This is a genomic window from Enterococcus sp. R12, assembly GCF_058135755.1.
Window position 1 is genome coordinate 519,042 of sequence record NZ_CM176874.1, and the last position, 57,671, is coordinate 576,712.

The window sequence follows — 57,671 nt, forward strand, 5'->3', positions numbered from 1 at the left end:
TGGAATTCCACCAGGGACTAATTTTCCTAATATTTTTTTCAAAGCAGCTGTTCCTAATTTTTTTCCTAAGGTCTTAATGATTACTTCAGACGCTTTCTTCCATGCTTTACTAGCTATTAAATTTTTTACCTGAGGCGTGAAAATTTGTTTTGCAATATCTAAACCTACAATTTTTTCAAATTCTTTTTTCATACAATCGACAAAGTTTGCTTTTCTCAATTGAGGTTGTTGCTGACCAAAATCTCTTTCTAACATATCATAGAATTCATTATTACCATATTTTTCTCTCATCACAGTCAAGTTGATCTGAACAATATTTCCTTCACGGTCCGTCACAGCAGCGTGTTCATATATAAATTCTAAATCCTCTGCGTATTGATTAATAAGTTCTTGTTCGATTGCTTCTGTTTCCACAGAAGTATTGATCTCGTTTGCAGCTACAATTTGTAATGTTCCAAAAAAGGGCGAAATTACTATGAAAAGTGAAGCGATAAAACAAGCGATCTTTGATTTTTTCAGAAACGACATATTGAACCTTCTTTCTCATTTTTTTGTTAGTTAGACAACAAAAAAATAGTAACACATAAATAAAAATATAACAATAATATTTTGTGTTGATAATATTAAATTATCTGATTGCTTTAACGATGAAGAGGATACAAAAATATTGATTACATCTAAAACTTTTACAAGTCGAAAGTGTAACCAACTGACAGTAGGAAAATAAGCTGTATGGCGGTTGTTTTTATTTAATTGCTTGATGAAGATACGCTTCATATCAGGAAGTCTGCCGTTATATTTTGTTTATATATGAACCTGATTTTATTGTATTTTTTATAAATTTATTCATAATCTAAAATTTTCATATAAGCGAAATTTACTGGTAAAGGGTCGATTTCCTCTCTTATTTTTAATAGATAATCCACGGAATGCTTCAACTTATATAGTTAAATGTTAGATATCGTGCATAATGATGGAAGGTATGAAAAAATACTCATTTTGAAATTGGGTAGATACTTTTCTCTATCTAACTTGGATTAATGATCTTCTATTGAGTCCCGATTAGTATAAATATTTTTGTGGAAAAAAAGTTAATATAACTAAGAGAAAAGACAAAGCCGCAGTATTTGATTAGCCATCGCCATCAAGTGGACAGGGAATGGTTCAAATACTACGACTTTTTTTAGGATGAATTTCATTAGTATCAATTTAATATTCTTGAATCAGTATTATTTCTCCGCGTTTTCTTTAAAGTAGTCATCAATGTACGCCTTAATTTTTTCAAAATCCTTAGTCAGAAAAAATTTTGAAGGAACTTTTATGATGGGGAGGTTATTTTCATTATCAAAAGGAGCGAATGGCTCAGGAAGGACCAAGTAATCAACAGTATCTTTATCTCTCAGATAATTGATTGAAACATCGTAAAACGGTGAAAAATAGTCTTTGAGGCTTGTGTCTCTTTGATAAAGAACACCTGGAGTTAATGGTGTGTAAGATAATCCGTTGCTCAACACTAAGACAAAACAAATTCTTTTCATAAACAATCATCTTTCCTTTCGATTAGATACTAGCGTCATCTCAACAGTCAAGGATTCGTTATTCATTTGGTAAATCCATTTTAATAGACAAATGGATAAAAAATAGTGAGTAATAGAAACATAATTCAGTTGTTGGGTAAAAGGGAACCAGCAATCGCAAGTTGTTCCTTTAATTTAAAAAACAAGCGATAAAAAAACACCAAGAACAATTATGGTTAAGATTTCCAATGCTCTTTCTAGAAACAAATTGTTGCTTTTTAAAAATATTGTTTTCTTTTTATAAGGGAACCAAAATGACTGGCTTGCGTAGTCTGGCGGGTATACGGAATCTAAAAAGCCACTGATAAAAAGTAATGGAATAGCTTTGAAAATATTGTCATGGAAGGCTAAATAAATATAGTATGTTAACAAAGAAATTTGAGCGATCCGCAGATGTCTTAGGTTGGTAACTGTAAGGTTCATCAAATCATCCTTTCATAAATGATTATCGCATATTGAACGAATTAGTTGAATTAAAATGATAAAATATTTATTTGATGTAAAACTAAAAATGTTAGTGTGCATTATTTAACGATAATTTCTGAATACGCCTGACACAAAAATACGAATCCTATCAAAATAAGGAATGAATCGTTTTGAAACTGGTAGGGAACATTTTTAAACCGATACCGAAAAAGACTAGCAATAAGGACTAGCATTAACAAACTCTGCTGACCTAACTCGCATTTAGCAGAGGTAGGGGATCTTGAAACAGATACGAATGGATATACACGAGAAGAAATAATCGGCTTTATGAGAACTTTTTTCAAAAAGAATAATGCTGAAAAGCACTTCAACAATTATTGGAAAAGGACTTGATGCATGATCACGAGAAATCTTGAAAGGACAATCCAAACTATAAAGTTTGAGCAAGCTTAGATAGATAGCTTATATACCAAAACAGCCAAACTAAAAAGCTAGAAATCATTCAATGCGATGATTCCTAGCTTTTCCTATTTTCTTAACTACCGACCATTAACCGCTGCTGCAAACACTAGGTAATTGGCAAAATCCCCAATGCGTTTGCGGTGTTGGTTGATGTCTTGTCTTGTGCGCTTTTCTCGGTGTTCTTGCAAAAATAATAAAGAGGTCCATGTTTGGCTATCCCATTGATTCAATTGAAAGACTCGTTCGAGAAAGATAAATTGATCGATAATCGTGTTATGAAGGGTGGTACGCTCTGCATCGATCGCTCGTTTTTCATCTTGTGAAAAACTATGCCACTGTGCCCGGATCGTTGTGTATCGCAGTGCTGCTTGCAAAATACTTTGCCAGGCGTCTTGAAAATCAGTATCAGTGATCGTGCCATTTTTCAAAATTGCTTCGTGGATCGTCTGCATTTCGTCAAAGGTTAAAGCTTCGGGCTGTTCCAAATAGCTCTTGTAAGTTACTTCTGTCTGAGTCATTTAATCACTCCTAAATGTCTTTGTTTTAACTAGTGTACTATAACAAGGAGCGCAGTGCACCCGTCGTTATCGATTGGCGAAACGATTCAGGTGTAAGGCAGGTGCTGGCAGACCGACCGCTATATCTTTATATCCAACCCTTTTTTTGCTGACTGTGGTGTTTAGCAAAGTAGCGGTATAGGAGGTTTCTTCGAGAGAAATTCTGATCGAAAAACACACGAATAAAAAAGCATCTTGACGTGACTTGACAGAAGGGTTAAAATTAATTTAACAAAAAATTTTATTAGATTACGAAATTAATTCATCGCCTTGTGAGGTATTTATTTTTAAAATTCAATCAGGTATGATAGCTTTAGCCCCGAGGGTTAAGGCTTTTTTTATTCAAAAAAAAGAATTGGTGGGCAGACCAATTCTTTACGGCTCAGAAAGTTTTACGATCTCTTTTGCGATGGAGGTCAATTTCTCTTTATTGGGTGACTTTTGAATCAAATCGACAATCTTAACTAACTCGGGGTTATCGGATTCGAGTTCTAAAAAACCAAAAAACTGAGCAGGTGTCATCTGTAATCCTTTGATGATTTTCTCAAGTGTATTGAGGGTGATATTGATTTCGTTGCGTTCCACTCGCCCTAAGTAGGTGTCATCAATTTCTGAGGTACGAGAGAGGTCCGCTAGCGTCATCTTTTTGGCGGTACGATAATGACGAATTTGGCTGGCAACCATTTCATTCAGCACAAGAGCCACCTCCTTATAGATTAATCATAGAGGTTACGGATGGAAAAAATCAGATGACAAATGTATTTTTGGTGTATAAAATAATACATATATGTATTATATAGGGTTGTAAAAGAATAAATAAGCAGTATTTAAAAAACAAATGATGACTCATCTTCTGGAGAGGAGGATTGGGAAAGGGGATTCTCCGAAACGATCAAGCAAAAGGCAGGAAAAGAAATTTATTAAGAGGAGTTAGGGAAAATGAAAAAGAAACTAGTGATTGGTACAGTGGTTCTCTTGTTGGCGGCAGTTGGTGGCTTTGTTTATTGGAATCAGTCGCAAGAAACAGCCCTGCAAGAAACGAAGGCTCAGGCAACGCAACAGTACAACAAAATCAATGAGGCTATCAAAAAGGATGACTATGAAACAGCACGCCAAGAAATCAATGAGCTAGCTGATTTAGGACAGGAGGATCAAGTCCCAAAATACCTCGAACAAGTCGATCTGATGGCTAAAGCCAAAGAACTGACAGATGATTTTGAACTGACGAAAGCTGGAAATACATTGGAAAAATTAGGGGAGCAAGAGGAACTATTAGCAGCAATTCAGGAAAAACAAGCCGAGTTAACTAGTGAATTGGCAGAAAAAACGAATGAAATTGCGGAGGCAAAAAAGCGCTTAGACGAAGGGATTGCATTGTCGGAGAAAAAGGATTATCAGGCTGCGAATGATCTTTTAAAGGAGTTAACGGAAATTGAAGCCAAGGGGGAGTATCGCGAGCTGACGACCAAAGCTACCGATCAAATAAATAAGAACCAACAAGCGCTGGAAAAAGCCGAAGCAGAACGAGAAGAAGCCAAAAAAGCTGCTGCGCTAACCGAAGAAGAGGCGTTAGAAATTGTAAAAATGAACTTACCAGATCTCTTTGATTATGGACAGTCTTGGGCAAGTACGGATTCTGACGAAGCAAATACATTTGCTTTCAGTGGAGTGAATAACGGGCCGTTTCGTTCCATTTTAGTGGTCAAGCCAATCAATGATCAGCAAGTTTTTGTGACCGAAACAAGATTATCAAACGGTGGCGAAGACCAAGTGTCAGAATACACCTTTGATCGCATCGGTCCAGTTACTCCTATTAGTGAGCCCGTTGCAGAACAAGAGGATCCGCTCAGTTTAGCTCATCCACAAAAGTTTTTCGATGCTTATGCCTCTTTTACCGCAAAAGGAATCAATGTTATGCCAGCAAATCGCGGTACAGCGGTGTACACGGAGGAAATGATTGCTGCTTCAGGCTACAGCGCAGAACGTTTTTATCAACTAGAAGCAGGAATCGATGATTACTTTTGGCATCTTTGGAGTGAGGGAGAACTTTCGGAAGAACAAGTAAGGGAGCTTAGTCTTCAAGCAAAAAACAAACTGCTGAATGGCGATTACGCAGGCTACTAAAGAAATTGGAGGAGAAATGATGAGAAACTATTGGTTGGGGAAACAAAGAAAAGACACCGTCTATGCAGAGAGCAATGATGGCTTATTCATGCAGATTGTGGGGGCAATTTTGCTCTTTGTGTTTTTTGTTTTTGGTAAGGGATTCACTCTGGCTTATGAAAAATTAAAAGTGTACCGTTTATTTCAGCCAAAACTTTTGATACCGTTGGCGTGCCTTTTTATGATCATCAATACGATCGTCGATTGGTTCTTGCATATGAATTGGGTGATGGATCCATCTGGCGCTATGTATTGGACGATTTTAGAAGGCATTCAAATCGCTTGTTTTTGCTTCATCGGATTCGTGTTGTATCTACCAACAAGAAAAAGCTTACCGATTTTCCTTGTTAGTATAGGCTTACTGTTTGTGACGAGTGTGATCCGACCGTTTTTAGGAAACTTGATTTTTACGCTTATCCAGCTCGTCTCTATTTTTATCCTTTATCTTTGGGAGTTAGCTTATCAAGAACAATTTTTCCAAAAGCGATCACTGGCGACGATTCAACGTACAGCGATGAGGTTTGAAAAGGAAGAAGAGGAATTTTTAGAGGAGAGAATGCTAGAAGAAGAGAATCCAGCTAAGCTCAAGGTTGGCTTTACTCGATTCATTTGGGTCAATGAATCGTTTTGTCTAACGTTTATTATCCTGTTCCTTTTGAGCGTAGGTCAACTAATCGCGCTGCTAAGCGGCGACAGCTTAAGACCCCTTTTTACTACTACAAATCTTGTCTATATTACTTTCTTATCTCTTTTATTTTATCCCTATGTGATGGGGCTATTCAGTCGGGTCAAGCCATTATTTCTCTTTTTATCAAAAACAGAATTGTCAAAGATTGCAGAATCCTTTGAAGCGCTCAAGCATTCAAATGAAAAAGAAATTTTTTCTTATCGAAAAAATCAGCGTCGCGTGCTAAAGTCCTTCAATAGTGTTCGTTCAATAAGAAAAAATGTCAGAATTGGGAATACCTACCAAGATATCCAAGTAGACGTTCCCGTAGAAGAGCAAAGAGTCGTGAATCAGAGCTATTATGAAAAGGATAACCACCAAAGTATGTTCAAGCTGATCAAACTCGTTGGACAGATGCTGCTGATCCTACCGATTCGTTTGATGCTCTTTTATTTTTCACCAATCATTTTTAGTGTCTTTTTTATTATTACGATGCTAGCTGAAAAAAGTCCAGTGAACGAAAAGTAAGGGGTAGCTATGATGGAAGAATTTGGCGTTTCATTTTTAAACAAAGATGTTGGTACGATGGATCGTAAAGAGCTAGTGAATTATTTGTCGATGTATTTAAGCAATGCCCTAAATTATAAGGAAGTCGTTAAGGCAAAAGAAAGAAAAAAGCAAGCGATTCTAGCAGAGGCGGAGAGTACTCTTCGGGCAACTGAGGAGAACTACAAAAAATATGCATCTTTAGAGCTAAATAAATCACAACGAGAAGTCTGGCCCCAAATCACTGCGCTAATGGAAAAGATAGAGCAACAGGAGCCATATCCAGTCAAACGGCTATTGCTGCTAGTAACGGGGATAACTGGCGTCATCTTCATCGCACTCAATTACCTCATAAAAATCTGGGTAGACTTTGAAATGAGGCGCTTTGGTGAAAGAGTGGCGCTATTTGATAGAAGTCCTGAAACAGCAGGGGCATGGTTTCGCATGGATCTCGTTCGGCTGATTTTCAATTGGTGGGAGTCCAACTACGCTGTTGCTTTTATTGTCCTTGTGGTTGCAATCATTCTTTTTATAAAAGTGCGTGAAGGTGCCAAAGTAAAGCGCCTTGAGCAGAAAATAGTAAAATTGAGTGAAGAGGCAGCCGAAGCGGATCAAAAGCGGGTGGCAGGAAGAAACTTAGAGGAAGAATTTGGTTTAGCGGAAAAACGGCAAGAGATTGATGAATGTCGAAATCATGCGCTGGATCAACTAGAGGAATTGACCTTGGTACCGATTACGCAGTCATTGTCTACCCACGATCAATTAAGACCAGTCCTTCCTCCTTCCATGCAAACAGATGATTTGGATACTTTAAAACGCTTAAGCTATATCTACCAGATTCTGGAAGATCAGCGAGCAAGCAGCTGGGAGCATGCCTTTCAGATTCTAAGAGAAGAGGAGCGCCACCAAGAAAACTCAGAACTGATGAAAAAAGGCTTTTTGATGCTCAATGACCGACTAATGGAAGCAGACAATCAGCTGGCAAATTTGAATGCAATGACGGCAAAAAATAATCAGCAAACCAAAGAATTGCTTCATGAGATAAAAAGGTTGCCGGTCGTGTTTTATTAGAACGAGGGGTAGCGAGTGTTGGACAGGGAAAATAGTTTGCTACTAGTTCGAACACTATGCAGGAATCCTGACAATAAGCAACGATTCCTTGTTTTTCAGAACGTTCTCCTACTAGACGTCCCTTGTCAGAAAAAGATCTTTTCCCGCAGACGACTATCCAAAAAGAATAGGAAAAAAGTGTATATACTAAATTAGATTGAAATAATGAGTTATTCATATAGCATATCGTCCTCTAAGTGATTTATTTTATTGTGATTTAATCATACTAATGAACGATATGCTTTTTATACTAGAATGAAAATGGGACTGAAGAATCAATTCTGATTCATCTGTCCCATGAATTATAGAGTCATTTCTATCGGTCCTAAGTTTATAAACGCTGAGAGACACTTAGCTGGATTCCTATCAATTAGTACTAAAAATTCAGTATAATTTCAGTTATTCCTTATAGACTTTCTAGCTTATCATCTATTATTTTTATTCTATTATTTTCCATTATTTTAAAGAATGGATAGTAAATAAAAATGCTGACCAAGATAAGTACGAAGCAGAAAAGAATATTACGCCAATCCATACTAGAAAGATAGGCTTGCGCAAAGAAAGGTGTGAATGAGGGATCAATTATAAATCCTAATCCAATCCATCCAAATTGCTGAGCGAAATAAGTTAATAATAAAGAGACAATAGGTGTACATAAAAATGGAATTGCTAAAATAGGATTGAAGACGATCGGCAATCCAAAGATGACTGGTTCATTGATGGAGCAGATTCCAGGGATTAATGATAATTTTCCTATCGTACGATATTCTGGAACTCTACTTCGCATCATTAGTAACACTAATCCCAAGGTTCCACCAGCTCCGCCAAGAACGGAAACACGGAACATTTGAAGGTTCATCAAGTGGGTCATCGTCTCATTATTTGTCATTTGTTCAGCATTTAAGCCAGTTTGGGCGATTCCTAACGTGAAGACGATTGGGAAGATAATTGATGAGCCGTTAATACCAAACATCCACAAGATATTCCCTAAAGTTACAATAAATAAAAAACCTCCTAAACTGCCAGCAATGTTTGTTGCAGGCGTTAGTAATTGCATTATTGCTTCTGGGAAAATTGTATTTGTTGTCGATAAGACAATTAGATTGGCTCCATAAAAAATAATGATGTTAGTAAGTAGTGGCACCAACATATTGATGAAGGTTGAGACCATTGGTGGGACAGTATCTGGAAGTTTCAGCTTGATATTTTTTATTTCAAAAGTGCGATTCACCTCTACAACAAGCAAACCGATGATAATTGCAACGAAAAGGCCATTCGTACCTAAAAAATCTAGTGAAATCATTCCATCTTTCACAGGAGTGCAAACCGTTAGAAAAATGACTACTGCTATCATTCCGTTCATGGATGCATTGAATTTATATTCATGAGCAAGTGAGAAGGCAATACCAAAAACACTGATCAAACCGATGATACCCATCGTCAAATTATAAGGCGCAGTAATTACATCATAATTTGCTACTGCAAAATATTTCCAACCGGCCATGAATTGCATGAAGTAATTTGCTGTTTCTGGGTTGTAACGGTCAATATTTATAGGTGGATTGGCAAAAATCAGAAAAAAAGAACCGATAACAATAAAAGGCAGACTGAACATCATCCCACTGGATATAGCTTTCAAATGACGTTGATTTCCAATTTTAGCTGCTAATGGACTCAGTATTTCATTAAGCTTTATAACAAGTGCAGAATTTTCCATACTATTTCCTCCTATACTTGCCAAGGGTTGAAAGCAAAAGCACTTGGCACGACACGTTCTGGATCATATTTCTCAATTATTTTTTCATATTGTTCTTTGTAATTATTATCAATATCGGCTTGAGGAATTACTTTACTTGCTTCATATAAAAAATGTTCGGACCCTCGCCCCATTTCTTGCCCACGAGTGGTGTGTTTATCCAAAGCAATATCTGGTATTTCTGGAATATAGCCCATAGCGAAGCTCTTTATAACGATATTTTTGAGTAAATCGGATGAACGATCCTTTTCAGAATCACATAAGTAACGTATTGCATGGAAGAAATACATTGCACGGTCTGATTCATTATACTGGAATTCTCTACGCATCATGTTCAAATTATTAATCATGATGGCAGCTAAAGGATTACCCATTCCTACATCTTCTACACTAATTGCCAATAAGCGTCGCCATAATTTTTCTTCAAATTGTGGCGAGGTAATGTACATTTCATATGCAAACTCGCAAGCATCTTTTTCCTTTCCACGGCGAATCGATTTCTGTAGTGCAGAAATAACTTCATCTCCTCGCAGCCCGTTACGTGTGGTCATCTTTGCCCATGGATCTTGAATGAATTTACTTTCTGTCATGATATAATACTCCTAACTAAAAATTTGAGGTGGATCTTATGGATATTGAAATGCTTATTGACAAATATCAGTTGAACAATTCAGAAGCTGATGTCTTAAGATTTATGTGGAAAAATCGTCAGTCATTAAAAAACTTAGGTATTCGAGATGTTGCCAAAGTTTCTTATGTTTCTACTGCTACAATTATACAAATGGCTAAAAAAATTGGCTTTACAGGATATAGTGAATTAGTCTTTTCGTTAGGCAATCAACGGCACAGTATGACCTTGCCTAAAATCTTTTCAGACAAAGAAAAAGAGACATTTATTCGTCTGATGTCTGATTACCGAGATAGACGAATGATGATCCTTGGATCAGGATTTTCTCAAAATATAGCAAATTATTTTTCTGAAGCTCTTAATCTACATGGTTTTCGTGCGACTGCCAATAGTCATCTTGAATTCTTGAGAGAAAATGTTCAAAGCGATATCCTGCTTTTTATTATCTCAAATTCAGGGGATACTGTTCGTTTAGCTGAATTAGCTAAAGTTGCGAACGACCATCATATTGATTTGATTGCTTTTGTTGGTGAAAAGAATTCAAAGATAGGCAACTTGGCGACGTTAACAATCAGTACAGAAACATATACACCAAAAAGAATATCAGATTATCAACCCAATCTTTTTTTTGGAACAACATTAAATCAATTTGAAATCTTACTGAGTGAAGCATTATTAGCTATTTTTAGCTAGAAGAAAGATGTGGCCACTGTTTCTTCATTCATTAGTATAAATGGTTTCAAAACGAATGTAAGTGTTCTCTCGATATTAAAAACATGTTTTGAAATTTAAAAACTTGTTTAAAAATCATACTCTCAACTTTTAAATCAGCAAAGCTTCATTTCATTGTTCTCGCTAGTTTTAATCATTATTCGTATTTTAATTATAAGATTGGTGAAGTAGTTTGAAATAAAATAAGAGATTTTTATGTTAAAAAAGGAACCCTAAGTGCTATGTAAGTGAAATAGAAATATTTCTATACATTTTTTGTTCTAACTGTTCATTAAAATATTTATAAAAGAGCGATTGTTTTCTCTTTTTTGAATAAAAGAGAATCAATATAATTGATTGAGCAATTCTTGTCACTCTCAATAATTATTCAAAAAAATAAATTCACCCTTGATACCGGTTTCATAGTATGCTAAACTGTGTCCATAAGTGATAGGGTGCTACTATTAAATTAGGCACGACCGAAGAAAGGGTTCTTTCTTTGGTCGTTTTTTATTGTTTGAAAACAACTCGATAGTTTCAGAAAAATAGTTCTTCTAATTTTGAAGAACTATGCGGAAAGGGGGACAATCAATGTTTGTGGTAAAAAAACTGAATCATAATGCCGTTTTGATTGATGATGATGGAGTTGAAAAAATAGCAATGGGGAAAGGTCTTGGGTTTTCAGCGGTAGTCAATCAGCCATTTGATCCAGTGTTTGCAGATAAAATTTTCACATTGGATTCAAAAGAAAAAACAAAGCGATTTAGTGAGATCGCTGCACAAATCCCGATTGAATTTATTGAGTTTACTGAAGAGATGATTCAACTGATTTCCACTAGGATCAGCTCTCCATTAGATTCCAATATCTATATTACATTGACAGATCATATGTATTTTGCCGTTCAAAGAAAAAGAGAAGACAGTCATGTAACTGCCATTATGCTACCAGAAATGAAACTTCTTTATCCAACCGAATATGATACAGCTGTCGAGGTAGTTGAACGGATCAATCACCAGTATCAAACGGAATTGGGTGCAAATGAGGTCGGATTTATCACGATGCACATTATAAATGCGGAATTAGGTGAGCCCAATAGCTTGAACAGTTTGAAAATATTAGAAATGACGACAACGATCTTGAGCTATTTAGAAAAATCTTATTTAGAAAACTTTGATAAAGAATCACTGACATATCATCGCTTAATGATCCATATCAAGTTCTTAGTCAAGCGTTTGATTTATAACGAAGCCTCTCCAGAAGAAAATTTTGGCTTTTTTACGGAAACTTTTAAGAGCAGCGAAGCATACCAAGCAGCTTTAAAAATCAAGGAGATCATAGAAAACCAGTTTCAGCTGGCGGTTCAAGAGAATGAAGTTATTTATTTAGCCATTCATTTAGCACGTATCTATTAAATAAGTGAATCTGGGCGTAACTAGTTGGTAGGCGCAACCGAATGAAACATAGCACACAAGCTATGCTCATTTGGTTGCGCTTTTTTATCGGAAAAAGAAAGGAAGAATGAAATGGGAAAAGTAATTTTTAATTCGGATGATTTTGGTTACAGCTATGGTGTTAACTATGGCATTTTAGATGCCTACCAGCGAGGGATCCTCACCTCGACAACATTGATGGCGAACATGCCTGGTTTTGAACATGCAGTGAAACTAAAAAAGGAGGTGCGGGGTCTAGGAGTAGGGGTTCATTTGACCCTAACATGCGGAAAACCACTTTTGGAAAACGTTGATAGTCTAACAGAAGGTGGCCGATTTAGACCGTTGAAGTTTTATCAGCAACCATTTGCTATTGACCAAGATCAGCTCTATCAAGAATGGAATGCTCAGATTCAAAAAGTATATCGAGCTGGGATCTTGCCTACGCACTTAGACAGCCATCACCATACGCATTCTTTTGGCAGCAATCAGGAAGTAGTGATTGCTTTAGCCAAAAAATATGATTTGCCCGTCAGAGGAAACTTTGAGCGAAGTGAAGAAGTGCGGCATGTCGATTATTTTGAGCCGTATTTTGATGACGTGGGAGAAAAAGAGGTGAAGAAAAGACAAATTAGTACGTCTATTGAAGCCTATTTGAAGGATTTGTATAAAAAGCTTCAAGGGAACCAAACGATCGAAGTCATGTGTCATACTGCTTATTTGGATCAGGAGTTATTAGAGGGGTCGAGTTTCATTTATCCTCGTTTGAAGCAGGTTGAATTTTTGATTCATTCGTCGTTTGCTCAGAAAGTAAAGAAAGATCCGTTGATTGAATTAACTACGTATAAAACAATTTAATATAGGAGGAATGTAATAATGACGAATTTTAAAGCAAATGTACAAAAGTTGGGGCGGGCAATGTTGTTGCCAGTTGCAGCAATGCCGCTAGCAGGATTGATCATGCGGCTATCAGCTGACGACATGTTGAATATTCCCGTTTTGGGAGCGGCCGGCAATGCAGTTTTCGGCAATTTGGATATCTTGTTTGCGATTGGGGTCGCAATTGGTTTTGCTAAAACCAAAGACAAAGGAATACCAGCACTTACTGGTTTCTTAGCAATAGCTACCTTGAAAAAAGGGTTGGAGATTATGAATCCAGCAGTAAGTATGGGTATTTTTGGGGGCATCATTTCCGGACTGATTGCCGCTTGGACTTATAACCGCTTTAAGGAACAAAAATTACCGATGGTTTTCTCTTATTTTGCGGGTGAAAAATTTCCTTTGACGATGGTAATGATTTTACAGACGATCTCAGCGGTTATTTTCGGTTTGGTTTGGCCGATCATACAAATGGGTATCGACAATTTTGCCAAAATGCTGGTTGACATGGGGGCACTCGGTGTTGGGATTTTTATGTTTTTAAATCGATTGTTGATTCCCTTTGGCTTGCATCACGTTTTGAACACCTATGTATATTACGATTTAGGAAGCTATACTTCGCCTAGCGGGGAAGTTTTCCGAGGAGAAATGACACGCTTTATTAATGGCGATCCGCAGGCAGGATTGTTTTTATCAGGTTTTTTTGTGGTGATGATGTTTGGAATACCAGCTATCTGTTTAGCGATTTACAAAGCAGCGTATAAAGAAAACAAAGAGATGGTTAAAGGAATCATGGGAAGCGGTGCTGCCACCTCGTTTATTGCCAATATTACAGAGCCTGTTGAATTCAGCTTTATGTTTCTCTCCCCCATGCTGTATGTGATCCATGCCTTTTTCGCTGGGCTAGCAGGGATCGTCTGTTACTTGTTTAATATACGAATTGGTTTCACTTTCGGAGCATGTATTGTAGATTATCTTATTAATTTCCGAATCGCGACAAATGCTATTCTGATCCTTCCAATCGGGCTCGTATTTTTCGCCTTGTATTACTTTACCTTTTATTATTTGATTAAAGCGAGAAATATCCAGACATTGGGCCGAGAAACTGCGACAGAATTTGGGGAAGAAATATCTCTAGAGGAAACAGAGTTGGGATTGGCGAGCAAAAATTATGAATACATGGCAAAAAAAATGCTCCAAGCGTTTGGCGGGAAAAACAATATTTTGGATGCATACAGCTGCAACACACGCTTGCGTGTTGAAGTTGCTGATTCTTCAGTAGTTGAGGAACAAAGAATCAAGCAATTAGGCGTGAGCGGGATTATCAAGCCAACTGAAAAAAACTATCAAGTGATCATTGGGTTAGAAGTGACATATGTAATGGCTGAATTTGATAAATTATTGGAACAATAGAAAGGAAGAAAATAGGATGAAAAAACAAATCATTACCATCGCTGGAGGCGGAAGTACTTATACACCAGGAATTGTTCAGGCTATTTTAAATAATGCACAACGTTTACCGTTAGCTGAAATCCGTTTGTATGATATTGATGCAGAACGAAATGCAGATATGTACTTGATTATTCAGTTTATGCTGAAAAAAGAGGGCTTTTCAGATGTTCAGATCATTTCAACAGAAGATCCTAAGCATGCGTTTACTGGCTGTGATTTTGTATTCTCACAGATTCGTGTTGGCGGAATGAAAATGAGAGAAAAAGACGAAAAAATCCCCTTGAATCATGGGCTAGTTGGACAAGAAACTTGTGGATTAGGCGGTTTTGCGTACGGCATGCGTTCAATGAAAGGATTGCTAGAGATCGTCGGTTATGTGCAAGACTATGCACCTGAAGCATGGATCTTGAATTATACAAATCCAGAATCGATCGTCTCTGAAGCGGTTCGCAGAACGTACCCAAATGCGAAAATGATCAATGCATGCGACATGACCATTTCGATCGAAGAAACGATTGCCGTCAACTATGGATACAACCGTGAAAATTGGATACCGACATATTATGGGTTAAATCATTTTGGTTGGTATACCTCTATCTATGATAAAGAGTTAAAACGAGAAATCATGCCGGAAATTATTGAAAAGCTGACAACACAAGAAATGCAGGTTGCTGACTTTAATGCAGGGGATAAAACTTGGCAAGAAGCGTTTCAAATGATGTCAGTCATCACGAGAAATTTTCCAAACAATATCCCTAACAATTACTTAGAGTATTATTTGTATCCAGATATGGTTGTAGAGCACACAGACAAAAAATACACGCGAGCAAATATGGTGATGGATGGCCGTGAGAAAAATACCAAAGAAATGGCAGATAAAATCCGACGCGGAGAGAAAGAAGATGTCTTAAATTTTAACTTTGGTGAGCATGGACAATACATTGTGGATATGGCGACATCTTTATTAAATGATGAACGGCGCCGATTTATGCTGATCGTGCCCAATCAAGGAGCGATTCCTAATCTGCGTTCGGATGCCGTAGTTGAGGTGCCTGCATACGTGGGAGCAACGGGAGTGGAGCCGATTGCACTGAGAGAACCAATTTGTGATTTTCACAAGGGATTAATGGAGGCGCAAGTGGCTGCTGAAAAGCTCCTTGTTGATGCTTACTTTGAAGAGTCTTATCAAAAAGCATTGCAGGCATTCACATTGAATCAGACCGTTCCGAATGCGCGAGTGGCTAAAAAAATCTTAGATGAAATGATTGAGGCAAATAAAGAATATTGGCCTGAATTAAAGTAGAGGTGATAGAACGTGCTCTTTTTTAAAGAAAAAAAAGTGTTGAGAGCTGTGGCAAAAGGTCAAATTATTCCTTTGGCAGCTGTAAAAGACCAAGTGTTTTCCTCGAAAATGATGGGGGAGGGCTATGCAATCATCGGTCATGACGGTCATGTCCATTCTCCCGTTGAAGGAATGATCGAAAATATTTTTCCAACGTATCATGCAATAACAATTGGCAGTAAATCAGGAGAGAAAGTTTTGATCCATATGGGGATTGATACGGTTGAACTAAAAGGGGCACCTTTTTCTATTCACGTCACCATCGGTCAGAAAGTGCATTGTGGTACTTTATTAGCTGAGATGGATTTGCAGCAACTGGTTGAAGCAAAAAAAGATGCAGCTATCATCGTTGTTTCACCTGATCTTTCGAAAGGAAAACTGCTGAAAACAAATCAACAAGTATCGATACAAGACGATTGCTATCAATTTTAAAAACGCAAGAAAAGGCTGAGTTTTTCGCTCAGTCTTTTCTTAAGCGTATATTATAGGAGAAATGATGATATTCTTTTATTTTTTACCAGCGATAGGCTGGGGTGTCATGCCGCTTATTGCGAAGCTGACTCGAGCCAAACCAATTAATCAGTTAGTTGGAACGACAACTGCTGCTGTGTCAGTCAGCTTGTTATTTACTTTTCTTATAAAACCAGAATTTACGAATATTTCCGTCATGATCGCATTTATTTCTGGATGTTTTTGGGCGATTGGACAATACTTCCAATTTTACTCGTTTCAATTTTTACCGGTATCAGAAGCGATACCTATTTCTAATGGTACTCAACTAATAGGGACAACCTTTGTTGCCGCCTTCTTTTTCCAAGAGTGGACAAATGTTTCCATGTGGCTGATTGGCAGCGGAGGAATATCTCTGATTGTACTTGGTATATGGCTGACGTCATGGAAAGAGAAACAAACATTAGAGAATCAAAAGCGGACAAACCGAAAAGCAGTTGCTTTTTTGTTGCTTTCCTCTGCGGCTTTAACCGTATATGTAGTTTTGCCGCAGGCATTTCAAGTAAGCGGCTCAGATATATTATTTCCGCAAGCAATAGGTATGTGGAGTGCATCAGCTGTTTTTGCTTTTTCTAAACAAAGAGAAATTGATTGGCAGCAAATCAGAAAAAATATTAGTACGGGCATTGCATGGAGTATGGCGAACATTAGTCTATTTTTAATGATTCCAATGCTAGGGGTAGCGAAGAGTTTCACTTTTTCACAATTTGCTGTTTTGATTTCCATGTATGGCGGATTGTTGGTTTTCAAGCAGAAGAAAAAGCGTAAAGAATTTCTTTTATTGAGTTTGGGGGGAGCTTGCATACTTGGAGGAATATTGCTGATTGGTTTCATCAAGTGATTTTGAAAAAGGATTGGCGAACAAGATTTTTCAGTGCTCTTCATCCGTCAAATGCTTTAAGAACAAAGATCACAATGCTATACTAGAATCAATAGTATTCGATTCCTTTGTATTGTAAACATGTATTTTATGTGAAAGCATTCTCAATACATCATTATGTATAAATAAAAATCAAGCGAACAACGGAGAAATAATTGATGACCAACCAACTAATCATAGAAGATCATCATTTCAAGAAAGGTGAGCTATCTAGCATAATGACGGCATATATCGATCAGTACCCAGTCGTTTACATACTCTACAACCGAAATGAAAAGAAAAGACCTGTTGCGTACATTGGTCAAACGGTTCAAGTGAACAAACGGTTGAAGCAGCACTTGAATAACTCTAAGCGCAGAGAAATTAAAGAAGTACTGCTGATTGGTCATGAAAAATTCAATCAATCAGCGACCTACAATATCGAAACCAATTTGATCAATCACTTCATTGGGGATGAGCAGTTTCAGTTGCAAAATGTCAGTCAAACAAGACAGGTACAGATGCATCAGTATTATGAAAAAGAGTATTATGATGAAGTGGTCTTCCAAGAGTTATGGGAAGAATTGCAAAGGCGTCAATTGGCGTAGCACTCAATCGATATGATTCGCAACAAAGATGTATATAAATTATCCCCTTTTAAAGAACTGACGCCAGAACAGTTAGATATAAAACTTGAAATCATTGAGTACTGTAAACAAGCGATTCAGCAGGATGAAACACAAAAAGTCTCGATGATTGAAGGAGAAGCTGGAACGGGAAAGAGCGTCTTATTAGCATCTCTCTATAACACCCTTCAAGACTATACAAAATCAGAGCCTGTATTCAAAGGCACCGATAACTATTTGTTGGTCAACCATTCAGAAATGTTAAAAACCTATCATACAGTGGCAGAAAGTTTGCTAAATTTAAAAAAGAATCATATGTTAAAGCCAACTTCCTTTATTAATAAAACAGATAATCAGAAGTTGCACCCAGACATCGTTATTGTGGATGAGGCCCATTTCCTTTTAACGAAGAAAGACAGCTATAACAGTTTTCACTATGAAAACCAACTAGAAGAGATTATCAAGCGAGCAAAAATTACGATTTGTATTTTTGATCCGAAACAAGTATTGAAAATCAAAAGTTACTAGGATCAGGACAAACTGGATCAGTTTCAGAAAAGGTACAATGCTTCTCGTTTTAAGCTAAAAGATCAATTAAGAATGAAAAGTAGTCCCCAAATTATTCAATGGATCGATGATATCGTAGAAAAACGTGTAACACCGATTCCAGAATCAACAGCATCTTTTGAGCTTCAGATTATGGAAACCCATGATGCGTTGAAGAATAAAATTTTTTCTCTCGATAAAAAGGAAGGTCTGTCACGGATCATCTCAACATTCGATTATGTTCATAAGAAAGACGGAGCTTCTTATCTTGTAGATCCTGGTGGGATCAACCTGCCCTGGAATACGACCGATACGAAGCGAACATGGGCGGAGCGACCAGATACGATCCAGAGACCGACCAGCTTGTCATCGATATCGATAAATACGAGGACAAAGGGGCGTTTACGGGACGTGACGATATGAACCAAGAATTGACGAAGAAAGCCAAAGAAACGATCATCCTTAATTCATTGAATGTATTAATGAAACGAGCAATCAAAGGGCTTTACATCTATGCAATCAATCCTAATCTGCGCCAAAAGCTCTTAACCCTACAAAACGAAAGGAGCCAGTCCTACCATGCAAAACCACCCCTCTCCAATGGAACGGATCAATAAATTCCGAGATGATCGCAATTGGCGACAATTTCATAATGAAAAAGATCTAGCTATTTCTATCTCCATCGAAGCCGCCGAATTGTTGGAGATTTTTCAATGGAAAACACCTGAAGAAGCCACTCAAGATTTCGAACATCTAAAAGAAGAAATTGCTGATGTTCTGATTTATTCCTATATGCTGGCAGACAATTTGGGTCTTGATATTGATGAGATCATCAAAGAAAAGTTGGAAAAAAACAACATGAAGTATCCGGTGAAAGAAAGTAAAGATTCGAAAAAGAAGTATAATGAATTGTAACAAAAAGAAGCAAGGACGCTGCAAGTTCTTGCTTCTTTTTTTTGATGGAACAGGAGCAACAACGGCTTTCTGAATTCATCAGTGATTGGTTACGAACGTCAAAAATCTGTCATAATTGAGAAAGTTGAAGATAACTTCAAATTGGTTACATTTTTTCGGAAATTTGAAGTTAACTTCAAATAAGCGCAATTTTTTATAAAAATGAAGTTAGACCTAGTGTCTGCTAGAGCAAAAACAAGATTATCCTATCCGAAAACGAAGACAAGATCATCGGTAAAAAATCGGCAACAATGAAGGTCATTTTCTATGAAAAATATTTCTCCCCAAAAACCTAAAAAACCTATTGCCCCCCAAGCTCACTTACTGTATAGTAAACAAGAATATTTCATGAAAATAACCAAAAATAACTAATTAAAAAGAATTTTTTATTGAAAATTGCGATTAAACGATGCCGAAAACGGAATGTAAGAAGGAGAAAACTATGACGTATCTAACAAACAATCTTGTGAATTGCATGATCACTTTAGGGTTTATCTTCATCCATCTATCTTCAAATGTTATCTCATCCAGAAAACTAAACGTGCAATACATGAGCTCCTTTGCCGCTGGTGTAGGGATCTCCTATGCGATCGTTCATCTATTGCCCCATTTGGCGTATTTTCAAACGGTGTTGATCGATGAATTTGGCTGGAATTCGGGGATTTTTTATAGTCATGGGGTCTATGGCATCGTTTTGTTTGGCTTAGTCTTCAGTTACGTGATCTACAAAATCGATGAGCGAACGTTTATGGTGTTAGAAAAGAAAGACATCACCAGTGCCAAAAACGCCTTTTTTTGGTCGGATATCGCTTTTCATGTGATCTACAATATCATGATCGGCTATATCGTGATTGCCAATACGCTATCAGAGCGTTTTTACATTTTGACCTACTTTATTGCCTTTGGTTTGCACTTTCTCATGAACGATTGGCTGCTCTATCATCATCATGGTGCCCTCTATAACAAATATGGCCGCTTTGTGCTTTCCTTCAGTATTTTCGCGGGAGCTGCGTTCTCCCTCTTTGTTTCATTGCCCTACTATTTGGTGGTCATCATTGAAGCCTTGATCACCGGCGCTTTGCTGGTGAATATCATCAAATTTGAGTTACCCAATGAAGGAGAAGGCAGTATTCGTGGGCTATTGGTAGGCACGATCTGCTCTGGAATTTTGTTTGTATTCGTCTAGCGCGAAAAGGAGGACTGAATCATGGATGATTCGGTCCTCCTTTTTTTATAAATACGCAAAGCAATTACTATTTTCTGTTTCAATCGAACAAATCACAATAGTTTTTTATTTTTTTGACCATTATTTACAATTTTGTTGCAATGTTCGCTTGCTTTTCCCAAAAACATTCTATAAAATGTAAGCGAATAGAAACCAAAAAAATAGGCACCTCGTATCTCTGCGCCAACAGATTTACGAGGCCCTGATCAGTCACTTCTCTAAACAGGATGACCAATCAAGTTGCCATAGTTGATCGCCAAAGGCATCAACGTGTTTATTGTACCCGATTTTCTTGTCGATTTCTAGTAGATTCAGGCAGGTTTTTGGGCAAAAACCGTGGGATGCTGGACGCTTATTTTGCTATGCCAAAGGCATTGGACAATCTTGTCCAATGCCTTTTTTGTCGTTTGAAACAGTTCATGCGCAGGATCGTTTGCGGCAAATAACAGGTGTGAAGATCAGTTGAGGACAGTCGCATGGAAAATAGGCAGTCATAGTTGAGAAATCCAATGCCATGCGTTCTTACTGTGTTCATAGAAATAGCGTTCTGGCGATCAGCACTTCAATCCTAGGTTCTTGAAGGTGGCAAGCCTTGGTTTCTATTCACACTTCGAAAAGATACCTGAGCGCACTCTTTCAGCGTTCTTTTAAGGTTAAGGAGGAAGCTTATGAAGGATTCGTTAAAGAAATTTATGGAAGAAAAAATGCTGCCATGGGGAATGAAAATTGGCGGTGAAAAGCATCTAGTTGCCATCCGTGATGGACTTGTCACCACGATGCCTTTGATTATTATCGGTTCCATTTTTGTTATTTTATCTAACGTTCCATGGGAAGGCTTTAACCTATTTGTTACTAGTATTTTTGGCGGGGAATGGCGCAGCAAATTAGACTTTGTCGTACAAGTGACCTTTGGTGTGATGGCGCTGTTCAATTCCTTTGCTATTGCGTATAGTTTAGCAACCACTTACCGCGTCAGCGGTTTATCTGCCGGTGTATTGGCAGCTTCGGTTTTTCTTTTAGTCACTCCGATTGAAGATGGCGGCATTCAAATGTCGTATCTTGGTAGCCGCGGGCTGATCGTAGCAATCATCACCAGCCTGATCACGGCGGAGATCTTCCGACTATTTGTGCAAAAGAATATCGTGATCCGCATGCCAGAAAACGTTCCCCCGGCGGTCAGTCGCTCCTTTATTGCATTGATCCCCTCATTCTTTTGCCTCTCGCTTTTCTGGGTGATTCGTTTATTAGTGGAATCATTCGGCAACACGAATGTTCATGATCTGCTGTACAGTCTTGTGGGACAACCATTGTCGATCATTGGCGGAGGCTTTATAGGCGGACTGTTTGCCATCATGTTTACGTCATTGTTTTGGTCAGTGGGCATCCACGGTTGGGACTTGGTCTTGAGCGTCTTGCAGCCGACATGGATTCAAATGATCGATGAGAATCGAATCGCTTTTCAAAACGGCGAAACGATTCCGCATATCATCAATTATACCTTTATGAATACCTTTGTCTGGATTGGCGGTAGTGGGGTGATTTTGGGCTTAGCGATCTTGCTATTAGTCAGAAGTAAAAGCAAGTATTTAAAAGAGTTGGGGAAACTCGGATTTCCATCAACGGTTTTCAATGTCAATGAACCCATCATGTTTGGGTTGCCCGTTGTCATGAATCCATTGATTTTGTTCCCATATATTCTGACGCCGGTCGTTTGCTATATCATCTCTTATACGACAGTTGCCATGGGGATCGTCCAACCTGCCGTCGTTTTGGTTCCCTGGTCGATGCCGCCAATCATCGGCGGTTATCTAGCCACAGGCGGACATATTTCGGGGGCAATCTTACAACTGGTGAATCTGACGGTTTCTATCGCCATCTATTATCCATTCTTCAAAATGCTGGATAATCGGACATTAGCCAGTGAACTCGGTTCAGAAAGTGGGGCGTAAAATGAAGACAAAACGATTATTGAATTGCACGGCAGCTGATTTTAAATCATTTGATAAAGACCAACTATTGGAAAGTATCCGAGGAAGTGCGGGGCGGACGATCGTTGCAGAAAATGATGTCCAAATCGATCCAATGTCTAGAGGAATCACCAATGCTGAATTCGTCGCTGCATTTGGGGCGGATTTGATTTTACTGAACCTATTTGATTGCGGAAATGGCGCTATCAAAGGATTACCGACAACGGATGACCCCATTCGCTTTTTGCAATGCTTAACGGGGCGGCCTATTGGGGTCAATCTTGAGCCTGTCGACGATTGTGCGGAGCAGATGGAACAGCTGACAACTATCGCTACTGGGCGTTTGGCAACAAAGAAAAACATGGCTCGTGCAGAAGCACTTGGATTTGATTTTATCTGTCTGACAGGAAATCCTTCCACTGGCGTTTCAAATAAAGAGATTACAGCGGCAATCAAACAAGCAAGAGCCGTTTTCTCTGGGATCATTATTGCTGGAAAAATGCACGGAGCTGGTGTCAATGAACCCGTGTTAGATGAAGAAATTGCGTCTGCGTTCATTCAAGCTGGAGCCGATGTTATTCTTGTACCCATCGCGGGCACGATTCCTGGGCTGAGTGAACAACATATGAGTGATCTAGTGGCCTTTATCCACCAAAAAGAGAAGTTGGTCATGGGCACCATTGGCACTACACAGGAAGGTGCAGATAAAGGTACGATCCGTGCCTTGGCATTGACTAGCAAACGTGCCGGCTGCGACCTTCATCATATCGGAGATGCAGGTTTTTCTGGGACCGCTGATCCCGAGAACATCTTGCAACTATCCATCGCCATCAGAGGCAAGCGCCATACCTATCACCGAATGGCCGTCTCAGTGAATCGATAGGTGGAACAAATGAGCACATGCCTATGAAAGGCAAGAAGTGTTAGAAAAATTTTTCGTTGAATGTTGAATAATGAAGTAAGACCGAAACAGAGAGGAAGTCTGCTGTTTCGGTCTTGTTTATGTATGTAACCTACATAGTAAGTCTTTGAAAAATGAAAGAAAGCAATTGGTTTTTTGTTTTCCTAAACGAAATCTATATTTAATAAACGAATTGGCGAGCAGTTGTTTTCTAAAGTACCTTTGATTAAAATAGGCACAGCAGCTATCATATACTAACTAAGCAAAGGAGTATGCTACATGGTAATAGGCAACAAAGTCACTTTAACCCCTGCGGAAATCAAAGATAAAGAAGCGGTCTATCAATGGTGTTTTCACTCTGAAACCACAAAATATCATTCCGGACCACCTTCTTATCCTAATGCACCGATCGCCACTGAAGCAGAGTTTTTTGAGGACTATCAAGAGTATTACTTTACTGGTGCCCAACCGCAAGATGGCAGAGGCTTTTTGATTCTACATGCAGGTGAACCGATTGGCTTTATTAGCTACTCCTCATTTCATCTAAAAGACGGCATAGCAGAACTGGATATCTGGTTGAATCGGGAAATTCATTGCGGCAAAGGATTTGGCACCGATGCGATCGTCACCCTCGGTGATCATTTACATGAAACATTCGGCATTCAAAAATTGATGATGCGACCATCGAGAAAAAATAGTGCTGCAGTCAAATCTTACGAAAAGGCTGGTTTTACGCAATCTTCCCAAGACCTTGCTGACTATTTGTTGGAAGAGTATCTTGATTTATATGCCGAAGGGGATTATGGGGCAGAAGAAACGATGACATTGATCAAAACGTTTCCGTCAACTGCATTGAGCTGATCTATAACAGTCGGCTTCAAACGGTTAAAGGTTATTTCATGAAAACAGTCCATTTCACTTTGCAAGCAAGGGGAAATAGACTGTTTTTTTACCTTTTAGCAATTTAAGGTCATTCAAAATACTCGTTCTTCGCTCTGTCTTCTAACTTCGTTCGCACGCTAAATTCCTTCCTATGCAACAGTTATCGAAAAATCGCATAAGCCCCCACCATTGCTATTCCAGCATTCAGAACAAAACATAAAATAAACATAGTTTTTTTTCAAAATTCCGAGAAACAGCGAGAATGTTTGTGCTATAATGGTCGCTCACTGAAAAAATTCAACAGAATCTGGGAGGGTATAGCATGCAGGAATACATTACGATCCACAACGCCAGGCAGAACAATTTGAAGGGCTTTGACTTGAAGATTCCCAAAAGAAAAATCACGATTTTCACGGGTGTCTCTGGTTCAGGCAAGTCATCGATCGTCTTTGACACGATCGCACAAGAAGCTGGGCGACAGCTGAATGAGAACTTTTCGAAATTTGTCCGCAACTTTTTGCCAAAATATAGCCAGCCCGATGCGGATGCCATCGACAATCTTTCGATGGCGGTAGTAGTTGATCAAAGCCGTTTAGGCGGCAATTCCCGCTCCACATTAGGGACGATCACGGATATCAATCCCTTGATCCGCTTGCTTTTTTCTCGTCTTGGTCAACCGTATTTAGGTCCTGCATGGAATTTCTCTTTCAATGATCCTCATGGGATGTGTCCCACTTGCGAAGGGATTGGGCGCATCGTCGGCTTAGATTTAGAAAAGGCACTGGATCTTGAAAAGTCCTTAAACGAAGGGGCGATCCTGCTTCCTGGCTATAAAGTCGGCTCTTGGCTGCTGAAGTCTTTCACCAATACGGGCTTTTTTGACAATGACAAGCCATTGAAAGAATATAGCGAAGAAGAAATGAACCGCTTTTTGTATGCCCAAGGAGAAAAAATCGATTCCTTGTATATGGAAGGGATGAGTTCCACCTATGAAGGCTTAGTCGCTCGTTTTAATCGCTCCAATATCAAAGGTGGCAATGAAAGCTCCGCTGCTACCCAGAAGAAAATCGCTTCTTTCATGAATGAGCAGAAGTGTCCTGACTGTCAGGGAAAACGATTCAATCCACAAGTACTCGCGTGCAAAATCGCGGGCTATTCGATTGCGGACTTTTTGGCGATGCAAGTGGATGAACTATTGACGGCTCTTCAAGAAATCTCGGAGGAGAGTGTCCAACCACTGCTTCAAAACATCCAAGCGAGAATCACTGATCTAATCAATATCGGGTTGGATTATGTTTCCTTAGACCGTGAAACGACGACCCTTTCTGGTGGGGAAAGTCAGCGGGTAAAAATGGTCAAACACTTGTCTTCTAGCTTGAACGATGTGATCTACATTTTTGATGAACCGAGTATTGGGCTGCATCCAAGGGATGTCCATCGATTGAATGAATTGTTAGTCAAACTACGGGACAAAGGAAACACCGTCATCGTAGTGGAGCATGATCCAGATGTCATTAAAGCAGCTGACCATATTATCGATGTTGGTCCTAAAGCGGGGAAAAATGGCGGCTATATTACCTACGAAGGAACCTTTGAAGGATTGCTGCGCTCAGATACACTGACTGGCAAAGCATTTGGACAGATGGTGGACTTTAAAGAAGCACCTCGCCAGAGTCAGCAGGTTATCGTAACGAAAAAATCGACGCTGCATAACTTGAAAAATACAGCAATGCGGGTGCCATTAGGAGTATTTACAGTGGTGACCGGTGTTGCTGGTTCTGGAAAGAGCAGTTTAGTGAATGGGGTTTTTGCTAAAGAATACCCCGAAGCCATTACGATCGATCAATCAGCGGTGGCGGGAAATATCCGCTCCAATCCAGCGACCTATTCTGGGATCATGAATGACATTCGGAAGTTATTTTCCCAAGAAAACAAGGTCTCAGCAGGTCTTTTTTCCTACAATTCCGAAGGCGCCTGTGAAACGTGCAAAGGCCACGGTACCATCAAGATGGAACTGTCCTTTATGGATTCCGTCGAGGTTTTGTGTCAGGCCTGTGGCGGCAAACGGTTTAAAGAAGAAGTCTACCAGTATCGCTTGAAAGGCAAGTCGATCGATGAAGTCCTTGCCATGAGCATCACAGAAGCGGTGGAATTCTTTGAGGAAAAAGCGATTCAAAGAAAACTAAAACAGATTTTGGCTGTGGGACTAGGATACATGACCCTTGGACAGCCATTGAATACCTTGTCTGGTGGTGAATGCCAGCGACTGAAGTTAGCAAAAGAATTAAGCAAAAAAGGCAATATCTACATTATGGATGAACCAACAACCGGATTGCACATGGCAGACATCAAGAGCATTTTGGCGATCATCGAACGACTAGTGGAAAAAGGCAACACGGTGATCGTGATCGAACACAACCTTGAGGTCATGAAAGCAGCGGATTGGCTGATCGATGTCGGTGTTGATGGCGGGATTCGCGGTGGCGAAGTGTTGTACGAAGGGATTCCAGAAAAACTGATCGAGTGCCAGTCCTCGATTACAGCCCAGTATTTATTTTAATGAGAAAACCAAAAAAAGCCGCAAGCAGCTCTTTCATCGAGCGCTGCTTGCGGCTTTTTTCTTTTTCCTCCAGCAAAAAAGAATATGATAAGTCTAAAAAGTGAATTTCTCCTCGTTATTTTTTTCATTTTTAGTAGGTTTTTTGATTAAAAATATATAAATTTGAGTATATAATTACCAAATAGTGTGCTATTTATGTAATAGTATAGAAAAGAATTTCTTGAAAAAAGGAGTGGGATGAATGAGAGAGTTGCAATTGGCCTTCATCAGCAACCGTACGACTGCGCGCTTGTTTCGGCTGCTGAGTACGATTGAGCGAGACCGTGTGTTCACGATTGGCGACTTAGCAGAGCGCAATCAGGTGACGCAACGAACGATTGCCAATGATATCAAATACATGAAAGAATATTTTGGGGACAGTATTGCCCTCGTTTCGGGCAATAGCGGGTTTGTTTTCGAAGAGAAAAAGCCAGCAGACTATCAAAAAAGAAAGCAAAGCTTGTTAAAAAATGAATGCTTATTTGAAATTATCGGGAATATTTTCCATGGCAAACTATCTAAGGTGGATGAGCTGGCACATCATTATCATTTTTCAGAGAGTACGTTTCGGCGTCTACTCAATCAGCGAAACCCTATTTTAAAAAGCTATGGCTTGCAGTGGGCATCTAATCCCTTAACGATTGAAGGAAGTGAAGCCAACTTGCGTAAGTTTTTCAAAGATTTTTATTACGAAGGTGTGGAAACGATCTATACGTTGGTTCCAGATCAAGCCTTGCATGACTTGATCTTAGGTCAATTGGAGGACAAGTTCGGCTATTATGAAATCGGATCTGGGGCGACTCCCGCAGCGTTTTACTACACGTTTTATATTGCCATCAAGCGTGCGAGCCTCGGCTATCGTATCACTATGCCGAAAGAACTGGTTAGACAAGCGTATAAAGGGAACAGTTTTTCCAAGCTCTACGCACTGAAGGAAGGCATTGAAAAAATCTATCAGGTTCAGCTGCCCAAAGAAGAATTCGCTTGGATCTACTTAGTCACCTTGTGCAAGCGAACCTTGGATCAAGAAGAACGAGAGGAAAAATTTTACCAACAATTTCATCAAGGCGAAGCCATCACAACTGTGACGGACTTGTTTCTTAAAAACCATGAGGTGCCCCAAGCACAAGCCAAAACGGTTGCGACATTTTTACGTTCTTTCTTTTTATCGAGAAAAATTAACCATGCGATTGCGCCGGTTTTGAACAAGGAAATGGATGATATCAAAGAGGTGATCATGCGTTCCAACAGTGAGAGTTACCAAAAGAACTTACAATTTCTTAAGGAGCAGAGCAAAAAACTCTCCTTGTCTACTGCTTACTTAGAAGACATCTGTGTCAGTTTAACGATTTATAGCGAGCTGATTTTCGATTATTATGCACCAGCAAAAACCATTTATTTCCTCTTAGAAGGGGATCATTTTGTGTGCCAGCATATCCAAACAAGAGCGATCCAGCGATTTGGCAGCAAGCATAAATTGACGTTTGTTCAACTGCAATATTTAACAAAACATACGCTTAATGCTGCCCATATCGATTTGATCGTGACCAATTACAATCGCTACCTTGTTGATTATAAAGTCAAAACAGATTACTTATTGTTAAAATCTCTCCCGGATGATCGCGATTGGGAACACCTCGAAAGGAAAATAAATCCCCATCAAAAACCGCTCTTTTAAACCAATTGCTGTGCTGTTCACGCGTTTAAATAGGTATGTTATTTATTCATCTATTTCAGGTGTTTATGAAAATAATGATTTTCCTTTGAGAAACGACCACGCTATTCTTAGTTTAGTAAGCAACACGCGTGTCATACTTACAAATAGTTTGTCCCAATAACCTTCGTTTTTGAGAATCCAGAACTCATATGTAGTTATTATTTTATGAAAACTTAATCTAACAACTTTCTCCAGACATTTGATTCATCAAAATGTCTTTTTTTGTCGTTCCCTCAAAAACGAAGAATATTGAGACAGCTTTGCGTGAAAAAGCAAGGAGCTATTCCCTAGCTTTCAGCTTTCTTAACGCAACAAAGACTTGAAGAAAGGAGGATATGATGAAATTACTTACATTGTTTTCTGCCGTATTACTACTGAGCAGCACGGGCGTCAACACGACGATGGCGTTCCAGCAAGTTGCTTATGCAGAAACAGAGTCACTTTCTGAAGGGACGCAACAATCTTCTGGGGAGGAAACCAATAATTCTGCTGATCAATCGGAAACGCAAGAGTCAACCGAGCAAAGCAGCGAGGAACAAACAACCTCATCGGAAGCCACCGATGATTCAACGACCGCTAGCCAAGAAGAAGTAGAAGAAACTGAAGCACTGCCCGAAGCAGAAACGCCAGACAGCTCAGAAGATGAAGAGGAGCCAGAATCTGAAAACGAGCAAGTCGAAGGGTTCGATGCAGAAGCTGCAACCATCCCACTGACTGTAGCAAGTGAGGCGCAATTGCGGGCAATTTTACTTGGGGAACCCTTCACCGATGAAGAGGGCACGGAGTATCGTTACGAAGAAATCGCTAATGAGCAATCGCTAGTGCTTACTTTTGCCAGCAACTTGGCATTAACTGAGCCAATCAGTGGGATCCAACGGACGAACGTTACTTTTCGTAGTCAAGAGATGCCTGTGATCGTTTCACAGACGGCAGCCGAGAACCTGATGCAGTTTGCGGCACCTGCTCAACTGACTTGGCAAGGGGTGCAGCAACAAGGCATCCAGTCAGCGCAAGGGCTGGCTCAAACAACTGGGGCATCAACGATCACTTTTGAAGATACCCAATTGGAGCTGACCACTACCGCAGGACGCGTGGTGAATAACAACCAAGCACATCTTCATTTCAAAGGAACCAATGTGGTGACGACAGCGACGTCTTCCATTCCAACCTTATTCACGGCAGAAAGGCTTTTGGTTGAAGGGCAATTGACGATCAATCATCGCTCCTCAAATGCCACACCGATTTTTGAAATGAACCAAGTAGCAGTCGCTAGCCAAGCTGAAATTTCTGTCACTCGCAGTACCAACAGCAATACTGGCACCGTCTTTCACATGACGGGTACCGCAGCAAGCCTTGATTTTGGTCAAGGAAGTGTGACGACGATTCGCCAATCTGGTGCAATGGTCTCCTTGCCAAATGCCAATCAAGATAGCCGATTGACGTTAGCCACAGGGGCAACTCTGGACGTCGGCACAGGACAAGGACTTTCTGGGAACTCTACCAGTACGTTAGGAGAGATACGGCTACAAGCAGGTAGTCAGTTAAAGCTATCTGAGTATGGAACAGTCAGTACGACACCCGCCATTAATGTCGGACGCCGCTTCATCGTTGAAAATAGTACCGCAGACCAACCTACCATCATTGAAGGAACGCGGACGGGCACAACGACCGGGGCATTTATTCATGTTCGTTCCTCTGAGGCGGAAGTTCGCTTTGGTGCGTTCACCCAAATGAATGTAAATCAAACAGGGCCACTATTAACTGCTTCTTTAGCAGATGTTCTTGTGGGAGAAAACACACGGATCGATGCTGCGACCGGCAATGGCTTTACTGGTAGCACCATGGTCAAGAGTTTTCGGATGGAAGATCATAGTCATATTGAATTGCAAGAACGGACAAGCAGTAATTCAAATGTCCAACGGTTCTTTGTCCGAGATTCCTTTGTCACAGGCAACGATGTCACCTTGAATGCGAAACGACAAGTGACGACTGGTGACGCTGCTTTCATGCAATTACAAGCGGCGAATGCTCGTTTTATTTCAGGCGATAATAATCAAATGACCATTTCGCAGCGAGGAGCCATCTTCACTGGTTCAGCCACCACAAGTGAGCTGCACTTTGGGAAAGAAAATACCATCCAGCTCACCTCTGGGCGAGGATTAACAGGGAGTACCGGATCTACACGAAGGATGGTGGTGGGCGAAGAAACAAAAATTTTTGTATATGAACATGGCACAAATGATAACCAGCATTTTGTTCGCTTGCGTGATGAACTAAAACTGGAAGCTGGTGCGGAATTGCATATCCAGCGAACATCTACCCGAACAGCGGAAGCCATTCGGCTGACCCGCGCCAACTCTCAGTTTACGATGGAGGAAAGAAGTAAACTATTTGTCGAAGTCCGGGGGATCGCCTTTTATGGAACCACGACAACGAATGTCTATGTGGGTGACAATGCTGAAATAGATTCGAAAGCTAGTTACGGCTTTACAGGTCGACGAACGATTCGTTCGTTTGTTACTGGGAAAGAGGCAAAAATCAGTCACACTGAGGCAACCAGTGGAAACCTGACTGTGGCAACGGGCTTATCAGATTCGCCTTTTCGAGTGAGCCATACCTTTACACTGGGAGAAGATGCAGAATTTACTCTTCTACGTGAGCGCAATCGAAATGATGCTGGTGCGATTCGAATCAATAATACGAGTGGTGTAGCTACTTTGAAAAAAGGCGCAAAGATGTCCATTCAACAAGTCGGTGGTGCTTTCTATGCTCCCCGAGGTGCAAGTTTTGTGATGGAAGAGGGGGCATCCTTTTATGCCAATACCTCCAATGGCTTCAACTCAAGTACCCGTCGCTTTAGTCAAATGTCGATCGGGAAAAATGCCGATTTCCACCTGACAGATGCCGCTATGACCGTCAATCGCTCCACAAGTCGACCAATGATCGACATTGCCAATACGATCACAGTAGGAGAAGATGCCCAATTTCTGGTAGAGACAGAAGTCAATCGAAGCGAACTTATCTATTTTAGAAATTCGCGGGCCAACTTGAATATCAATGGCGTACAACGATTCGAATTGGTTCACCCGACGACACGAGCGGGAAACAGCCGTACCACTTTGCAACGCTTGATTCGCTCAGGAACCAATACGAATGCGAATGGGTTGAGTATCAATTTTGATAATCAGAAAGTGTCTCTTTGGACAACCACTGGGGAAGCACCAACAGAAGAATTCATCAATGTTTCTGGTACCTTGCGTATCAATCGCAATAGCGGATCGAATCCCTCGTGGGGGTCTTTCAATGTCGAGTCGCGTTCTCGCTACCTGAGTGTTCAGAATGCGGATGGGTCGCTAGAATCCTTAAATGGTGTCGACTTTGCTGCAGCAATCAGCGGAAACAACTACCGTCGTTTGGTTTTTTCAGAACCAGAAGGCCTCGTTGCCCGAATCGATGCATTGAGTGATCAGTCGACTGAAATCACTGGTTCCATGTACGAGGATACCGATGTCACCTTGATCTCCTATACCAATACTGACGGAGAACTCGTTGAATTAGACAAAAACTCAGAACGAATTGAATGGGGCGACTATCGTGATGAAAATCAGCTGTATCGCTATTTCCGTATTCCATTAAGAGAAAATGAACGATTGGAAACAGAGACAGAAGTGTCGATTTTCTTATCAAAACCTTCGATTGAGACCTATGTCGATGTCACAGCTCGTCAAACCGTCATCAAAGGGGTAGACCTTGAAGCGTACAATATCACCTTAGATCGTTATAGGATCAACGAGTTACCTACAAAAGAGGCATTGGATGCTTTGATCCTTCAAGAAAGTCGCGCGCAAGCCGCAGACGTCTTGACGGAAGCGGATATGACGGATGGCTTTCGCATCGTAGAAACGGATCTTACACGAGAAGTGGACGAAGACGGCAGCTACTTCGCTGTTCTTGAGGTGGGGAATAAAGCCTACCAGATGACTATCGGTATCGATGTGACCTCGAAACTGGAGCATATGCGAGTGACGATCCCAACCAAAATGGTCTTTGAATCCTTGTACAATACGGCGGAATCGAATCGTAATTTTGAAAGCCAAGCGTATGAGATCCGCAATCAATCGCCACTTGCTGTGGATACCTACGTCAATCAACTGGCGATCGATGACAGTGCCAGTATTGTCTTATTAGAAGCGGGAGAAGATCCTCTCGACTATGCCGAAAGTGAAAGCGAAGAAGAAGACCCAACCCTGACCTATGACGATATCTCAACCCCGCTGTTGCGATTGAATCTAAAAACGGAAGAAACACAGATCCAACTCTATGAAGCGATGGAGGAACAACACCTGGTTCGCCTAGAAGAAAGAAGCCGCGTGCCGATTTCCTTAACGGGGGACTTCTATGGAGACTATCCCCAATGGATCGTTGATACAGAAGCCGATCAGGGTGGGTATTATGAAGACTTGCTCGTACCGAAGTATCGCATCGTCTTACGCTTTGTCCCACGAGATTAAAGAAAAAAGATCGTACCAAACGTGAAGGAGGTGAATCCATTGGAGCAAACGAATCAAACCGAAACGAAGGATCGACGGAAATGGATCTTGTGGTTGTTGCTGTTGCTAGTACTTATCGGTGGGATCGGGTACTATTTTTACCAATCAAAAGCAGCAGTCCCTTTGATCAGTGCCGACCTGTTGCCAGAATCTGGCGATGCCACCGATCAGCGGGTTTCTGAACGAGCGCAGGAGATTGCGGATGCGAATTATTTCACGCTGCAAATCAATCCAGAAGCCATTTTTGAAGATGGTCAAAGCACGGGATCCATCGAGATCGTCAATCCAGGCACCAATGTGTACCCAATCGCCGTGGATATCTCTTTACTGTCGAGCGGGGAAGTCATCTATTCTTCCGGTGCGATCTATCCAAATCAATTTGTTGAAAATGTCGCCTTGGCGACACCGCTGGCCAAAGGGGAATATCCCGCAAAAGCCACGATCAATATTTACGACCCTGAAAGCAAAGAAAAACAAGGGGTCACTGAAGCTGAATTAACGATTATCGTTAAGAATTAAAAAAAAGGAAAAGTGAGGAAATAAAAATGAAAAAATTTGTAGCAGCCATTCTAAGTACAGCAACGATCGCAGGAGTAATCGCAAGCAGCACCACCGCTTTTGCGACACAAACCATTGACGGACGTGAAGGCGATACGTCAGGAGATGTCCAAGTAAACGGGATCATCGGTGAATTCGATAATACAACACCTGGACCAAATCCCAATGATTTGAACCAATGGATCAATGTGACGATTCCAACGACTGCTTTGTTCTATACGACAGAAGAGTCAAGCCACAAAGAGATCGTTTCCCCTAGCTACACTGTGACAAATAACTCAGCAGTTGGTGTGATCGCTTCTGTTGCGGGTGTCGATACACCATTGAATATGGATGAAGTAGACTTGTTAAACGTAAATGGTATCGAGTTGTTTGAAAACGGCACACCAACCGTAGCAGAAACAGAATTATTTACCCTTGAAGGCAACCAAGGAACGAATGAAGGCACGTTTGCTTTCACTGGTGAAGCAACACCGACCGATGCATCAGAAGAATCAAATCCAAGTTTCAAATTGGTCTTGAGCTTTGCGCCGGATGTAGAGGAAGACTAAGAATTGAAATCCCAGTAAAGAAGGGATCTATCGTATGAAAAAACGAAAACGAATCGTTCTTTTCGTCGCTGTGTTACTGACTCTGACTGTCTGGGATCTATCGGAAACCAGCGTCGCAGAGGCGACGACAGGGCAAGTCTCTGTGACTGGTCGAATCGGTGAAACGGTGACGCAAGAGGAAGAAGCAGACGATGACAATAAGAAAACGATCGTAGCAGATGGTTCTCAAATCGGACAAGGAAAATTACCACAAACAGGTTCGTCAAACACAAGCAGTTTGATCATTCTTGGGTATGCACTCCTAGTACTGTTTGTCGTCGCAGTAACAAGAAAAAAGAAACACGGTGAAAGCGTCGCTCCTTAACTATAGGCATCGCTAGAAGCGTAAAGGAGAAACTGTGGGGAAAACTTGCAGTTTCTCTTTTTTTGATGAAAGATTTAACAAAAAATGGACCAAAAGAAGAAACAGTACTTAGTGATACCACAAACGCTGTATAAGTGAGGTCAGTGATAGCTTTGAAAGAAGGATACAGAAGATGAAAATCAAGAAAGAAGCGTTTGAAAGAACCATCCTAAATAGTGAATACATCGGGTATTATACCCATCTGCTGAGTGCAGATAGTTGCCCATATCATCAAGGAAAACAACTCGATACCATGCGTTACTTACTAGAAAACGATCGTATAGAAGAAATAAAAACCAATGCTCGCTATTTATTTCCTTTACGTAAATATAAATTACCCAGCAACTTGCAAAAAGAGTATCAATTATTGGAAGAAAGTGTCTCCTTTATCTCAAGTTTAAATACTCATCTGCTGATTCCTCAAGCAGCCATTGAGCAAAGTCTTTCAATCAAGGCAGAAAATGGAGCAAAAGATCAAAAAGAGCATTACAAGCAGCTGGTCAGAGGATTGCTAGATATTCTGCATTGACACCTGTACCTGGGTGATTTTTCAGCAGCTAGAAAAAAAGTGAATGAATAACTAGAAGAACAAGCTGAGCTTTAGGAAGAAAATAACGGGACTTGTTCCCCTCAAAGAAAGGAGTAAAAAAGCATGACGGTATTTACTTCAAAAACAGAATACCTTGATGGATTTCAAAAGAAATTTGCGGAGTCACACCGCGCCAATGGCGATTTAGCGGCGTATGTTGAAAAGCAATTGGCCCTCCTTGATGAATTGGTAGCAGCCATTTCACCAGAAACATTTTGGGCGATCACCCCAGATATTTTGGGCATCGACGCCAAACTGGTCTTAGTCACAGAAATGATGCGATTCGACGATTTTTCCGACAATGAGATCATTCGAATCGTTGAAAATGATTACCGCTTTTATCTAAAAGAACTGTGTGGTTACAATCTAGGAACAAAAGCGAAACATTCTCTGGTTTTCAATGTGAGATGAATCAAAGAGGGGAATGGTAGGCATCACTTCTAGCAAGACGAGTAGGTAAGAAGTGATGACTATTTTTAATACTTTTGCAATTAGGGAAGGTGAGCGATTGAAATAGAAGGGGTGTATCGAAAAAAGAGTGAATAGACAAAAAGCATTCAGGAATTGACTTCTTGAATGCTTTTTGTCTATTCACCTATCAAAAAAAGGTCTTTTCTTTGATTTCTACTTTCTCTCATGTGAAATCACCGTTAAAACGATGCCGAATCAGCAAAAATTCTGCAAATAAAATTATTTGTGTTATATTTGAAGGGCATCTGTTCATTTTTTTAATAATCGTTTATTTTTGATCGCGTATAGTGAGAAAAATAAACGACGCGAGGACTATTTTTTTCGCTTTAATTGATCAGCTGGGGCAGGTTTGTCCAAATAAAACCCTTGTTGAAGAAAAATCTCTTCTTCAAGCAGGTACTCATGGATATCCGAGGTTTCGACCCCTTCGACAATAAATTGGATTTTACGATTGCTGGCGATATTTCGCCAGAAGTCGATCAAAAAGAAAATCTCTTTTTGGGACAGGACTCGCAACGAGATAGGCGAAAACTTGATCACATCGATTTTATCCAGCATCGGTGCAATATTTGTCAGTGAATGAATGCCTGTCCCTACATCATCCAATGCGACAGAGAAGCGCATCTTTTTTATTTGGTTGATTTTGTTCATAAGAAAGGACTTGGGATCACAAGCGATAGAAGGTTCTGTATCGTCTTCGGTGATCTCAATCAAAATACGATCATGGTAGGGAGCTAAATCAGCTAACATCAAAAAGGTTTCTGGGTAGCTGAGTTGTTGCGGGTGGATATTGAGACTGATTTTTGTTTCTTCGTTCGGATGAAGCAAGCTGAAAATTTCATTTCGATACCACTGCAGTAAACGAGTATGTAATTTTTTGTATTTGATCACTTGCTGGAAGAAGGAAAGGGGAAACCTATTTCTTTCGGTACTTCTCAATAATAATTCGTAGCCAATCACTTTCTGACTATCTGCTTTCATTTGAAAGATAGGCTGGGCATCAAAATATAATTGGGGAAATATCGATAAGAGTTCTTGTTCTATTTTCTCAGACATTGGTTTCTGCTCCTTTCTGGGGTCGCTTTATTTTTGGTTTCATGAAGTGCAGGAAAAAAGCTTATTTCGTGCGCTGCATCGTTAAAGAATCGAGCCTTTCAAAATCATGGGCGAACGATTTTAAAGAAAAATCTATGAAAGAAAGAAGGAGTAGTGTGTTTGTCCATCTGATTTATGCTGCGATCTATTCTGTGTTAGTCGTGAGCTTGCTCATTTCGTATGATTTGTTTATCAAGAACTTCAAAGAATTGAATTTACGCCTGTCGTTTAAAATTCTTATTGGTATTGTTTTGTTTATTTCGCAAGTCTACTTTATTATATCATTTTCTTTGAACAGTATCGGTTATGTTGCGTATGAATATACGATTCCAATCTTTATTTATTATTTTGGCATTCTCAAAGAAAAAATCTATCTGGTTGGGTTAGTACCCGTCATTTTGCTGACCTTTTTTGCATTGATCAATAAATTTGAATGGGAAGCCATGCTCTTTATTATCGGATTAAATTACATCATTTTAATCGTTACGGGCTTATTAAAGAAAAGATTTTATGGACAACCAAATCACACGGCGTTTTACCTATTTTCGATTTTCGTTACGGTTGTCTCGCCGATGCTCAACGCCTTGCTTTTTTATCGCCGCGAAATTAGCGTTTGGGATGTGGTGTCTTTAGGCATTGGATCTGTGGGGATCGTTTCTTTATGGAAGTATTATTTGCAGAATCAAAAAAATTTCCTGGAAAAAATCAACACAAAAATCATTGAACGCAATTATGATGAGTTGACCAAGGTGAAAAATTTCCGCAGTCTGAACGAGGATATTTCAAAGCTGGCGCTACCTGAGAAGGACCAACTCGTCGTGGTGATGATGGATTTAGATCATTTTAAGCGCATCAATGATCACCATGGACATCAAATCGGCAATCAAGCCCTATCCTTCTTTTCGGAAAAGCTGATGACGTTTCTCTACCAGAAAAGTCCTTCCCATTTAGTCGAAGTTTATCGATATGGCGGCGAAGAATTTTTAGTCCTATTTAAAGAGAATACTTCTGATGCTGTGAAAAAAATTATTGAAGAATTCCATTTGTTTTTAAGCAATGAACAGTTGAAATTAGAAACTGCCCAACTGACCCTTTACTTTTCGGCAGGGATTTCAGAAGCAGCCTCTGCGTTAGACATTTCAGAAACCTTTTACCAAGCAGATCAAGCATTGTACGAAGCCAAAAGGAAGGGCAGAAACCGCACGATTATTTTTTCTTGAGACGTTTGCTTTTCTAAAGAAGGTTTCGCAGTCTTTTCTCAAGTAGATCGGGTGTTGTAGGAAACCAAAAGGAAAGACAAGGTCGTATGATTTTTTTAGACGAATATTTTTCAGAAGAAGTTTTAATAAAGAGACAAGGTTCGCAGGCTTCTTTTTCCAGCGTCGTGTCTTTTTCAAAGGGAAGAGAGGAAGCAATCTGGTAAGTATAACGGTTTACCGATTATCATGAGAGGTTAATTGAAGGGAAAAAACAAGTAGAGTGCTTTTTAAGAAGTGGGAAGAAACCACTTCTTTTTTTGCACCAAGCATTGGGCAGTCGCGCTTGGCAGCATCGACTTGGTTTTCTGGCGTGTTTACAGTCTTTAAAAGCAATGGTATATTTATTTGATAAGTAAATAAAATTATTTTGTGCCTGTGCGTAACGAAGATTGACTAAGGAGACTTCCCTATGAAACCAATTCGACGAATACTGTACCAAAGTGTTTTGTACGTAGCTATTCCTTTGATCGTGAGTCTACTGATTGGTTACCTAGCCAAATGCTCACTCCTGATTCCTGCCTCCATTATTTATGGCGTTCTGTTGGTGTTTATGATCCCTTCCGACAGCTTTTTATCAAGCAGCGTGGACTACCAAACGAAAAGCATGAATCCAAGTTTTCGTCCTCCGCCATTAAAGAGAAGGTTTGAAAGTGCGCCAGAGATGATCAATTTCCTCTTCGTTTTAACTGCACTGGTTTTGTGTTTGCTGCTCTTGTTGGTTGGGTAAAGGGAGTTCATAGAAATCATATACTAAGAAGAATGACAAAAAGAAAAGGAGAACAGCGATGAAATTACTCAAACAAATCAATTTGATGGATGATAAAAAAACAATAAAGAGATTGAATCTCGCGGCGATCCCTAGTTTTATTTTTTTCTATGTGTTCTTTACACTCTTTGTCTTAGGTGGTCATGGGTCAAATGCTGAAACTTCGTTTGTTTTCGATCTTTTGATCTTAATGGTTGCGTATTTTATTCTCATCATTATTCATGAATTGATCCATGGTGCCTTCTTTAAGCTTTTTGACCCTAAAGGGAAGGTAAAGTTTGGGTTCAAAAATGGGGTAGCATATGCCACGAGTCCCCATTCCTTTTATTCAAAAGGGAAATTTGCCATCATTTTATTGGCGCCATTCCTTGGCATTTCTGTGGGTCTCTTTCTATTTTATTTATTTGGCTGGTTGACGGCATCTCTTTTTATCTTGATTGCTACCGCACATGCCGCTTCTTGTGTGGGAGACTTTTACTTTCTTTTTCTGATTGTTAAAGCACCAGCGAACAGTTGTGTAGAAGATACTGAAGTGGGGCTGAATATTTATCAAGGAGAGTAGTTTATTTTTCAATTGATCTTGGCAAAATCAAAGAGCAAGAAAATGTATGCTAGAAAATCTCTTACAAAAAAACAAACACCTCAAAAGTGTTTGTTTTTTTATAGGACTGTTTATAAAAAACGTATATAGCAAGAAGACTGTTCGGTCGACAAAAAGAAAACTTGTTTTAAACGACCGTTTTTTACTAGCGCTTTACCGATACAACGGCAAGCTGCCAGCGACTTTATTGATACTCTTTTTCTTGCCTTTTAAACAAAGACCAAAATAAGCCAGTGTTTCTGTGGGAATTGTCTCAAGCGTCTGACGGTATTGCTCGTAAGAATTGGTGGTCTGAGCAACGTCGGAAAAATCAATGATGGTTACTTCTGGATCTGCTTGTTGACTGATCGATTCACGAATGGTCTGCAACTGTTCCTTGTTCGTTTTTAAGATAGGAATGGGAAAGTTGACAATGCCAAGGTGTTTTCTGCCTGTGGAATCGTAAATATCCTCTCCGATTCCTTCGGGAAACAATTTGCCTAAGGTTGCGCCTAAAATTGCTGCAGTATTTGCAACTAAGCCAATCGGTAATTGTTCATCGATAATCATGACACATTTTTCTTGGTTATTCATACGTTCTCACTCCATCTTCTTGGTAAATTGTTTGGTAAGCTTTCGGGGTGACCCCAATCAAGCTTTTAAAGATACGGGTAAAATGACTTTGGTCACTAAAACCTGTCAGAAAAGCGACTTCTGCAATTGCTTCTTGTGCTTCTAGTCTTTTCTTGGCAGCACTGATGCGCACCGTACTTAAATATTGAAACGGCGACAGCCCATACGCTTTGGTAAACTGCCGAATCAAGACGTACTGATTCATTCCAAGAACGTCACTTAATTCACTCAAGGACAATTTTTCGGCATAATGTTGATCGATATAGGCTTTTGCCGTTGTGGCTTTATTTGACACCGGGTCCGTTTGTTCGTGGGTGAAATCCGCATACTGAACAAGCAGGTCGTGAAGCAGACAAGTAAAGCGTTCTTGCTTTTCAAACTCATCACCGCGATCCGACAGCAGCAGCTGATGCACTGCATGAAATTCCTCTTTTTCTTTCACTTGGCGAATGACCGGTTCAGGAAAGTGGGGCGTCAATTGAGTGTTAAAAATTTTTTGTACTTGTACCGCCATGTTCTCCGGGGTTAAGTGGATATTACGGTAAACCAGCTTCTCCTCCGTGAGTTGCTGGCAGCGGTGGGCAGCCTTTGGTGGAATCAAAATCAAGTCGCCTGCTTCAACGATATAGCAGGTATTTTGACAGGTGAATTGACGCGTCCCAGCTTCCATCAAGCCAATCACATAATATTCGTGCCAATGGTTAGGAAACTCCTGCTGGATGCCGTTAAATAATAAAGCTTCTACACCAAGGGTGCTATCTTGAATGATTTTTCGTTCATTTCTCATCTGCATTCTCCTTTTTGTTACTATAACAAAAGTGGTTTTTGGTGAATAGAATGATATTGACTTTTGACTATTTTTCTTGATGGAAGACACTTGGTTGGGACTGAGAAAAGGGACTGGAGAAGGTCGGAAAAGAGTGGATCAGGCTTGAAGAGAGAACAGCGGGTTATTTTGACGAATTTATGGAATGAATCACAGTAGATGGACCATGAGCCGTGAAAAAATAATGATAAATCCTTGGCATTTGAAAGTTTTATTGATGGAAGTATGGTACCATTTGACTGCAGTAAAGTTTGTGACGGTGGCTATCTTTGAAAGGTGGTGGTGCTTATGAATGTAAGTACTAACTCTTCAGAAAGGAGAAGCCTTTTTGTCCACAGCGGAAGCAATCGGGCTAATGATCAGTTTTGGTACATTTACCGCCATGCTGATCTTTGGTATCCTAGCCGCAGTGAAAAATGACAAAAAAAAATAACCGTCAACTTTAGCAGGAAAACGGTTATTTTTTAAGTTAATAAACCTGTCGCCGTCTTAAATGGCGCTGCAGAGGGGTTGTGGCCACAACTCCTCTTTACATAGTTAGTATAGCAAGAAGAGAGTGATTTTTCAACTTTAACAAGGATATTTTCAAACAAAATCGATAAGCGACATAGGCAAAACCTTATTCTCAATTGGAATAAGGTGTTCGATGTAGTCATTTTGGAGAAGTGTTCGAACATCTAAAAACGAATGCAATGTTTAAAGAAAAGGGAAGCATGATTATCGAAACTAGCGGCTAATAAGTTCCAGATAAATTCTGGTACATTTATTGCCATGCTGCTCTTTCGTATCCTAGCCACAGTGAAAAATGACAAAAAAATAACCGTCGACTTTAGCAGGGAAACGGTTATTTTTTTACTAACAAAACCCTGTCGCCTTCTTAAAAGGTGCGAAAGAGGAGTTGTGGCAACAGGTTTCTTCTATACAGATCACTATCGATCATATTCGTGAATGCTAATCTACCAGTCGCTCGAGATCGTAGGAAAAACCGTTTTGCTTACTTAGTTCCTTGTAAAACAAGCCGCTTTTCTTTATTGTACGTTTCTGTGTGGCTAAATCTAAAGAAACTAAGCCGTAGCGGTTTTTATATGCATTGATCCATGACCAACAATCAATGAATGTCCATAGATGGTATCCTTTTATATTACAGCCATCTTGAATTGCTTTCCATAAATAGGCGAGATGGTCTTGGATAAATTCAATGCGATAGTCATCAATCACCTGTCCATTTTCATCCATGAACCGTTCTTCATTAGCAACACCCATACCGTTTTCTGAGATAAAGGATTCAATATTTCCGTAGTTATTTTTGATGTCCATACATAAATCATAAATTCCTTTTTCATAGATTTCCCATCCACGATATTCATTCATTCGACGGCCAGGCATAATATGCGGTTCAAAGAACCATTCTGGTAAGAATGGACTTTCTAGATTAACGGCAGAAGTTCTTGCTTTGACACGGCGTGGTTCATAGTAGTTTAGACCAAGTATCTGTGCGGTATTCTCTTCAATAATTTTTAGGTCTGTGTCATTGAAATCAACGGGTAATTGGTCATATTCCTCCAGCAACGAGACTAGTTTTTCTGGAAATACTCCTTTGACCATGGGATCTAAGAAACTACGAGTATAAAAAAGATCCGCAATTTCTGCTGCTTTTTTATCTGCTGAATTTTGGCTTCTTGGGAAAGTCGGACTCAAATTGAGAATTACTCCGATTTTGCTAGATAGCTGGTATTTTTTAAAAGTTTGAATGGCTTTTGCATGAGCTAATATGGTAAAGAACGCTGCTTGAGCACCACGCTTAAAATCAATGAGATTTGGATAGTGAAAATCTTCTAAATAAGAGCCCAAGATTGGCCCCAAAGGTTCGTTAAAGGTGAACCAATGATAAACTAAGTCGCCAAACGCTAGAAAACAGGTATCAGCAAAATTTACATAAGCATCAACAACTTCACGTGATTCCCATCCCCCTTTATCTTGTAATTTTGCGGGCATATCAAAATGATAGAGATTCGCAAAAACTTTGATATTATTATTTTTCATTTCGGTAAAAAGATCTCGATAATAGGCTATCGCTTTCTCGTTTGGTTTACCAACCCCATCATTTGGAAACATTCGTGCCCATGAGATAGACACACGAAATGAATTGTGCCCCGTTTGTTTCATCAATTGAATATCTTCGTGGTAACGATGGATATGGTCTGTCGTAATACTAGGTCCAATTCGTTTATAAAAACGATGAGGTTCTTCGTGAAACCACCGATCCCATACGGTCTCTGCTTTTCCTGTTTCTCCACGCCCTTCAGATTGTTCTGCTGACCAAGCGGAGCCCCACCAAAAGTCATCTGGAAATGTTAACTGAGTTTGTCTTGACATTATCGTTTCCTCCTGTTCGTTTTTAATAGTGTAACATTGCTTTTAGTATAAATAAATACTTTTTATTAAAAATATATATCTTTTAGTGATGGGTATGTTTTTAGCTGTAAAAAGACAATTTTTTATGTTAAAGTATAAGTAATAGAGATGAGTATGAGGGAGTAAGTTATGAAGAAACAGCCAAAATATATGGAGGTTTATACGGAGGTAAAGAAAAAAATTGCCAATGGAACCTATCAAATCGGCGAAAAATTACCTACAGGCGATGAACTTGCGCATGAGTATCAAACAAGTAAGCTCACTGTGAAGAAAGGTATTGATATGCTAGTATCAGAGGGAGTTTTACGAACACGTAGTGGATTCGGAACGGAAGTTCTACGCAGACCAATTGATAATTCGAAAGTGTTTGGACCAAATGAAGGTCTTTTTGATTTAGTAGGGGAAGAACATGTGACTTCTGAAATCCATACGTTCTCAATTGAGTTGCCATCGAATGAAGTGGCAGAAATTTTAGAAATAAATCAAAAAGAGTATGTCTATAATATTATTAGAAGTCGTTTTATTGATGAACAACCGTATTCTATTGAGCAAACGTTTATGCCACTTTCTGTTATACCGGGGTTAGAACCAAAGCATTTGAAACGTTCTGTATATGGCTACATTACAAATGAGCTTGGTCTAGAGATTAAATCTTCCCATATTTGGATCAAAGGTGATGTGGCAAATGACTTCGATGCGGAAATTCTTTCTGTAAAACCAGGCGAGTTTATGATAGAGGTAGACAAAGTGGTGTCATTGTCATCTGGTGTACCGTTTGAATATTCTCTTTCGAGACATTTATACAAAGATTTTATTTTTGAAGCAGTTTTTGTTGAGAAGTGAAGACCAACGAATTTCGTTGGTTTTTTTTTGATTTTTAAAAAAGATATATAATTTTAAATAAAGATATTTACTTTTTTAAAAAGCTGGTGTATGATCATCCCATAAGCAATCGCTTACAACTAAAAAAGGAGACTGATCGGGATTATGAGTAAAAAAGATGCTATTTTTGAAAAGTTCGGAATAATAGCCACAAGGCTAGGGAACCAGATTCATCTTCGAACACTAAGGGATGCTTTCGCCACTTTTATGCCTTTTATGATGTTGGCGGGATTTGTTACATTGATCAACTATGTTATTTTAGAGCCAACAGGATTTATGGGAAATATCATTGATCCAGCAACATTAACGACGATTCAAGAAATCGGGACTTCCATCAGTAATGGAACGCTAAGTATAACGACGCTATTAGTTGTTGCGGCAGTTTCTTATCATATGTGTGTTAGCAGAAATTATACAAATCATATTGCTGCTGTTCTAGTCGCTATTTCAACGTTTATTGTTCTCACCCCTATGATGACGATGTTTACACCAGAAGGAAGTCAAGAAGCGCTGGAGGTAGGCGGGGTTATTCCCGTCACTCATACTGGTGCGTCAGGAATGTTCGTTGGAATTTTTGTGGGCTTAGCTGCTACGGAACTCTTTATTAAGTTATCAAATAACAAAAAGTTACAAATTCAGTTGTCAGGAAATATCCCACCAGCTGTGTTGAAGTCATTTAACGTCCTTATTCCAATCATGATTACCGTGACTACCTTCGCAATTGGTTCATTTGCTGTCAATCAATTATTCAATATGGATGTTAATTCGTTGATTACTACTCTAATCACTGGACCTTTAAGTAGGGTAACGACAGGTTTACCAGGGTTCCTCTTAATTACCTCAATTGCAAATCTATTTTTCGGGTTTGGAATTCATCAAGCAGTGATATCAGGTTCACTTCTCGATCCGTTCTTAATTCAAAATATGCAAGAGAATATGGCTGCTTATGCGAATAGGGAAGATATTCCACATATCATAAACATGGCATTTAAAGATACGTTTGCTGTTATGGGAGGATCAGGAAATACTATTGCTTTGCTAATTGCTATTTTTATCTTTAGTCGTCGTAAAGACTACAAAGACTTTGCAAAATTATCCGTAACTCCTGCACTATTTAATATCAGTGAACCGATCATTTTTGGTTTACCAATTGTTTTCAATATTAGTTTGATTATTCCATTTGTATTGGCGCCGATTTTTTCCCTAACAGTTGCATATTTTGCAACAGCTGTTGGTTTAATCAATCATGTTGTCGTGCAGATACCTTGGACCACTCCTCCTGTCATATCTGGATTTTTAGCAACTGGTGGCGATTGGCGAGCATCAGTCTTGCAAATTGCGATCATTGCTGTGAGTGTTTTTATCTACTTACCATTTTTACGTATCGATGAAAAAGTTACCTCAACAATAGGGAATGAAGAGGCAAATGATTGAGAAGAGGAAACTTCACAAGATTTTTTGAAGTCTTCTCAAACCAAAGGTAAGAGAAACAAATAAATTGAACAAATCTATATATCAAAAAGAGACCACATAGATACATGTGAGTCTCTTTTTTTTGTGGGAATATCGATCGGTGAACTTGTGAATAGAGGGAAAGAATTACCTGAAGAATTTTTTTTTACAAATCTATTGAGTTTCCATTCTATTTCTCACGGTTTTCGCTAACTTTTCAATAATGTACATTGCCGGTATCTGTGTTGTAATATCAGCTTCATTAATTTTTTCTAGCGAAATATTATAGGTTATTGCAATATCAGCTAATTTAGAAAGTGTTGAATTAGAGCTGCTGGTAATTCCTATTACTGAGCTTTCTGATAGATTCAAATGATTTAAATATTGAATGATTTCTGTGGTCTCGCCCGAAACGGATAAAGCGACGATACACATTTTTTTTGCTAACTCAGTGGATAGGTAATTAATAGGGTAATTACTAGGATCTTCAATGCGAATCGCCATGTTAAATAGTGACGAGAAATAAAGAGAACCATATTCAGCAACAACATTTGAGGAGCCTACGCCAATAAAAATAATCAGCTCTTTTTCCATCAATAAGTGAACTGCCTCATCAAATTTATCTTCAAAGAATTTGTCTTGTGTCCGTGCTAAAAAATTCAAGAGTTCACTCTCAAAATCAAGTGTTTTTACCTCTTTTTCTTCTTTAAGAGATTCGAGATACGCACTGAGGTAAATTTTAAATTCAGAAAAACCGGTACAGCGAAATTTTTTACAAAAGCGTAGTACGCTGGCAGTACTCGTATGACTTTTCTCAGCTAATTCACGAATACTCATGGAAGCAACTGCATTTACGTCTGAAATTATTGCTTTATATACTTCAATATCCGTTTCATTTAAGTCTGGTTGATAGTCAAGAAACAACATAGTAATCCCCTCCTGTTACAAATTGTAACAGGATTGTAACCGGTGTCAATCTTTTGCTTTTGTAACCGTTTACTTAAAGGCGGTATTTATGGAGATAAAAATAATCTATACTGACCATGTAGTTAAGTTAAAGGAGTGTTTCAGGATGGATAAAGGAATAAAAATTGCAACAATTGGCGGTGGATCAAGTTATACACCAGAATTGATAGAAGGATTTATTAAACGATATGCTGAATTACCGATTTCAGAATTATGGCTTGTGGATATTGAACAAGGAAGAGAGAAATTAGAAATTGTTGGGGAACTTGCTAAACGTATGGTAAAAAAAGCGGAACTTCCAATGAAAATTTATATGACTCTTGATCGTGAAGCGGCATTAAAGGATGCGGACTTCGTTACGACCCAATTTCGTGTAGGTCTTTTGGAAGCGCGAGCGAAAGACGAGAGAATCCCTTTAACATATGACACGATTGGACAAGAAACGAATGGTCCAGGAGGGCTTTTTAAAGGATTACGCACGATTCCCGTTATCTTAGAAATAGTGAAAGACATGGAGCGTCTTTGCCCAGAAGCATGGCTGATCAACTTTACTAATCCAGCTGGTATGGTGACAGAAGCTGTCTTACGCCATAGCAATATGCGTAGAGTAGTAGGTTTGTGTAATGGACCAATTGGAATAGAACGTGGCATTGCAGAAACATTAAAAGTACCCAAAGAAGAATTATATGTTGAATTTACTGGACTAAATCATATGGTTTTTGCGAAAAAGATTTATCATAAAGGGATTGATGTGACCCAAAAAGTACTTACATTGATGACGCAAGATGCTGGTGATGCAGTTGGTCTGAAAAATATTGCTGATTTAGAATGGGAACCAGATTTTTTCCGAACACTTGGCATGATTCCTATCGGCTATTTAAGGTATTACTATCAAACAGCCACTATGTTGTCTGAGCAAAAACAATCAGCAGAAAAAGAAGGAACTCGTGCAGAAGTTGTGCAGAAAATCGAAAATGAATTGTTTGAACTTTATAAAGATGAACATCTAGCAATCAAACCACCTCAATTATCAGAACGTGGGGGCGCTTATTATAGTGAAGCAGCATGTAATTTAATTAATTCCATCTATAATGACAAACGTGATATTCAAACGGTCAATACAAGAAATAATGGAGCCATCAGTGATATCGATTGTGATTCAGCGGTTGAAGTAAATTGTTTGATTACAAAACAAGGACCGATCCCTTTGACTACAGGTGAATTACCTATTCCTATCAAAGGGCTAGTTCAACAAATTAAGTCTTTTGAACGTATAGCGGCCCAAGCAGCTGTTACGGGAGACTATAACACTGCTTTATTAGCGATGACGATCAATCCCTTAGTTCCAAGTGATAGGACAGCAAAGCAACTACTTGATGAAATGCTTTTGGCACACAAAGAATATCTGCCGAATTTTTTTAAAGGAGAATGACAATGAATATAAAATACTATGTTGAGGCAAATTACCAGGAAGTCAGTAAGATCTGTTCAAAACTCATTTTAGATGTCTTGAAAGAAAAGCCAAATGGGTTATATTGCTTTGCAGGTGGTGATACACCCGTAGGAACGCTTAACATCATTGCAGAAGCAGCAATCAATAAAGAAATAGATTTATCCCAGGCAAAGTTTATTGAACTAGATGAATGGGTTGGAATCGATCCGAAAAATGAAGGCAGTTGTATATCCTATTTGAAAAGAAACTTATTCAATCGGGTTCCTATTGACCTAAAGCAACTTCACACATTTGATCCTTTAGCCGATGATTTAAATGAGGAATGCAAAAAAGCTGATAAATTTATCGAGGAGAATGGAGGATTAACACTGAGTTTGCTTGGGGTTGGAGTAAATGGTCACTTAGGTTTTAATGAGCCTGGTTCGTCCTTCGAAGATAAAGCTCATATAGTGAACTTAGACGAATCAACCCAAAGTGTTGGGAAAAAATATTTTTCAGACGAGAAAGTTGATCGTACGAAAGGAATTACGTTAGGGATAGGACAATTATTACAATCTGGAACAATGATCGTACAAGCTAGTGGAGCAAAAAAGAAATCTGCGATACAACAATTTCTAAGCGGTACGATTACAAAAGAGTGTCCAGTTACTTCTCTATGGTTGCACAAAGATCCTGTGTTGGTGGTTGATAAGGAAGTCGTGAACTAAAAGGAGGAAAAACGATGCAGGTCATTGAGAACAAGGTATTGCCTATATTGCTGAAAATAGGCAATAGTAAACACTTAGTTGCTATAAGAAATGGGATTTCCATGACGATTCCTTTTACTATTGTTGGAAGTATCTTCCTAATCATTGGTAACTTTCCAATACAGTCATGGATGGATTTTGTGTCAAATTGGGGGCCGCAGTTGAATGCACCAGTCAATGTTACGTTCGGAATCCTTGGACTGATATCTGCAATTGGCATAGGCTATCATTTAGGAAAAGAGTTTGGTGTTGATGCTATTTCTAATTCGATGCTCACAACTATCGGCTTTCTTCTAGCAACATTAAACGATGACTGGACGATAAATTTGGCTAATTTTGGTGCTAGTGGTATGTTTACCGCGATCATTGTTGGGGTATTTGTCACTCATGCTTTTAAATGGTTTGTCACTCATAATATTGTAATAAAAATGCCAGAAGGTGTGCCGCCCACTGTAGCAACTTCTTTTGCAACGTTAATCCCAGGAGCATTTATTCTGACCGTTATATGGATCGTCAGAACTTTATTAGGGGTTGATATCAATGAAATCATTACTATTGTTTTCCAACCTTTAATGCAAGGGATGGGAACACTCCCAGGCATGCTGCTATACACACTTCTCGTTTGTTTGCTATGGATATGTGGAATCCACGGAGACAATGTTTTGTCTGGAATTGCGACCCCTGTTTTCCTAAGTTATCTTGCTGATAATACGGCAGCTTTTCAAAGTGGTGTAGAAGTTCCTCATGTTTTTGCCGATGGATTTTGGATTGTCTTTATGTGTTTAGGCGGAACTGGAGCAACACTAGGTCTAGTGTTAAATATGCTCCATTCCAGAAGTAAGATGTATAAGTCGATTGGACGATCATCATTGCCGTCAGCTATTTTTTGTATCAATGAACCGGTTATTTTTGGTTTGCCTATTGTGATGAATCCTGTAATGCTTATTCCCTTTATAGCAACGCCTATGGTCCTATGTATCGGTACGTATATCCTAATGAATATTGGTATAGTAGGACCGATTGTTATTCAAGTTCCATGGACTATTCCTCCTATTATTGGTCCTTATTTAGCTACTAATGGTAGTATTGGAGCAGCTGTTTGGTCTGTTGTATCAATTGCTATCTCATATTTTATTTATATGCCATTTTTCAAAATATTGGAAAAGCAGCAAGTAAAAAACGAAGCCGCAAAGACACAGGAAACGGAAACAACGATTCCTGTTAGTATAAGTGAGTAGATAGAAAAAGCTTATTTTCCATCATTCATTAAGATAAGTCTTTTAGGTATCAGAAAATAACTTTAAAAAAGTATATTGGAAAAATGACGATTGCTTTTAATGATTCTGATAGTTTCAATAATAAAACAACAAATAGCATCAGTATCTAAGCGAATCAGTAAATGATTCGCTTTTTTTAATGTTGTATTTTTTATCCATTTGTTTCTATCAACAAAACTTTCTCGGATACTATATTGGATGTTATGGTAATCCTTGAAATCACCTCTTCGGTCCATCGTTAAAAAAAAACGAAGTTTCAGTTGTACCGAGAAATGATGGCGATTTCATTTTGTGCAAGCTATAGTTTAGGTGGGGGTAGCAAATATGATTCATTTCAAATTGACGTATCTGTTTTCAGAACCAAATGTTGAGGCGTTTCTTGATTTGACGAAGTGGAGGGATGAGGAATTTTTGGCGGAGATTGCCAAAATCAATCAAATCACTGAACAGCGGTTGAATCAACGAATCATGATTCATGAGGGAGAAGTTTTGATTCCTTCACTGATTCAACGAAAATGGCCGGAAATTCTTTTCGATGTCCAGAAGAATACGTTGTTTTTTTCGGAAGAAGAGCGGCGGTCCATGATTTATCTTCTGACTTTTTCAGCAGTGAAAGATTTATCCGTCTATCAGTTTCAAGAGCTGTTCTATGTCAGTAAAAATACGATTTTGAAGGATGTAAAGGGGATCAGAGAGGAACTTGCAGCTTTCAAGATTCAACTATTGTACTCTCGAAAATATGGCTTTTATCTAGAGGGAGAGGAATATCAGATTCGCGCTCTTGCCTTTCGAAAGGTCAGCACGTTATCCAATACGAAAAACGGGAACTTGCTCTTATTTGAGGGAATCTATGAGCAGGATAAAACGATATATGTTCAAATCAGAGATCGTTTGTCCGCAACACTGACTGATTTCAATCTGGTGATCGTTCCGAGTCGCTTCGAAGAAATGCTTTATTTTCTTAATTATCTATCCTTTCGGATGGCAGAAACGGCTGTTTCTTTAGCGGAGACAGAAATACCGCTGCTCCAGTCGCTGCATGTCCATCAAGTCAGTCAGCAGTTTTTAGCAGAATTTCCTGACATCAAAGATCGGAAAACAGAAGAACTTTATGTAACGATCCTGTTGAAAACGATTCTGCAAGGAGATATCGAAGATACTTCATTAGAGTTTTTATTGGAATGTGCCAGTAAGATCATTCATGAAATGGAACGGCTGGCAGCTATCGAGTTTGTGGACTATCGCACCCTTTTGATGAACACATTCTATCATCTTGTCCCAGCGTATTTTCGAATCCGCTACGGTTTTCCACTGGAGAATGTACTGATTGAAGAAATCAAGCTGCAATACAATGAGTTGTTTGAACTGACGAGACGAGCACTGGGTTCTTTAGAAGACCTAGTCGGCACGATCCCTGATGAAGAAATCGGTTATTTTACGATTTTGTTTGGTGGAGAAATCAGTAAACAAAAGGCCAAACGTGATTACTTCCAACTGAATGCATTAGTCGTTTGTCCCAGTGGCATCAGTTCATCCTTGATTTTGGAATCAGAATTAAAGGAACTGTTTCCCCAGATCCATTTTTTGCCGGCTCGTTCGATCGAAGAGTACGAAAATGTTCGGTTTAATGAAGAGATTGATCTGATTTTTTCCAGTGCGCCGATCAAAACCAAACGACCCTGTTATGTGATCAATCCGATTATGACACCCATTGAGAAGGATGAACTGGTTAAAAACGTACAAGCGGCATTTTTCCCTTCAAAAACTGGATTGCATTCCATTGACGATGTGTTAGAAGTGATTTTGCCCTATGTTGATTTAAAAGCAGGAATCAGTAAGCAAAAGCTGAGAAAAATTTTGCAAAGAAAAATCAATCGAGAATTGAATAGAAGGGAAGACCAACGTCCGATGTTATCAGATTTATTAACAGCAGAAACCATCCAATTTACCGAGGTGCCGCTGACTTGGCAAGAAGCCATTCGAGCAGCTGCTGCGCCATTAAAAAAGACCAATAAAATTGAGGAGCAGTATATTACCGCCATGATCAATAAAGTGGTGGATCACGGTCCTTTTATCCATATTGGAAAAGGCATCGCTTTGCCTCATGCACGTCCAGAAGATGGGGTCAATGCCATCGGGATGTCGTTATTAAAAGTCAAAGAACCAGTGCTTTTGAATGATGATCCGCAACACCCCATTCACGTGTTTATATGTTTGGCGGCGGTTGACAATGAACTCCATCTAAAAGCGTTAGCGAGTTTAACTAAAATTTTGTCGAATAATGAAAAACTAACTGCGTTACTTTCCGCAACCAATGCGGACCAAATAATTGAAGTGATTAGAGAAGGAGAAGATGAAAAATGAAATTTGCAGCAGTGTGTGGGTCAGGATTAGGATCAAGTTTTATGGTGGAGATGAATATCAATTCTGTTTTAAATGAACTGGGTGTCTCAGGCGTGGAAGTGTCCCATTATGATTTAGGAAGTGCTGCACCCGATATGGCGGATGTTTTCTTCGTTGGCGGCGATTTAGCCGATAGTGCGCAGCATCTAGGTGAGATCGTAGTTTTAGACAGTATTATCGATCTCGATGAATTGAAGCAAAAGATTCAAGCCGTTTGTCAGGAAAAAGGATTACTATAAAAAGGAGTAGACAGTCATGAACGAATTTTTAGATATTCTTGTTGATATCGCGAGTACCCCAGCGATCTTAGTTGCGCTGATCGCCGTTTTGGGGAATGTGCTGCAGAAAAAAGACATTGCCACGATCGTCAAAGGGGGCATCAAAACCTTTGTTGGGTTTCTCGTGGTCACTGCCGGGGCTGGGGTGATCGAAAGCTCTCTGGCGCCATTTGGGGAGATGTTCCAAGCAGCCTTTAACATGCAAGGGGTCGTACCAAATAACGAAGCGATCGTTGCGCTAGCGTTGACGACTTACGGCACCTATACCGCACTTATTATGTTAGCCGGAATGGCCTTCAATATTTTGATTGCCCGTATCACTCGCTTTAAATACATTTATTTGACTGGGCATGCCACGTTGTATATGGCTTGCATGATTGCGGTGATTTTGAGCGTTACTGGAATGAACACCTTTAATCTAGTTTTATTTGGCGGCTTAGCGTTAGGGATCTGTAACACGATTTTTCCAGCGATCGCACAGCCGTTTACCCGAGAAATTACCAAAAATGATTCCGTCGCATTAGGGCATACGGGAAACTTCGGCTATGCATTGAGCGGGTTGATCGGTAAATACGTCGGCAATAAGGAAAAATCTACCGAAGACATCAATTTTCCGAAAGGCCTGTCTTTCTTGCGGGATTCTACTGTTAGCATCACGATTACGATGGCGGTTGTATACGTGATCGTAGCAATTTTTGCTGGGAGTGAATTTATTACGGAAAATCTTAGCAATGGCACGAACTCGATCATTTATTCGTTGCAGCAAGCAGGTTCGTTTGCCGCTGGTGTCTTTGTGATTTTAGCTGGTGTCCGTCTGATTTTGGCAGAAATCGTACCAGCCTTTAAAGGGATTTCTGAAAAGCTTGTTCCTAATGCGATTCCTGCATTGGATTGTCCAATCGTCTTTCCTTATGCGCCAAATGCTGTTCTGATTGGTTTTCTAACCAGTTTTGTCGGAGGGATCGTTAGTTTGATCATCATGGTCTTCACAGGAACAACCGTTATCATTCCAGGTGTCGTGCCCCATTTCTTCTGCGGCGCAACAGCAGGTGTTTACGGCAATGCAACGGGTGGTGTGCGAGGCGCCGTCATTGGGTCCTTTATTCATGGGATCATTATCAGCTTTATGCCGATCTTGTTGATGCCAGTCATGGGAGATCTTGGGTTCCAAGGATCAACTTTCTCTGATACCGACTATGGGGTTGCAGGGATCTTCCTAGGAAACCTAGCCAATATGGGCGGTCAAATCGCCATCTTCTCAGGGATAATTGCGGTAGTCGCGGTCTTGATCGGATTGACGATTTTCAAGAAAAACAGTCGGGCAAAATCTGTTTCTGAATAAATAGAGGATGGAGGGATAAATAGTGGCAATCAGTGAACAAAAATACCACGAGCTTGAAGAATTAGCGGCAAAGATTCGTTTAGATACCCTTTGCAGCATCAAGAAAATGGGACAAGGCCATCTGGGCGGCTCCTTTTCAATTGTTGAATTATTGGCCGTTTTGTACGGCAAACAGCTGCGAATCAATCCACAAGATCCACAGTGGGCGGATCGTGACCGACTCGTCTTGTCAAAAGGGCATGCTGGCGCCGCCTTGTATAGTGCATTAGCAAATACGGGCTATTTTGATCGGTCGTGGTTATGGACGATCAATGAGGGCGGCACGAGACTGCCTTCCCATCCGGATCGCTGGAAAACGCCAGGGGTTGATGCCACCACAGGTTCACTGGGACAGGGGACTTCCATGGCTGCTGGGATCGCGACAGGCCTGCGCTTGGCAGGCAAGGACAATTTTGTTTATTTGATCGTCGGGGATGGTGAACTAAATGAAGGACAGTGCTGGGAAGCCTTCCAATACATTGCCCACTTTAAACTGAATCACTGTATCGTCATTATTGATGACAACAAAAAACAGCTAGATGGGCCAACCAAAGACATTCTTGATCCTTTTGATATCCAGCAGAAGATGACTGCTTTTGGCTTTTATACAGAAAAAGTTCCAGGGGCAGACATGCAAGCCATTGATGAGGCAATCGAGCGCTGCAAAGCAATCGAAGACCAAGCGGTTTGCATTGTCTTGGACAGCGTGAAAGGACAAGGCGTTCCTTTCTTTGAAGAACTAGATGCCAATCACTCCGTGAAGTTTACCACGGATGAGATCAATCAAGCGGCAGAAGTGGCAATCAAAGAATTGACCATAAAAATCGAAGGAGGACGCTAAGGCATGTTTATATTAAGTAAAACCACCGCTGCTGGTAAAGAGCTGCGAACTTGTGTCGTTGACACATTGGTGGAACTCATGGATGAAAATAACAAGCTAGTTGCGTTAGATGCCGACCTTGGCTCTGCCAGCGGCTGGACCACGATTGCCAACAAACATCCCCAACGCTTTATCAACATGGGGATCGCGGAAGCCAATATGGTTGGTGTCGCGGCTGGCTTGAGTTTAACTGGTTATACACCTTTTATCCACACCTTTGGGCCATTTGCAACGCGTCGGGTATTCGATCAGCTGTTTATTTCTGGCGGCTATGGCGGCAATACGATCAATATTTACGGTTCTGATCCAGGGTTTGCAGTCGGGCACAACGGCGGCACCCATACGACATGGGAAGATGTGGCATTGATGCGAATGATTCCCCAGTCGATCGTCTGCGATGCAGCGGATGAAGTCCAAATGGCGTGGATCATAAAAACTTTTAGCCAATTATCAGGCATTCATTACGTAAGAGGCAATCGGAAAGCGGTTCCGATGATTTATGAAAAAGGCTCGACCTTTGAACTAGGAAAAGGCAATATTTTAAGACCAGGCGATGAACTGTTGTTGATTGCTAGCGGACAATTGGTTTCTGAAACACTGCAAGTGGCAGAAGAATTAGCAGAAGTAGGAATCAGCTGTGAAGTGATCGATATGTTTACCATCAAACCGATCGATAAAGAAATGATCATCCGTGAAGTTCAGGGGAAACGGCAAGTCATCACCATCGAAAATCATTCTATCACCGGTGGACTAGGGAGTGCCGTCGCCGAAGTGCTTGCTGAAACTGGCAGTACTGTCCCTTTAAAGCGCATTGGTGTCAATGAACGATTTGGCCAAGTCGGCACACCCGACTTCCTGCAAAAAGAATATGGCTTAGATGCTGCTTCAATCAAGCAGCAAATAGTCAAGGGGAAGGTTAAGGGATAGAAAAAGGAAGCATCAACGAATCAATAGTTGATGCTTCCTTTTCATTCCTTTCAGATCTTGAAAAGAAAAGCGTCAAACAGCGCGTCAGTCCTGTTGTTTGACGCTTTTTTATGAACTAAGACAAAAACCAGCGCCGTAAGTTTTCTGCTTCGGTTAATGGAAAGTAGAAAAGCTTACTTTCGGTGAGAGTATCTTCGGTTTTGATGGTTAGCTGTGACTTGCCAAGCCCTCTTTTGTGCTGCCAATGCGTGGTGGTGACAGTGAAATCTTGGATTTTATTTTTCTTCAGATAAGCGGTCACCTTCGTAAGACCGCGAATCGTTTGACACAACAATACGTGGTTGTCTAAAAATTGATAGCCTTGTATTTTGCCCCGCCAAATACTTGATAACACGAAGGAGCCAAAGAACACGAAGAAAATCAGCGCTAACCACCAGAAAAAGAAGACGGAGATTCCTACAGCAAGCAGTCCGATCAGCAGCGGCCAACGGCAGAAGTACCAAAAGTTGGGTCGCGGATTTTTCACTAGAGCGGTTTGTTGAAACGACCATTCGGGTAAAAAGCGGGTCAATGTTTCGGTCAGCTGCGCCTCTTTCAAAATGGGGAACAGATAGACCGTATCATCACTTTCTGACGAACTGCCAGCAGCCAGCAGTAATTTGACGGAGCTTAAGTGAAAGATTCGGCGATAAAGGTTTTGTTCGACACTCAGCCCTTGGATCCTAGCGAGGGGAATCGTTTGGTGTCGTTTAGAAAACAAGCCCTGCGTGATCAGCAGCTGTTGTTGGTTCGTTTTCACCGTAAAGCCATAATAACGGAAAAGATTTCTGGCGATCGCAAGGAAGAAAAACAAAATCAGTAGCCCGAGTAAAAGTGCAGCACCTAATAAAAGGCCAAGTTGCTGCAATTCCGATGCATAGGCAAAGAGATTGGGAATGTTGTCGATCACGTTGTAGCCGATGACTAGAACCAAGGTGAAAACAGAAAAATCAGTGAGAGAAAACAAGAAAATCTCCTTGAATTTCAAAGTGAATGTTTCTAGCGGCGGCTTGGCTGACTTCTCAGCTGAAAACGCAGCGTAATCGTCGGTTGGTTCTTCTCTACTAGTTGTTTGGGCAGTCGGCTGTTGTGGTGTCGCAGCCGCCTTTTTTGACGCTTCGATGGAGGCAATGAGAGCCAGCGGTAATGCAGGGAAAAGAATTTCGGCTTCACCACTCGAACTTGCGGCGCTTTCCAACTTCACTTCAGCTAGTTTAAACGGACGTAAATAAAAGTAATGATTCTCTTGAATCGTTTGGATGCGTTCAAATGGCAAAATCGTTTGTTTTTGGATAAAGAGTCCTTTGTTGACTAGTACACTCGTTTGATCGATTTGAAAGGTAAAGCGGGCGTAAGACAGTACCGCAAAAAGCAGACAGACCAGTAAAAATAGCAGAATGCCACCCAGAATCATCGGAAAAGAAGGGGCGTCGTTGAATAATTTGAATACAAGCAGAAATGCTAGTACCAGAAAATTTTTGCAATTTTTGAACCAATAAAGACCGATACACAGCAACGGCAGTCGTTGTTTTTCATAGATCATATTTGACCACCTCGACTAAATTCATGATGGTTTCTCGCAAGCGTTCGGCTTGCGCCACTGGCAAGCCTTCAATGGTGTGGTTGGTGGCAGCCGTATGAATCTGTAAGGAGACTAAAGCGTATTTTCGCAAAAAGATCCCTTGGTCTGTTTCGATGTGCTGGATTCGACGGATCGGAATATACGTGGTGCTGCGAAATAGATAGCCACGTTGAATAGCGATATCCTTTTCTTGGATCTCGTAGCGATGGAATTTGT

General features: G+C 39.9%; 51 protein-coding genes and 1 pseudogene (2 of these 52 cut by a window edge). 39 read left to right on the forward strand and 13 right to left on the reverse strand.

Annotation, left to right across the window (positions count from 1 at the left end):
* The 4 genes from ACTW1R_RS02425 to ACTW1R_RS02440 all read right to left on the reverse strand — a co-directional run.
* A protein-coding gene (locus ACTW1R_RS02425; protein ID WP_142968030.1) for a hypothetical protein crosses the window boundary here: on the reverse strand, positions 1-528 show its 5' portion. 51 nt of this gene lie to the left of the window's left edge; 528 of the gene's 579 nt are visible here — the first part of the coding sequence; its start codon is at positions 526-528; its stop codon lies beyond the left edge, outside the window.
* A 701-nt stretch (positions 529-1,229) separates the two neighbouring features.
* The gene (locus tag ACTW1R_RS02430) at positions 1,230-1,538 is read right to left on the reverse strand and encodes a hypothetical protein (RefSeq protein WP_086294528.1); all 309 of its coding nucleotides are present in this window, start codon (positions 1,536-1,538) and stop codon (positions 1,230-1,232) included.
* Between the two features lie 1,004 nt (positions 1,539-2,542).
* A complete protein-coding gene (locus ACTW1R_RS02435; protein WP_118215584.1) occupies positions 2,543-2,983 on the reverse strand; it encodes a hypothetical protein in 441 nt (146 codons plus the stop codon).
* Between the two features lie 414 nt (positions 2,984-3,397).
* Positions 3,398-3,718 carry a helix-turn-helix domain-containing protein gene (locus ACTW1R_RS02440; RefSeq protein WP_015508925.1) on the reverse strand — a complete coding sequence of 107 codons (321 nt, stop codon included), beginning with the start codon at positions 3,716-3,718 and terminating at the stop codon, positions 3,398-3,400.
* Positions 3,719-3,961: 243 nt separating this feature from the next.
* Between ACTW1R_RS02440 and ACTW1R_RS02445 the strand changes: the two genes are divergently transcribed.
* The 3 genes from ACTW1R_RS02445 to ACTW1R_RS02455 are packed head-to-tail and all read left to right on the forward strand — an operon-like array spanning position 3,962 to position 7,469.
* Positions 3,962-5,146 (forward strand): hypothetical protein, encoded by a 1,185-nt coding sequence (locus tag ACTW1R_RS02445; RefSeq protein WP_271815034.1) that lies wholly within the window; start codon positions 3,962-3,964, stop codon positions 5,144-5,146.
* Positions 5,147-5,165: 19 nt separating this feature from the next.
* A complete protein-coding gene (locus tag ACTW1R_RS02450) occupies positions 5,166-6,380 on the forward strand; it encodes a hypothetical protein (RefSeq protein WP_271815035.1) in 1,215 nt (404 codons plus the stop codon).
* 12 nt (positions 6,381-6,392) lie between these two features.
* Entirely contained in the window at positions 6,393-7,469 is a 1,077-nt protein-coding gene (locus ACTW1R_RS02455) for a hypothetical protein (protein WP_271815037.1), read from the forward strand.
* A 445-nt stretch (positions 7,470-7,914) separates the two neighbouring features.
* On the opposite strand, the gene ACTW1R_RS02460 is transcribed toward ACTW1R_RS02455, so the two are convergent.
* Both ACTW1R_RS02460 and ACTW1R_RS02465 read right to left on the reverse strand, forming a co-directional pair.
* Entirely contained in the window at positions 7,915-9,225 is a 1,311-nt protein-coding gene (locus ACTW1R_RS02460; RefSeq protein ID WP_270290082.1) for a PTS sugar transporter subunit IIC, read from the reverse strand.
* An 11-nt stretch (positions 9,226-9,236) separates the two neighbouring features.
* Positions 9,237-9,854 (reverse strand): AAA family ATPase, encoded by a 618-nt coding sequence (locus tag ACTW1R_RS02465; RefSeq protein ID WP_005227458.1) that lies wholly within the window; start codon positions 9,852-9,854, stop codon positions 9,237-9,239.
* 38 nt (positions 9,855-9,892) lie between these two features.
* Between ACTW1R_RS02465 and ACTW1R_RS02470 the strand changes: the two genes are divergently transcribed.
* The 22 genes and pseudogenes from ACTW1R_RS02470 to ACTW1R_RS02575 all read left to right on the forward strand — a co-directional run bounded on the left by ACTW1R_RS02470 (position 9,893) and on the right by ACTW1R_RS02575 (position 35,555).
* Entirely contained in the window at positions 9,893-10,585 is a 693-nt protein-coding gene (locus ACTW1R_RS02470; protein ID WP_005227461.1) for a MurR/RpiR family transcriptional regulator, read from the forward strand.
* Positions 10,586-11,194: 609 nt separating this feature from the next.
* Positions 11,195-12,016: a PRD domain-containing protein gene (locus ACTW1R_RS02475; RefSeq protein WP_061053730.1), complete on the forward strand. Its 822-nt coding sequence runs from the start codon at positions 11,195-11,197 to the stop codon at positions 12,014-12,016.
* A gap of 111 nt (positions 12,017-12,127) precedes the next feature.
* Positions 12,128-12,892 carry a carbohydrate deacetylase gene (locus ACTW1R_RS02480; protein WP_086293961.1) on the forward strand — a complete coding sequence of 255 codons (765 nt, stop codon included), beginning with the start codon at positions 12,128-12,130 and terminating at the stop codon, positions 12,890-12,892.
* Between the two features lie 18 nt (positions 12,893-12,910).
* Positions 12,911-14,326, forward strand: a complete 1,416-nt coding sequence (locus tag ACTW1R_RS02485; protein ID WP_086293962.1) for a PTS transporter subunit EIIC — start codon at positions 12,911-12,913, stop codon at positions 14,324-14,326.
* 16 nt (positions 14,327-14,342) lie between these two features.
* Positions 14,343-15,668, forward strand: coding sequence for a family 4 glycosyl hydrolase (locus tag ACTW1R_RS02490; RefSeq protein WP_086293963.1), 1,326 nt, complete (start codon positions 14,343-14,345; stop codon positions 15,666-15,668).
* Positions 15,669-15,680: 12 nt separating this feature from the next.
* Complete coding sequence (locus ACTW1R_RS02495; protein ID WP_086293964.1) at positions 15,681-16,139, forward strand: PTS glucose transporter subunit IIA; 459 nt, start codon at positions 15,681-15,683, stop codon at positions 16,137-16,139.
* 61 nt (positions 16,140-16,200) lie between these two features.
* Entirely contained in the window at positions 16,201-17,058 is an 858-nt protein-coding gene (locus tag ACTW1R_RS02500; protein WP_489927384.1) for a GRP family sugar transporter, read from the forward strand.
* Between the two features lie 197 nt (positions 17,059-17,255).
* Complete coding sequence (locus ACTW1R_RS02505) at positions 17,256-17,684, forward strand: GIY-YIG nuclease family protein (protein ID WP_242596004.1); 429 nt, start codon at positions 17,256-17,258, stop codon at positions 17,682-17,684.
* A gap of 144 nt (positions 17,685-17,828) precedes the next feature.
* A pseudogene (locus ACTW1R_RS02510) lies at positions 17,829-18,865 on the forward strand (DNA/RNA helicase domain-containing protein).
* The gene (locus tag ACTW1R_RS02515) at positions 18,828-19,163 is read left to right on the forward strand and encodes a nucleotide pyrophosphohydrolase (protein ID WP_086293966.1); all 336 of its coding nucleotides are present in this window, start codon (positions 18,828-18,830) and stop codon (positions 19,161-19,163) included. The pseudogene ACTW1R_RS02510 and the gene ACTW1R_RS02515 overlap by 38 nt, the downstream one beginning before the upstream one ends.
* Before the next feature lie 481 nt (positions 19,164-19,644).
* The gene (locus tag ACTW1R_RS02520; protein WP_167822129.1) at positions 19,645-20,388 is read left to right on the forward strand and encodes a hypothetical protein; all 744 of its coding nucleotides are present in this window, start codon (positions 19,645-19,647) and stop codon (positions 20,386-20,388) included.
* Between the two features lie 707 nt (positions 20,389-21,095).
* Positions 21,096-22,376, forward strand: a complete 1,281-nt coding sequence (gene celB, locus ACTW1R_RS02525; protein ID WP_195265273.1) for a PTS cellobiose transporter subunit IIC — start codon at positions 21,096-21,098, stop codon at positions 22,374-22,376.
* A gap of 1 nt (position 22,377) precedes the next feature.
* Entirely contained in the window at positions 22,378-23,277 is a 900-nt protein-coding gene (locus ACTW1R_RS02530; RefSeq protein WP_271815042.1) for a DUF7916 family protein, read from the forward strand.
* Between the two features lie 297 nt (positions 23,278-23,574).
* On the forward strand, positions 23,575-24,156 hold the full coding sequence (locus ACTW1R_RS02535; RefSeq protein WP_271815043.1) for a GNAT family N-acetyltransferase: 582 nt from the start codon (positions 23,575-23,577) through the stop codon (positions 24,154-24,156).
* 343 nt (positions 24,157-24,499) lie between these two features.
* On the forward strand, positions 24,500-26,737 hold the full coding sequence (locus ACTW1R_RS02540) for an excinuclease ABC subunit UvrA (protein ID WP_271815044.1): 2,238 nt from the start codon (positions 24,500-24,502) through the stop codon (positions 26,735-26,737).
* 241 nt (positions 26,738-26,978) lie between these two features.
* Positions 26,979-28,454, forward strand: coding sequence for an AcpB/EbpR/MafR family transcriptional regulator (locus ACTW1R_RS02545; protein ID WP_087626874.1), 1,476 nt, complete (start codon positions 26,979-26,981; stop codon positions 28,452-28,454).
* Positions 28,455-28,831: 377 nt separating this feature from the next.
* Entirely contained in the window at positions 28,832-33,004 is a 4,173-nt protein-coding gene (locus tag ACTW1R_RS02550; protein WP_271815064.1) for a hypothetical protein, read from the forward strand.
* A gap of 39 nt (positions 33,005-33,043) precedes the next feature.
* Positions 33,044-33,562 carry a hypothetical protein gene (locus ACTW1R_RS02555; protein ID WP_034868793.1) on the forward strand — a complete coding sequence of 173 codons (519 nt, stop codon included), beginning with the start codon at positions 33,044-33,046 and terminating at the stop codon, positions 33,560-33,562.
* Positions 33,563-33,588: 26 nt separating this feature from the next.
* Positions 33,589-34,152, forward strand: a complete 564-nt coding sequence (locus ACTW1R_RS02560; RefSeq protein WP_271815062.1) for a hypothetical protein — start codon at positions 33,589-33,591, stop codon at positions 34,150-34,152.
* A gap of 34 nt (positions 34,153-34,186) precedes the next feature.
* Entirely contained in the window at positions 34,187-34,516 is a 330-nt protein-coding gene (locus ACTW1R_RS02565; protein WP_086294541.1) for an LPXTG cell wall anchor domain-containing protein, read from the forward strand.
* Positions 34,517-34,688: 172 nt separating this feature from the next.
* Positions 34,689-35,084: a hypothetical protein gene (locus tag ACTW1R_RS02570; protein WP_270788072.1), complete on the forward strand. Its 396-nt coding sequence runs from the start codon at positions 34,689-34,691 to the stop codon at positions 35,082-35,084.
* A 123-nt stretch (positions 35,085-35,207) separates the two neighbouring features.
* Positions 35,208-35,555 (forward strand): DUF7006 family protein, encoded by a 348-nt coding sequence (locus tag ACTW1R_RS02575; RefSeq protein ID WP_015508957.1) that lies wholly within the window; start codon positions 35,208-35,210, stop codon positions 35,553-35,555.
* A gap of 372 nt (positions 35,556-35,927) precedes the next feature.
* On the opposite strand, the gene ACTW1R_RS02580 is transcribed toward ACTW1R_RS02575, so the two are convergent.
* Positions 35,928-36,671: an EAL domain-containing protein gene (locus ACTW1R_RS02580; RefSeq protein ID WP_010748787.1), complete on the reverse strand. Its 744-nt coding sequence runs from the start codon at positions 36,669-36,671 to the stop codon at positions 35,928-35,930.
* A gap of 134 nt (positions 36,672-36,805) precedes the next feature.
* Between ACTW1R_RS02580 and ACTW1R_RS02585 the strand changes: the two genes are divergently transcribed.
* The 3 genes from ACTW1R_RS02585 to ACTW1R_RS02595 all read left to right on the forward strand — a co-directional run bounded on the left by ACTW1R_RS02585 (position 36,806) and on the right by ACTW1R_RS02595 (position 39,297).
* Positions 36,806-37,930 carry a GGDEF domain-containing protein gene (locus ACTW1R_RS02585; protein WP_231473252.1) on the forward strand — a complete coding sequence of 375 codons (1,125 nt, stop codon included), beginning with the start codon at positions 36,806-36,808 and terminating at the stop codon, positions 37,928-37,930.
* Between the two features lie 448 nt (positions 37,931-38,378).
* Positions 38,379-38,696 carry a hypothetical protein gene (locus ACTW1R_RS02590; protein ID WP_086339094.1) on the forward strand — a complete coding sequence of 106 codons (318 nt, stop codon included), beginning with the start codon at positions 38,379-38,381 and terminating at the stop codon, positions 38,694-38,696.
* Positions 38,697-38,754: 58 nt separating this feature from the next.
* Positions 38,755-39,297, forward strand: a complete 543-nt coding sequence (locus ACTW1R_RS02595) for a DUF3267 domain-containing protein (RefSeq protein WP_087626881.1) — start codon at positions 38,755-38,757, stop codon at positions 39,295-39,297.
* Between the two features lie 192 nt (positions 39,298-39,489).
* On the opposite strand, the gene ACTW1R_RS02600 is transcribed toward ACTW1R_RS02595, so the two are convergent.
* The gene (locus tag ACTW1R_RS02600) at positions 39,490-39,909 is read right to left on the reverse strand and encodes a DUF2000 domain-containing protein (protein WP_005232083.1); all 420 of its coding nucleotides are present in this window, start codon (positions 39,907-39,909) and stop codon (positions 39,490-39,492) included.
* On the reverse strand, positions 39,902-40,735 hold the full coding sequence (locus ACTW1R_RS02605) for an AraC family transcriptional regulator (RefSeq protein ID WP_087626882.1): 834 nt from the start codon (positions 40,733-40,735) through the stop codon (positions 39,902-39,904). Before ACTW1R_RS02605 ends, ACTW1R_RS02600 begins: the two co-directional genes overlap by 8 nt.
* 367 nt (positions 40,736-41,102) lie before the next feature.
* On the opposite strand from ACTW1R_RS02605, the gene ACTW1R_RS02610 reads away from it, so the two are divergent.
* Entirely contained in the window at positions 41,103-41,207 is a 105-nt protein-coding gene (locus ACTW1R_RS02610) for a putative holin-like toxin (protein WP_017144486.1), read from the forward strand.
* Between the two features lie 518 nt (positions 41,208-41,725).
* On the opposite strand, the gene ACTW1R_RS02615 is transcribed toward ACTW1R_RS02610, so the two are convergent.
* On the reverse strand, positions 41,726-43,150 hold the full coding sequence (locus ACTW1R_RS02615) for a glycoside hydrolase family 1 protein (RefSeq protein ID WP_074536600.1): 1,425 nt from the start codon (positions 43,148-43,150) through the stop codon (positions 41,726-41,728).
* Between the two features lie 168 nt (positions 43,151-43,318).
* Between ACTW1R_RS02615 and ACTW1R_RS02620 the strand changes: the two genes are divergently transcribed.
* Both ACTW1R_RS02620 and ACTW1R_RS02625 read left to right on the forward strand, forming a co-directional pair.
* Positions 43,319-44,032 (forward strand): GntR family transcriptional regulator, encoded by a 714-nt coding sequence (locus ACTW1R_RS02620; RefSeq protein ID WP_005227520.1) that lies wholly within the window; start codon positions 43,319-43,321, stop codon positions 44,030-44,032.
* A 144-nt stretch (positions 44,033-44,176) separates the two neighbouring features.
* Positions 44,177-45,505 (forward strand): PTS sugar transporter subunit IIC, encoded by a 1,329-nt coding sequence (locus ACTW1R_RS02625; protein ID WP_005227522.1) that lies wholly within the window; start codon positions 44,177-44,179, stop codon positions 45,503-45,505.
* A 192-nt stretch (positions 45,506-45,697) separates the two neighbouring features.
* Here the strand turns inward: ACTW1R_RS02625 and ACTW1R_RS02630 are convergent, their stop codons facing one another.
* Positions 45,698-46,450 (reverse strand): MurR/RpiR family transcriptional regulator, encoded by a 753-nt coding sequence (locus tag ACTW1R_RS02630; protein ID WP_005227526.1) that lies wholly within the window; start codon positions 46,448-46,450, stop codon positions 45,698-45,700.
* A gap of 145 nt (positions 46,451-46,595) precedes the next feature.
* On the opposite strand from ACTW1R_RS02630, the gene ACTW1R_RS02635 reads away from it, so the two are divergent.
* The 8 genes from ACTW1R_RS02635 to ACTW1R_RS02670 all read left to right on the forward strand — a co-directional run bounded on the left by ACTW1R_RS02635 (position 46,596) and on the right by ACTW1R_RS02670 (position 55,834).
* Complete coding sequence (locus ACTW1R_RS02635; RefSeq protein WP_311904448.1) at positions 46,596-47,921, forward strand: 6-phospho-beta-glucosidase; 1,326 nt, start codon at positions 46,596-46,598, stop codon at positions 47,919-47,921.
* Between the two features lie 2 nt (positions 47,922-47,923).
* A complete protein-coding gene (locus ACTW1R_RS02640) occupies positions 47,924-48,649 on the forward strand; it encodes a glucosamine-6-phosphate deaminase (protein WP_087626883.1) in 726 nt (241 codons plus the stop codon).
* Positions 48,650-48,663: 14 nt separating this feature from the next.
* Positions 48,664-49,926 (forward strand): PTS sugar transporter subunit IIC, encoded by a 1,263-nt coding sequence (locus ACTW1R_RS02645; RefSeq protein WP_489927385.1) that lies wholly within the window; start codon positions 48,664-48,666, stop codon positions 49,924-49,926.
* A gap of 363 nt (positions 49,927-50,289) precedes the next feature.
* Complete coding sequence (locus ACTW1R_RS02650) at positions 50,290-52,329, forward strand: BglG family transcription antiterminator (protein ID WP_074934582.1); 2,040 nt, start codon at positions 50,290-50,292, stop codon at positions 52,327-52,329.
* A complete protein-coding gene (locus tag ACTW1R_RS02655) occupies positions 52,326-52,607 on the forward strand; it encodes a PTS sugar transporter subunit IIB (protein ID WP_489927386.1) in 282 nt (93 codons plus the stop codon). Before ACTW1R_RS02650 ends, ACTW1R_RS02655 begins: the two co-directional genes overlap by 4 nt.
* A 16-nt stretch (positions 52,608-52,623) precedes the next feature.
* Entirely contained in the window at positions 52,624-53,988 is a 1,365-nt protein-coding gene (ulaA, locus tag ACTW1R_RS02660; protein ID WP_005232062.1) for a PTS ascorbate transporter subunit IIC, read from the forward strand.
* A 22-nt stretch (positions 53,989-54,010) separates the two neighbouring features.
* Positions 54,011-54,868, forward strand: coding sequence for a transketolase (locus tag ACTW1R_RS02665; protein WP_121260033.1), 858 nt, complete (start codon positions 54,011-54,013; stop codon positions 54,866-54,868).
* A 3-nt stretch (positions 54,869-54,871) separates the two neighbouring features.
* Positions 54,872-55,834, forward strand: coding sequence for a transketolase family protein (locus tag ACTW1R_RS02670; protein WP_121260031.1), 963 nt, complete (start codon positions 54,872-54,874; stop codon positions 55,832-55,834).
* 115 nt (positions 55,835-55,949) lie between these two features.
* On the opposite strand, the gene ACTW1R_RS02675 is transcribed toward ACTW1R_RS02670, so the two are convergent.
* Positions 55,950-57,416: a PH domain-containing protein gene (locus ACTW1R_RS02675; protein ID WP_121260029.1), complete on the reverse strand. Its 1,467-nt coding sequence runs from the start codon at positions 57,414-57,416 to the stop codon at positions 55,950-55,952.
* Positions 57,406-57,671, reverse strand: partial view of a PH domain-containing protein gene (locus ACTW1R_RS02680; RefSeq protein ID WP_167822121.1) — the 3' portion only. Its footprint extends 226 nt past the window's final position; only the last 266 of its 492 coding nucleotides appear in the window; the start codon falls outside the window, past its right edge; its stop codon occupies positions 57,406-57,408. The genes ACTW1R_RS02675 and ACTW1R_RS02680 overlap by 11 nt, the downstream gene beginning before the upstream one ends.

Excerpts from the sequence above, each read along its gene's own strand:
- ACTW1R_RS02430 (WP_086294528.1), bottom strand. The coding sequence starts at position 1,538 with ATGAAAAGAATTTGTTTTGTCTTAGTGTTGAGCAACGGATTATCTTAC.
- ACTW1R_RS02435 (WP_118215584.1), bottom strand. The coding sequence starts at position 2,983 with ATGACTCAGACAGAAGTAACTTACAAGAGCTATTTGGAACAGCCCGAA.
- ACTW1R_RS02445 (WP_271815034.1), top strand. The coding sequence starts at position 3,962 with ATGAAAAAGAAACTAGTGATTGGTACAGTGGTTCTCTTGTTGGCGGCA.
- ACTW1R_RS02450 (WP_271815035.1), top strand. The coding sequence starts at position 5,166 with ATGAGAAACTATTGGTTGGGGAAACAAAGAAAAGACACCGTCTATGCA.
- ACTW1R_RS02455 (WP_271815037.1), top strand. The coding sequence starts at position 6,393 with ATGGAAGAATTTGGCGTTTCATTTTTAAACAAAGATGTTGGTACGATG.
- ACTW1R_RS02460 (WP_270290082.1), bottom strand. The coding sequence starts at position 9,225 with ATGGAAAATTCTGCACTTGTTATAAAGCTTAATGAAATACTGAGTCCA.
- ACTW1R_RS02465 (WP_005227458.1), bottom strand. The coding sequence starts at position 9,854 with ATGACAGAAAGTAAATTCATTCAAGATCCATGGGCAAAGATGACCACA.
- ACTW1R_RS02470 (WP_005227461.1), top strand. The coding sequence starts at position 9,893 with ATGGATATTGAAATGCTTATTGACAAATATCAGTTGAACAATTCAGAA.
- ACTW1R_RS02475 (WP_061053730.1), top strand. The coding sequence starts at position 11,195 with ATGTTTGTGGTAAAAAAACTGAATCATAATGCCGTTTTGATTGATGAT.
- ACTW1R_RS02480 (WP_086293961.1), top strand. The coding sequence starts at position 12,128 with ATGGGAAAAGTAATTTTTAATTCGGATGATTTTGGTTACAGCTATGGT.
- ACTW1R_RS02485 (WP_086293962.1), top strand. The coding sequence starts at position 12,911 with ATGACGAATTTTAAAGCAAATGTACAAAAGTTGGGGCGGGCAATGTTG.
- ACTW1R_RS02490 (WP_086293963.1), top strand. The coding sequence starts at position 14,343 with ATGAAAAAACAAATCATTACCATCGCTGGAGGCGGAAGTACTTATACA.
- ACTW1R_RS02500 (WP_489927384.1), top strand. The coding sequence starts at position 16,201 with ATGATGATATTCTTTTATTTTTTACCAGCGATAGGCTGGGGTGTCATG.
- ACTW1R_RS02505 (WP_242596004.1), top strand. The coding sequence starts at position 17,256 with ATGACCAACCAACTAATCATAGAAGATCATCATTTCAAGAAAGGTGAG.
- ACTW1R_RS02515 (WP_086293966.1), top strand. The coding sequence starts at position 18,828 with ATGCAAAACCACCCCTCTCCAATGGAACGGATCAATAAATTCCGAGAT.
- ACTW1R_RS02520 (WP_167822129.1), top strand. The coding sequence starts at position 19,645 with ATGACGTATCTAACAAACAATCTTGTGAATTGCATGATCACTTTAGGG.
- celB (WP_195265273.1), top strand. The coding sequence starts at position 21,096 with ATGAAGGATTCGTTAAAGAAATTTATGGAAGAAAAAATGCTGCCATGG.
- ACTW1R_RS02530 (WP_271815042.1), top strand. The coding sequence starts at position 22,378 with ATGAAGACAAAACGATTATTGAATTGCACGGCAGCTGATTTTAAATCA.
- ACTW1R_RS02535 (WP_271815043.1), top strand. The coding sequence starts at position 23,575 with ATGGTAATAGGCAACAAAGTCACTTTAACCCCTGCGGAAATCAAAGAT.
- ACTW1R_RS02540 (WP_271815044.1), top strand. The coding sequence starts at position 24,500 with ATGCAGGAATACATTACGATCCACAACGCCAGGCAGAACAATTTGAAG.
- ACTW1R_RS02545 (WP_087626874.1), top strand. The coding sequence starts at position 26,979 with ATGAGAGAGTTGCAATTGGCCTTCATCAGCAACCGTACGACTGCGCGC.
- ACTW1R_RS02550 (WP_271815064.1), top strand. The coding sequence starts at position 28,832 with ATGAAATTACTTACATTGTTTTCTGCCGTATTACTACTGAGCAGCACG.
- ACTW1R_RS02560 (WP_271815062.1), top strand. The coding sequence starts at position 33,589 with ATGAAAAAATTTGTAGCAGCCATTCTAAGTACAGCAACGATCGCAGGA.
- ACTW1R_RS02565 (WP_086294541.1), top strand. The coding sequence starts at position 34,187 with ATGAAAAAACGAAAACGAATCGTTCTTTTCGTCGCTGTGTTACTGACT.
- ACTW1R_RS02570 (WP_270788072.1), top strand. The coding sequence starts at position 34,689 with ATGAAAATCAAGAAAGAAGCGTTTGAAAGAACCATCCTAAATAGTGAA.
- ACTW1R_RS02575 (WP_015508957.1), top strand. The coding sequence starts at position 35,208 with ATGACGGTATTTACTTCAAAAACAGAATACCTTGATGGATTTCAAAAG.
- ACTW1R_RS02580 (WP_010748787.1), bottom strand. The coding sequence starts at position 36,671 with ATGTCTGAGAAAATAGAACAAGAACTCTTATCGATATTTCCCCAATTA.
- ACTW1R_RS02585 (WP_231473252.1), top strand. The coding sequence starts at position 36,806 with ATGAAAGAAAGAAGGAGTAGTGTGTTTGTCCATCTGATTTATGCTGCG.
- ACTW1R_RS02590 (WP_086339094.1), top strand. The coding sequence starts at position 38,379 with ATGAAACCAATTCGACGAATACTGTACCAAAGTGTTTTGTACGTAGCT.
- ACTW1R_RS02595 (WP_087626881.1), top strand. The coding sequence starts at position 38,755 with ATGAAATTACTCAAACAAATCAATTTGATGGATGATAAAAAAACAATA.
- ACTW1R_RS02600 (WP_005232083.1), bottom strand. The coding sequence starts at position 39,909 with ATGAATAACCAAGAAAAATGTGTCATGATTATCGATGAACAATTACCG.
- ACTW1R_RS02605 (WP_087626882.1), bottom strand. The coding sequence starts at position 40,735 with ATGAGAAATGAACGAAAAATCATTCAAGATAGCACCCTTGGTGTAGAA.
- ACTW1R_RS02615 (WP_074536600.1), bottom strand. The coding sequence starts at position 43,150 with ATGTCAAGACAAACTCAGTTAACATTTCCAGATGACTTTTGGTGGGGC.
- ACTW1R_RS02620 (WP_005227520.1), top strand. The coding sequence starts at position 43,319 with ATGAAGAAACAGCCAAAATATATGGAGGTTTATACGGAGGTAAAGAAA.
- ACTW1R_RS02625 (WP_005227522.1), top strand. The coding sequence starts at position 44,177 with ATGAGTAAAAAAGATGCTATTTTTGAAAAGTTCGGAATAATAGCCACA.
- ACTW1R_RS02630 (WP_005227526.1), bottom strand. The coding sequence starts at position 46,450 with ATGTTGTTTCTTGACTATCAACCAGACTTAAATGAAACGGATATTGAA.
- ACTW1R_RS02635 (WP_311904448.1), top strand. The coding sequence starts at position 46,596 with ATGGATAAAGGAATAAAAATTGCAACAATTGGCGGTGGATCAAGTTAT.
- ACTW1R_RS02640 (WP_087626883.1), top strand. The coding sequence starts at position 47,924 with ATGAATATAAAATACTATGTTGAGGCAAATTACCAGGAAGTCAGTAAG.
- ACTW1R_RS02645 (WP_489927385.1), top strand. The coding sequence starts at position 48,664 with ATGCAGGTCATTGAGAACAAGGTATTGCCTATATTGCTGAAAATAGGC.
- ACTW1R_RS02650 (WP_074934582.1), top strand. The coding sequence starts at position 50,290 with ATGATTCATTTCAAATTGACGTATCTGTTTTCAGAACCAAATGTTGAG.
- ACTW1R_RS02655 (WP_489927386.1), top strand. The coding sequence starts at position 52,326 with ATGAAATTTGCAGCAGTGTGTGGGTCAGGATTAGGATCAAGTTTTATG.
- ulaA (WP_005232062.1), top strand. The coding sequence starts at position 52,624 with ATGAACGAATTTTTAGATATTCTTGTTGATATCGCGAGTACCCCAGCG.
- ACTW1R_RS02670 (WP_121260031.1), top strand. The coding sequence starts at position 54,872 with ATGTTTATATTAAGTAAAACCACCGCTGCTGGTAAAGAGCTGCGAACT.
- ACTW1R_RS02675 (WP_121260029.1), bottom strand. The coding sequence starts at position 57,416 with ATGATCTATGAAAAACAACGACTGCCGTTGCTGTGTATCGGTCTTTAT.